Source organism: Marvinbryantia sp., assembly GCF_047017445.1.
In the GTDB taxonomy this organism is placed as follows: Bacteria; Bacillota; Clostridia; order Lachnospirales; family Lachnospiraceae; genus Marvinbryantia.
Window position 1 is genome coordinate 57,672 of the sequence record NZ_JBKXTT010000003.1, and the last position, 57,671, is coordinate 115,342.

The following is a 57,671-nucleotide window of genomic DNA, read 5'->3' on the forward strand; positions in this document are numbered from 1 at the left end:
CAGGCATGGGGCGAAATGGGCGCGAAGGATAATTACCGCTTTATCATCGACTGTCTGCTGAACCTTCCGCTGTTGTACTGGGCATCTGAGGAGACGGGAGAAGAAAAATACAGGAATATAGCGGAAAAGCATATCCACACGGCGCTTGCCAATGTAATAAGAGAGGACGATTCCACCTGGCATACGTTTTTCATGGACCCGGAAACGGGAAAGCCGGACCACGGGGCAACCTGCCAGGGCTATAAGGACGGCTCCGCCTGGGCGCGCGGACAGGCGTGGGGCGTGTACGGTACGGCGGTCGGCTACCGCTATACAAAGCGGGAAGAATATATCGGATATTTTAAGCGTGTCACCCGCTATTTCCTGGAGCATCTGCCTGAGGATCTTTGCCCGTACTGGGATCTGGGCTTCGGCGACGGAGATGACGAGGCGCGCGATTCCTCCTCGGCGGTCATCGCGGTGTGCGGCATGCTGGAGATGAGCAAATATCTGGGTGAGGAGGACGCCCGCTATTACACCTCCGCTGCGCGGAAGCTGCTGCGGCAGATGATTGTGAAATACAGCGTGAAGGATCCCGAAAAGAGCAACGGTCTGCTGCTGATGGGCACCTACTCGAAGAAGAGCCCGTATAACACCTGCACGGAGGCGGGCGTAAACGAGTGCGTAATCTGGGGCGACTACTTCTATATGGAAGCACTTCACAGACTGCTTACGCCGGACTGGAAAATTTACTGGTAAGGAGAGCGCGATGAGATATACGCCGAAAGACCAGGATTATGCTGCGGTGGTTACTGTGAATAAAGAGGAAGGTGCCTTATTCGAAGTATAAATATAAAAAATTTATAAAATGCATTTGACAAATCTTAAAAAAAGATTATAATAAACTTCGTAAGAACGAAGGCGTTCCTGTGAAAAACGGGGGCGCCTTTTATGATACAGGATATCATGTATCATAGAACCCTTCGTTCGTGCAGCGGGATTTTTTCATTTCCGTCTGCATAAAATATAGAAATGCTCGGTTATCAAGGGAGATAATTGCCGAAGAGGAGCGGCGTTATCTCTCTTTTTAAGTTGGGCGAAAGAGGAGGAAAAATTATGATGGATGAAATTATGAGTGCGGTAAGCGGTGAAGTCTTTGCCGTCTGGTTCCTCATTGGCGCAGCTCTGGTGTTCTGGATGCAGGCAGGGTTCGCTATGGTGGAGGCTGGCTTTACCAGAGCAAAAAACACAGGCAACATTCTGATGAAGAACCTGATGGACTTCTGTATCGGTACGGTGGTATTTATTGTGATTGGCTTCGGACTGCTCCTGGGAGAGGATGTCGCAGGGCTGATTGGAAAACCGGGACTGGACATTTTTACGGATTTTGCAAATTTTGACTGGTCAAACTTTGTATTCAACCTGGTATTCTGTGCGACGACCGCAACGATCGTATCCGGTGCGATGGCAGAGAGAACAAAATTCCTTTCCTACTGCGTATACTCCGCAGTTATCTCCGCAGTCATCTACCCGATAGAAGCGCACTGGACCTGGGGCGGCGGCTGGCTCGCGCAGATGGGCTTCCACGATTTTGCAGGTTCCAACTGTATCCATATGGTAGGCGGTATCAGCGCACTGATCGGTGCAGCGCTTCTTGGTCCGCGTATCGGAAAATTCACGAGAGATAAAGCAGGAAAGATTACAAAGGTAAACGCTTTTCCGGGGCATAACCTTCCGATTGGCTGCCTGGGCGTGTTTATTCTGTGGCTCGGCTGGTATGGTTTCAACGGTGCGGCGGCTACCACGGTAGATGAGCTGGCATCCATTTTTGTAACGACCACGATTGCTCCCGCTATTGCAACGGTCGTATGTATGATATTCACCTGGATTAAATATGGCAAGCCGGATGTTTCCATGTGTCTGAACGCATCCCTGGCAGGTCTGGTAGCAATCACCGCTGGCTGTGATGTATGCGATGCAACCGGTTCTATCATTATCGGCGCGGTTTCCGGTGTACTGGTAGTATTCGGCGTATGGCTTCTGGATAATGTGCTTCGTATAGACGACCCGGTAGGTGCAGTTGCGGTACACTGCCTGAACGGTATCTGGGGAACCCTGGCGGTTGGTCTGTTTGCAACCGATACAGCTCCGGCATTTGCAAGAGGATTCGGCGACGGCGTTGCCTTTGGTGCAAACCAGATTGCCGGAAAAGGACTTTTCTATGGCGGCGGCTTCCAGCAGCTTGGTATCCAGTTTGTCGGAATGCTCTCTACAGCGGCATGGACGGCAGTTACGATTACTATTACGTTCCTGGCAATTAAGGCAATCTTTGGTCTTCGTGTAACAGAGGAAGAGGAAATCGTCGGACTGGATTCCTGCGAGCATGGTCTTCCGTCTGCATATGCAGGCTTCTCCATCATGGATATTTCAAACACCATGACGATGGAAGTAAACGAAAATACAAATCTTGGAACATCGGATTACGAGGCAGCTTCTCCGGTACAGAAAGCGGCGGCGGTACAGGTGGCGAAAGCACCGGATGTGGAGCCGACCGGCATTTACAAGGTGGTTATTATCTCGAAGCTGTCACGCTACGAGAAGGTAAAGAAAGCAATGAACGACCTCGGCGTAACCGGTATGACTGTTACACAGGTTATGGGCTGCGGTATTCAGAAGGGCGCAGGCGAGATGTATCGTGGAGTTGAGGTCGATGCGACTCTGCTTCCGAAGGTAAAACTGGAGGTTGTAGTCAGCCAGATTTCTGTGGAATCTGTGATTGAATCTGCAAAGAAAGCACTTTACACCGGACATATCGGTGATGGTAAGATTTTCGTATACAATGTGGATAAGGTTGTCAAGATCCGCACAGGTGAGGAAGATTTTGCAGCGCTGCAGGATGTAGAATAAAGTGTGAAAATGCTTCTCATGCGGGGGAAATTATGTTATAATCCTGTCATTAACAGCAGACGACACTAAGAGCCGGGCGAAAGCCTGCATGTGGAGGAACCGGGAATGGCAGAAGATATGAAAAAAGAAATAGCGGAGGCGGCGCGTATACTTCTGATAGAGAAGGGCGTGAAAAAACTGACGGTAAAGGATATCGTGGAGGAATGCCACATCACGCGCCAGACCTTTTACTACTACTTTGAGAATATTCCGGAGCTTTTCCGCTGGATTCTGGAAAGGAAGACAGAGGAGCTGATGAAGGAGGAGCACGGAGGAAACGACGAGGAAGCGGATCTGCGCTATTTCTTTCTGATGGCGATTAATGCGCGGGGCGGTCTGAAAAAGGTGATGGCGTCCAATTACAAAGACGAGCTGGAGGCTCTTCTGAAGCGCCATATCTGTAAAATGTTTGAACAGATTATAGAAGATAAAAATCTGTACCAGGACTGCAGCAGGTTCCAGCTGAAGTGGATCGTGCGCTATCACTGCAGCGCACTTTTGGGAATCCTGGAGGACTGGACGGACGAGGATACGAAAAATCTGGACAGAATCGTTCACGAAATATATCTGTTAATGATGGGAAAGGTATCCCCCTGAACGGACGGATTTATCATTCAAAAAGCTTATGCCGGAGTGTTTGTTTTTACACTCCGGCATTTTTGTAAGTACACACGGAAAAGAATGCCAGTTGAAAGGAGCAGGCGGCGCGGATATAATAAGGGTATAAAACGGGAAGGAGGATATGAGCTGGATGGCATATGAAATACTTTCTATAAAGATGTATGAACTGGATAAGAAAATCAGCCGGCTGCAGAGCCGCATTCAGATGAGCGAATCGGCGGACCACGACAGAATCCGCGCAGAGAAGGCGGAGCTGCAGAGAGAATGCGCGGAGAGCGAGACGGAGCTGCGCAACCGGCTGCGGCATTCCAGAAATAGCAGTGTCGCTGTGCTTGCCGAATCTTACGGCGAGATTGAAAAGTCGATTAAAACGGCGGTCGCCAGAATGGAGAATGCCGACGGCAAAGAGCCGGAAGAGAGCTTTCCGGCAGATGAGAAAATAATGTTTGCAGAATACGCACTGGATTTTGCCATGCAGGCGGTAAATCACGCGCTGCTTGTCTCGATGGAGGCCCTGGACGCCTATATGTCCCAGCAGGAGGAACAATTATGAAAGAAGTAAAAAATCCCAAAAAACCTTTGATTTATTATTATGGAATTGTACTGCTCGTACTGTTTCTGTTTAATCTGCTTGTCACGCCGCTGCTGATGCAGCGTCAGATCACGGAGGTGGATTACGGAACCTTCATGAGCATGATTGAAGAAAAGAATATCGGAAATGTGGAAGTGGACAGTTCCCGGATTCTTTTCACAGACAAGGATAATACGGTGCTGTATGAAACCGGCGCCATGAACGACCCGACGCTGGTGCAGCGTCTGTATGAATCCGGCGCGAAGTTCAGCCAGGATATGGAACAGACCACCTCGCCGCTTATGAGCTTTCTGCTTACCTTTGTGTTGCCGCTGGTCATCTTTATCGGTCTGGGGCAGTATATGACAAAGAAGATCATGTCGCAGATGGGCGGCAAGAATGCCATGAGCTTCGGCATGGGCAAGAGCAACGCGAAGGTCTATGTGCAGTCTACGGAGGGCATCCATTTTTCGGATGTAGCCGGTGAGGATGAAGCAAAGGAGAGTCTGACGGAAATCGTGGATTACCTGCACAACCCGCAGAAATATACGGAGGTCGGCGCGTCCATGCCCAAGGGACTTCTGCTTGTCGGCCCTCCCGGAACCGGTAAGACCATGCTGGCAAAGGCGGTGGCAGGAGAAGCGAATGTGCCGTTCTTCTCAATCTCCGGTTCGGAATTTGTGGAAATGTTCGTCGGTATGGGCGCCTCCAAGGTGCGTGATTTGTTTAAGCAGGCGAAGGAAAAAGCGCCCTGTATCGTCTTTATCGATGAGATTGATGCCATCGGTAAAAAGCGTGACGGACAGTTGGGCGGCAACGATGAAAGAGAACAGACGCTGAACCAGCTCCTCACGGAGATGGACGGTTTTGAAGGAAACAACGGCGTTATTATTCTGGCGGCGACCAACCGGCCGGAATCCCTTGACCCGGCGCTGACAAGACCCGGACGTTTCGACCGGCGCGTTCCGGTGGAGCTCCCCGATCTGAAGGGAAGAGAGGAAATCCTCAAGGTTCACGCAAAGAAAATCAAGCTTGCCGACGACGTGGATTTCCATACCATTGCAAGAATGGCTTCCGGCGCTTCCGGCGCGGAGCTGGCGAATATTGTAAACGAAGCGGCGCTGCGGGCAGTGCGCAGCGGGCGCAAGGTGGTAAACCAGTCGGATCTGGAGGAGAGTATCGAGGTCGTTATCGCCGGATACCAGAAAAAGAATACGGTGCTCTCGGATCACGAGAAGAAAGTGGTATCGTACCATGAAATCGGTCACGCGCTTGTCGCGGCGATGCAGAGCCATTCCGCTCCGGTGCAGAAAATTACGATTATTCCGCGTACCTCCGGTGCGCTCGGATATACCATGCAGGTGGAGGAAGGCGATAAGTACCTGATGACAAAGCAGGAAATCGAAAATAAGATTGCCACCTTTACCGGCGGGCGTGCGGCGGAGGAGGTCGTGTTCGGCGAGATTACCACCGGCGCTTCCAATGACATCGAGCAGGCGACAAAGCTGGCGCGCGCCATGATTACCAGATACGGCATGAGCGAGGAGTTTGACATGGTCGCGATGGAAACGGTGACGAACCAGTACCTGGGCGGCGACACCTCTCTGTCCTGCTCCGCGGATACCCAGAAGGAGATAGATAAAAAGGTTGTGGAGCTTGTAAAGAAGCAGCATGAAAAAGCCATCAATATTCTTCTGGAAAACAGGCAGAAGCTGGATGAACTGGCGATGTTCCTTTATGAAAAAGAAACCATCACCGGCGAGGAATTTATGGAAATTCTGAATCGGACGGGAGGTGTGGAAAAGTGAGAAGAAGGATAGACTGGTTACAGCTGATTATCGGCATTCTGCTGGTGATATTTGGAGTTTATATGCTTATCAATCCGGGCAGGACACTGAGATGGGTTATCATTCTCTACGGCGTGCTTGCAGTAATTACCGGTATTTCGGATATCGTATACTATGTAAAAGCGGAGCGCTATACCGGCTTCGGTCCGGTGGTTTCCCTGATTTCCGGTATTTTCAGTATCATGGCGGGCGTCATGCTTCTGGTATACCCGGACGCGGGAAAGTGGGTGCTGATCATGCTGATTCCCATCTGGTTTATCGCGCACTGCGTATCCAGGGTGGCGCATCTTAATACGGTCCGCTATGTTATCAACCGCAGCTATTACCATTTTTCACTGGTAATGAATATCATCGGTATCGTTCTGGGATGCATGATGATCATATGGCCCTCAATCCTGCTGTTTTCGGCAGGCGTCCTGATTGGAATCTACATGATTATCCAGGGAATTGACAGCATCGTGACGGCATTAAACGAAAACGAATATTATTAAAGCGGAAATTCTGCGTTACTGTGAATGGTATGGGCAGTAATAGTTTTCCGGCGGCATCCCGGCAGAGAAAGCAGTCCTTTGCCGGGATTCTTTTATATATTACCGGCGTGGCAAAATATGCTTTCCGGAGGCGCCTGAGGGCTGCGGGGACGTGCGAAGCACTTTTTTTGTCCGGACAGATTGCACCGGATGTCCCAAAATGTAATATTTTATGTAATATGGGGAAAAATCTGACAGAAAGCAAAAATGTCCAGTGAAAAAGGAGCCCTCATCTGGTATGCTAAACAAAACATACTTTTGAAGGAGGAATTATATTGACAGCACACGCAAAAACACGGGAAATTGTGGTACAGGAACTAAATTCCGACCAGCTACACGGACTAAGCCAGGAGCAGGCTGCGGAAAAGTACGCTTTGTATGGAGAAAATAAGCTGCGCGAAAAAAAGAAAAAGACCAATCTGCAGCGGTTTTTTGCGCAGTTTAAGGACGTCATGATACTGATTCTGCTGGCGGCAGCAGCGGTTTCCTTCGTCGTCGCCTGTCTGGAGGGTGATGCCGAAGGCTTTTTTGAACCGGTCCTGATTCTGCTGATTGTGGTTTTAAATGCCATTATGGGCGTCGTCCAGGAGAGCCGGGCGGAAAAAGCACTGGAAGCGCTGAAGGGTATGTCGGCGCCGCACGCGCGGGTAATCCGCGGCGGTGAGGAAGCGGTGATCAATGCGGCAGAGCTTGTGCCCGGCGATATTATCCGGCTGGAGGCGGGGGATTTTGTCCCGGCTGACGCCAGGCTGCTGCATAGCGTGAGCCTGAAAAGCGAGGAATCCGCCCTTACCGGAGAGTCGGTTCCTGCCGAAAAAGATGCGGAGGCTATCATAGAGGAAAAGGCGCCCCTGGGAGACCGCGTGAATATGGTGTTCTCCGGCTGCTCTATTACCTACGGTACGGCAACTGCTGTTGTCACAGCCACCGGAATGGATACGGAAATGGGAAAAATCGCAAATCTGCTGGACAGCGAGGAAGAGGGACAGACGCCGCTGCAGCAAAAGCTGGCGCAGCTTGGAAAATATCTTGGCGCTCTGGCGCTGGCAGCCTGCGCGATTATTTTTGTGGTAGGCCTGGCAAGCGGCATTCCGGCGCTGGAGATTTTCATGACTGCCGTATCCCTGGCGGTTTCGGCGATTCCGGAAGGGCTTCCCGCTATCGTGACGATTGTGCTGTCCATCGGGGTTCAGCGTCTGGTGAAAAAGAACGTCATTATCCGGCGGCTGCCAGCTGTGGAGACGCTTGGCAGTGCGTCCGTAATCTGCTCTGACAAAACAGGAACGCTGACGCAGAACCGGATGACGCTGGTAAAAGCCTGGGTGGACGGAATGGAGGAGCCGGAGCTGATTTCCGGCAAAAATTCAGAGAAAATCCGCACACTGCTGGAGCTGGGTACTCTCTGCAGCGACGGCTCGGTGATATTCCACGGGACAAAGGAGCAGCACATCGGGGATCCGACGGAGACCGCCATTGTTTTGGCGGCTTACAATAACGGGATGCCGAAGGAGCAGCTTAATATGGCATATCCGAGACTGGCGGAAATCCCGTTTGATTCCGACCGGAAGCTGATGACGACCGTCAACCGGATGAACGGGAAAAATATCGTGATCGTCAAGGGCGCCTTTGATGTGCTCTCTGACCGCTGCGTCGGCGGAAATCTGGAAAGAGCCGGACAGATTGTGGAGAGCATGAGTGAAAGCGCGCTGCGCGTGCTCGCGATTGCGTATAAGGAGATAGACCAGGTTCCGGAAAAACCGGAGAGTGAGGAGCTGGAAAGAGGACTGCAGTTTCTGGGGCTGGCTGGCATGATAGACCCGCCAAGACCGGAGGCGAAGGAGGCTGTGGCAGTCTGCCGGAAGGCGGGCATCCGCCCGGTAATGATTACCGGCGACCATATCGCCACCGCGTCGGCGATCGCAAAGGAGCTGGGGATCCAGAAAGAAGGAGAGCTGGCGATCACCGGTCCGGAGCTGGATGCGATGCCGGAGCGGGAGCTGGATGAAAAGGTGGAGAAGATTGCCGTTTACGCCCGCGTTTCGCCGGAAAACAAAATCCGTATTGTGAAGGCGTGGCAGCGGAAGGGGCAGATTGTTTCCATGACAGGCGACGGTGTAAACGACGCGCCGGCGCTTAAAGCGGCGGACATCGGCTGCGCGATGGGCATCACCGGAACGGACGTTGCCAAGGGTGCGGCGGATATGACGCTGACGGACGATAACTTTGCCACGATTGTGGAGGCTGTCCGGGAGGGGCGCGGCATCTATGCCAATATCCGCAAGGTAACAGGCTTTCTGCTTGGAACCAATATCGGCGAGGTGGTGCTGGTATTTGTCGCGATGCTGCTCTGGCACAAATCGCCGCTGATGAGTATGCAACTTTTATGGATTAACCTGGTGACGGACAGCCTGCCCGCTATCGCCCTCGGCATGGAGGCTGTGGAGCCGGATGTCATGAACCGTAAGCCCAGACCGAAAAACGAGAGCCTGTTTTCGCACGGGCTTGGAATCCGCGTAGTATTGCAGGGCATTATGTTCGGTACGCTTTCCTTAATTGCTTATTGGCTGGGAGAGACGCAGACCGCGTCCGTGGCAGGCGGACAGACAATGGCATTTATGGTGCTGGCGTTCTCGCAGGTAATCCATGCGTTTAATATGCGCTCGCATCATTCCCTGTTTAAGACCGGGGTGTTTACCAACCATAACCTTAACCGTGCGGTGCTGATTTCCGCTGCACTGGTCTGCCTGGTTCTGTTCACACCGCTGCGCACCGCCTTCGGACTGGTTCTGCTTCCGGGAAAACTGTATCTGCAGGCTGCCGGTCTGATTTTTGTACCGCTGCTGGTGATGGAGCTGTCCAAGGCGGTCGGACTGGTAAAAGAATAATTACTGAAGATAAGGAGGAAATGCCAGGATATGTTTTTTGATAACAGTGAGCAGCGCAAGCAGCTTTCGAAATGGGTTATCGGCACTGTGGCCGCCTGCATTCTTATTTTTCTCGGCGTCCGTTATATTTCAGAAATCGCTTACGCTGTTTCCTGGATGCTTGATTTACTGGAGCCGCTGCTGGCAGGCATGATCGCAGCGCTGGTTCTGAATGTCCCGCTGTGTTTCATCGAGCGGCACTTATTCAGAAAGAATCCGACGCCCCGGAAGGAGCGGGCGAGACGTCCGCTGGCGATCGTGCTTTCCCTGATTCTGGTACTGGGGATATTTATCAGCGTCGCGGTTTTGGTGATACCGGAGCTGGTCAATGCAGTGGCGGCAGTGTCCTCTGCGGTGGTCGAGCTGCTGGATGAGCTGGCGGCACTGGAGAACAGCGCCGACTTTTCGGAAATACCGTTTGGCGAATATCTTTCCCGCATCGATATTGACTGGATACGTCTGCGGGGAGATTTGGAGAACGTTTTAAAGCAGCTTGGCAATTCTATTCTCAATAAAGCCGGCGGAGCAATCAGCATTGCTGTTTCCTCTGTGGTCAACGGTATTGTCGGCTTTGTGTTTGCCATTTATATTCTGGCAAACAAAGAAAAGCTCAGCAGGCAGGTGCGCAGATTAATCCGTGTCTGGCTGCCGGAAAAAGTGGGAGCTGGAATTATACATGTGGCTTCTGTCTGCGGAGGCGTTTTTCATCTTTTTATTGCAGGACAGACAACGGAGGCAATCATTCTGGGCACACTCTGTACGATAGGGATGCTGATTCTCCGTATGCCTTACGCGCCGATGGTCGGGGCGCTTGTGAGCGTCACCGCTCTGATCCCGTACGTCGGAGGATTTATTGCCGCTTTTATCGGGGCGTTTCTGATTCTGACAGAAAGCCCGGTCAAGGCGGTGGTGTTTGTCATTTTCTTCATAGCACTGCAGCAGGTGGAAGGAAATCTGATATATCCGAGGGTAGTCGGGGCAAAAGTAAATTTGCCGAGCATGTGGGTGCTGGCGGCAATCACGATTGGCGGCAGCCTTGGCGGCCCGATTGGAATGCTTCTGGGGGTTCCTACGTTTGCGTCAGCCTATAAACTATTGAAGGAAGCGACCGATAAACGGGAGCGCAGAATGCAGCAGGCAGAGGAGGGTAAAATGAAGTATCTGCAGGAAATTCGGTGAAATAAAGCTGTGAAAAGCGGCAAAGCCGTCCTTGCATTTTCCGATGGGCGGTACTATAATATCTGTATCACACCAGTTCTGGGAGGAGTGCGGTTCGCCCGTATCGGAGGTGTCCGGTCTCACAATGATAATCCCGGTGACACGCTCCGGCTGGTGTGATTTTTTATGTTGCTGTTCATTTCGGTTATAACAGCTCTTTTGTAGTATTTTTTTTTGGTCAATTTCAATTAAATTCAGCGATAAAGAAAAGTTTTTCTTGACAGAATGCACAGGACAACCTATAATATAGCATATAGATTGCGAGACAGGCAATATATATAAGTAACTACATTAGGAGAGAAGCAGCAATGAGGTCCCCAATAAAGAAAATGTCCCTGCAATCAGAAATTACAAAATATATTCAGGACTATATAAAAGATGAAGGTTTGAAGTCCGGTGAAAAGCTGCCGTCGCAGGGCGAACTTGTGGAGATGATGGGCGTCAGCAGAACTTCTCTGCGGGAAGCGATACGCAGCATGGAAGGCCAGGGATTTTTGGAGGTCCGCAATGGAAAGGGCGTTTATGTGGGTGAGCGCTACCAGCAGGACAGGATCCAGATGACGATTTCTTTTCAGCAGGAAAAGGAAAAGCTTCTGGAGATTCTGGAGGTTCGTGCCGTACTGGAAAAAGAGATTTTGAAGATGGTGGTTCACCGTATCACAGATGAGGAAATTGGGAAGCTGGGCGAGCTGACGGAGATCCTCATGGATAAATTTTATGCCAAAGAGCCGAAAGCGGCGGAGGATAAGGCGTTTCATGGGTATATTTACAGCTGCTGCCATAATGATGTGATGTCGAGTGTGCTGAGTTCGATCAGCGGCTGGTTAGATGAGTTTTGGGCAGGACATCCGCTGGGAATCGAGGAACCGTTTGAAAAAGGATTGCCGTTTCACGAAAAACTGTATCTGGCGATCCGGGAGCGGGATTATAAAAAAGCCTGGCAGGCAAATGAGGCGATTCTCGATGATCTCCGCGAGGAGATAGAGTATGCAATGATAAAATAAGCGTTTGAAAAAACGCTTTATAGTACATCAACCTATATTATAGCATATAGATATATAGCTTATAGCAATGAAAAAGAGGCTATAGAGCACGGGAAAGGGACAGGGAGGCAGGAACGATGAGAGAGGGATATGATTTTTCCAGCGATCCCCGATTGATCGGGACACACTTTGCAGAACATAATGAGCATTACTACAATGCAGTTGTTCCGCCGGTTTTTATGAATTCGCTGAATACATTTCAGACGATGGATGCGTATTTTGACGCCGATACAGAGGATCCGAACACGTATGTGTACGGCCGTGTACAGAATCCCACGGTAAGGATCCTGGAGGACAAGATTGCGGCTTTGGAGCATGGAACCCGCGCTTATGCATTTGCTTCCGGGATGGCAGCGGCAGCGACTGCAGTAATGACAGTATGCAGGGCCGGGGACCATATTGTCTGCATCCGCAATGTCTATGGTCCATTGAAGAAATTCACCAACGAATACTGCCGGGAATATTTTCAGATGGATGTTACGTTTGTGATGGGCGACGACATACAGGAAATCGAGGAGGCGGTCACAGACCGGACCGCACTGGTGATTTTAGAAAGTCCGGCATCTATCATGATGCGCCTGCAGGATATCCGCGCTGTTGTGGGGATCGCCAAAAAGCATGGAGCGATGGTCTATATTGATAATACATACTGTACACCGATTTTTCAGAATCCTCTGGATCTGGGCGTGGATATTGTTATGCATACGCTGTCCAAATATATTGGAGGACACAGTGATATTATCGGCGGCGTGCTGGTGGCGAAAGACAAAAAACTGCTGCAGAAGATCTCACATCACCGCGAGCTGTACGGCGGGATTTTGGGACCGATGGAGGCATGGCTTGCCCTGCGCGGCCTGCGCACGCTGGAGGTAAGGCTGCGTCAGCATGAAAAGACAGCGATGGCAGTGGCGGAGTTTCTGGAAGGACATGAGAAAATTGCCTGTGTACATTATCCGGGGCTGGCGTCTTTTCCGCAATATGAGCTGATGAAGCGGCAGCAGCGCGGCAACAGCGGATTGATGAGCTTTGAGATAGACGGAAACGTGGAGCAGGCAAAGAAACTGTGCGAATTGCTGCAGGTATTTCAGATAGGAGTTTCCTGGGGAGGCTTTGAAAGCCTGGCAGAGGTACCGTATGCACGGATGACAGAGGAAGAGACTGCGTGGCTGGGCGCGCAGGCGAATGTGATCCGTATCCATTGTGGTTTGGAAGGTGAAGATATCCTGATCGCAGATCTGGAACAGGCACTTTCTCAAATATAAAAAAGGAGGAAAAGAAATGAAGAGAACAAGAAGAACGGTTAGTTTACTGATGTCTGTTGCTATGTGTGCAACGCTGCTTCCGGGTAATGCAGTCAGCGTGGCGGCTGCAGACGGGGAGGATATTACCATTACCATGGTGGAATCCCTGACAAGCGCGGAAAGAACGGCGATCATCCGTGAGATTGCCGACAAGTATGAGGAGGAGCATCCGAATATTACCATCGAGATCATTTCTCCTCCTCTTGAGAATGCGGACAACAAAATTACGCAGATGCTGATGAGCGGTTCCGGCTGCGATATCGTGGAAGCGCGTGATCTTACGATTACTCAGTACGTGAACAATCAGTGGATCCAGCCGATGGATTCGTATCTGGATGCATGGGAGGAGAAGGACACGCTGACGGAGGCTGCACAGCAGGCGATCTATAATACCGGGGATGCAGCTTACATGATGCCGTATGGTTTCCTCTGGCGCGGACTGTATGTGCACACAGACTGGTTAGAGGAAGCCGGAATTGAGACGCCTTCTACCTGGCAGGAAATCTATGACGCGGGCGTGGCGCTGACGGATACCGATGCGAACCGTTACGGCTTTGCCTTCCGCGGAGCGACGCTTGGCTATATGTATGCCGATACCGTGATCTGGAGCTGGCTTGGTACCGATCAGCTGGCAAGCACAGATGCCGGATATTTCTTAAAGGATGGCAATGGCGCGACGATCTTCACTTTGCCGGAAACCAAAGAGGCACTGGAGTTTTACAAGAGCCTGTTTACCGATTGCTCACCGGCAGACTCTATCGCATGGGGATTTGCGGAAATGGTACAGGGCTTTATCGGCGGTACGGCGGCAATGCTGATCCAGGATCCGGAGGTAATCTCTTCCTGTGAAGCAGACCTTGAAGAGGGCACATGGGATCTGGTTCCGTTCCCGACAGGTCCGTCCGGACAGGCTGTATTCCCGAATGGTTTCAGCGGATGGAGCATGACCTCTTTCACGGAGCATCCTGATGAGGTGGCGGATTTTATTCTCTATCTGTCGAACGCGGAGAATAATACATATTTCTGCAAAAACTATGCGACGATCCCGATCCATACGACAGCGGCGGAGATGGACAGCTATTTCGAAGAAAGCCATTTTTCGATCTACATGGATATGGCAAATGACGGCGATACCTATCGTACCTGCTCCGCACCGATGAAGTATAATGCGTTTGCCGCTTACAAGAGCGAGGTAGATACCATGTACCAGAAGTGGCTGACAGATGAGATTACGACAGATGAGCTGCTTACCTGGCTGGACGATTACTGGACGCAGGCGTATGCAGATGAGGGAGAGAAATTCTAAAGAGAAATCCGGGATTATAAAAAAGTTTCATTAAGGAAAAAGCTTTAAGAGATATGGGGAAGGGGCATGGTTCCTCTTCCCCGTTTTGCAGTGGTAGAAGAAGGTCGCAGCCATTTTTGCCGGCATTTCGCTTATGCCGCTGCCTGTGGGAATAAAGGAGGAGAATATGAAGCGTAATGCATTGACCAGAAAAAGAAAAAGATTTTGTTTCCTGATGGTACTTCCTGCGATTATTCTGCCGCTGTTGTTTACTTATTACCCGATGCTGAAGGGCAGCATGATGGCTTTTCAGAGCTACAATCTGATGGATGTGAGCAATATAAAATGGATTGGGCTGGATAATTTTAAGAAGCTGTTTACCCAGGGAATCGGCAATAACTTTTATCAGATTTTAGAAAATACGGCCAAATGGGTGCTGATATCCCTCTTTTTTCAGCTGACGATTGGCTTTGGCATGGCGCTGCTGCTGAAGAAGAAGTTCCGGGGTTCCAGTATTTATCAGGGATTGATCTTCTTCCCCTGGGCAGTATCAGGCTTTGTGATCGGTATTATGTGGCGGTGGATGTTTAACGGGACGTCCGGCGTTATCAATGACATTCTTATGCGCCTGGGACTTATAGAATCTTCCGTAGGATGGCTTGCGAGCAAGGATACGGCGCTGCTGTCTTGTATTGTGGCAAATATCTGGTATGGAATACCGTATTTTACGATCATGATCACGGCGGCTCTGCGCGGGATCGATGCGGAATTGTATGAGGCGGCGGAGGTGGACGGAGCGAATGCCTTTGATAAATTCTTTCATGTGACGGTTCCCTCGATTAAATCCGTACTGCTTCTTACCGTTCTGATGCGGTGCATCTGGATCTTTAACTTCCCGGATCTGATTTATTCTATGACACAGGGCGGTCCGGCAGGTTCCTCGCATATTGTGACATCCTATATGATGCAGCTCGTCCAGAGCCTGGATTATGGTCTGGCATCTGCCGTGGGAGTATTGTCGATTTTGTTTTTGGCATTATTTGCCACTATTTATCTGCTGGTTTCCAATCGTTTGACAAGGGAGGACTGATCATATGGATATGAAACAGAAAAGATTGATCGGCAAGGTCGTCAAATTTATGATACTGGGGCTGTTTTTGATCGTTGTGATGTTTCCGTTTTACTGGATGCTTGTCACATCCCTGAAGGGTTCGCAGGCGGAGATTTATGCTTTTCCGGTTAAGTATCTTCCGGAGAAAATCAGCTGGGTGAATTACGTGGAAATACTCTGGAAAGGAAATTTTATCGTCTACATGAGAAATTCTCTGGTGGTTTCCACGATCGCGGCATTTTTCGCGAGTATTATAGGGATCTGCGCGGGATATGTGCTTTCCAGGTTTAAGTTCCGCATGAAAAATCTTCTGCTGCTGTTTTTCCTGATCACACAGATGGTTCCGACTTTTATTATGCTGCCTGCGCTGTATCAAATGCTGTCCAGTCTCCATATGACTAATAACATCTGGACAATGGCGCTGCTTTATACGAATATGATGATCCCGTTCTCGGTTGTGACGCTCCGCAGCTTTTTTGACGGAATACCGAACGTATTGGAGGAAGCGGCATGGATCGACGGCTGCGGATACGGACAGGGCCTGGTAAAGATTATCGTGCCGCTGATGAAGCCGGGAATAGCAGCGACGTTTATTTTTGCATTTATTAATTCCTGGAATGAGCTTTTCATGGCGATCATGTTTATTGACAAGGATTCCCTGAAGACGATTCCGGTTGGATTAAACGGTTTGATCCTGAAATATGATATTAAGTGGGGGGAGATGGCGGCGGGAACCATCCTTGCCCTGATCCCCACGATCATTCTGTTTTCTTTTGCACAAAAGTATATGATAGAAGGTTTGACGGCAGGTTCCGTGAAGGGATGATGCGTTATAAAAAATAAAAAAGACGGGAGAGGAATGCATGCTGGAAAAAAAGATGAAGATGGCAAATCTTGATGCCGTAACGGTAAAGGATGGATTTTGGAAAAATTATATGGAATTGGTGCGCTGCAGGATGATTCCTTACGAGTGGGAGGCGCTCAATGACAGAGTGGAAGGGGCCGAGCCCAGCTATGGAATGGCAAATTTCCGCGCGGCAGCCGCGGGCGGCGGAACTTTTCGCGGCAGGGTTTTTCAGGACAGCGACGTCTATAAATGGCTGGAAGCAGTGGCATATTCTTTGATGTGGCATCCGGATGCCCAAATGGAAGCCACTGCGGATGAAGCGATCGAGATCATTGCTGCAGCACAGCAGCCGGACGGGTATCTGGACACCTATTATATCCTGACGGGAATTGAGAAGCGATTTACCAATGTGATGGATAACCATGAGCTTTATATTCTTGGGCATATGACGGAGGCGGCGGTGGCTTATTACCGTGCCACCGGCAAGCGGAAGCTTCTGGATACGGCAATTCGCTATGTGGATTGCGCAGACCGTAATTTTGGACGCGAGGAAGGCAAGCTTCGCGGATATCCGGGACATGAGGTGGCGGAGATGGCGCTGGTGGAGCTGTATGGGGTTACGGGAGAAGAACGCCACCTGAAGCTTGCGCAGTATTTTATTGACGAGCGGGGGCAGAAACCGTTGTTTTTTGCCGAAGAGCGGGAACGCTTCCATAACGAATATAAATGGAAGGAAAGCTATTTTCAGGATCAGTATTATCAGGCCGGCAAACCGGTGCGGGATCAGGAAAGAGCGGAAGGACATGCGGTGCGTGCCGTATATCTTTATTCCGGTATGGCGGAAGTGGCAGCAATGACGGAGGATCAGGAGCTGTTTGCGGCTTGCGAGAGGCTTTGGAAAAGCATTGTTGAGAAGCAGATGTACCTTACCGGAGCGATCGGCTCTTCGGAGTATGGCGAGGCGTTTACTTTTGACTATGATCTGCCAAATGATACGCTGTATGCGGAAACCTGCGCGTCGATCGGGCTGGTGTTTTTTGCCAGAAGGATGTTTGAGATTACCAGGGACGGTCAATATACGGATATCATGGAGCGCTGCCTTTATAACAGCATCATCAGCGGTATGTCGCTGGACGGACAAAAGTTCTTTTATGTCAATCCGCTGGAAGTACAGCCGGAGGCGTCCAGGAAGGATTTCTACAAACGCCATGTGGATGTGCAGCGCCAGAAGTGGTTTGCCTGCGCGTGCTGCCCGCCGAATATCGCAAGACTTTTGGCGTCGCTGGGCGGATATATGTTTGAACAGAGCGAAGATACGGTGTTTGTAAATCTCTTTGCAGCCGCAGAGCTGCGCACCGGGGTTGGCGGACATCTAAGCACGCTTCATCTGGAAACGGAGTATCCGTGGGATGAAGACATCCGCATTCGCATTGAAAATGAGCAGCCGACAGAATTTACCGTGGCAGTGCGCATACCGGCGTGGTGTGAGAACTGGACAGCTTCGGTAAACGGGAGCCGCTGTCAGGAAACGCCGGAGAAAGGCTATCTGTATTTGCAGCGGACATGGCGGACAGGTGATACCATCGGGATTCATCTGGAAATGCCGGTGAGATGTATGGCAGCTAATCCGAGGGTGCGTGACGACGTCGGGAAGATGGCGGTGATGCGGGGGCCTTTGGTGTACTGTCTGGAGGAAGCGGATAACGGCGATCAACTGCAGGAGCTTTACCTGTCGGAGGATGCCGCGTTTACGTTAAAGCGGGAGCCGGAATTTCTGGGCGGTACAGTGACGATCGCGACAGAAGGATGGCGATTGTCGGAAAATGAGTGGGATGAGCACACGTTATACCGCACATACCGCAAGCCGGTCTATAAAAAACAGACGCTGAAGTTTATTCCCTACTATGCGTGGGCGAACCGCTCAGAGGGAGAAATGTCGGTCTGGGTAAGGGTGAAGCAGTAATTGGCGCGCAGCCACTTGACGGAAGAAAAAATCGCTACAATGCCTGAAAATATGGGCAATGTAGCGATTTTTGTCGTTGTTATGAAATATAGTAATTTATTCCTTCCCTTTACTTTTTTTCTGAATAGTTTTCATATGCCTTTTAGTAATAAATTTAAAGTAGGTATCAAAACCACAGATTCCATGCAAAGCATCAGTCAACTTGTCGCGTGTGTAAAGTGAGACAACAACTTTCTTTCAAGGTGACGGTATATGACTAAGAAAACAGATAAGGATAGGGCGTATAGAGATATGCCATCGGTTAATATAGTCACACAGGAGACGCTTAACTTATAACATCTTCTTTTTGATATGTTTCAAATAATTTTTCTTAAAATCTCTCACGTTGTCGAAAAAATCCAATTCTGATGCTGAGAAAGAGCCTGATTCTGCTTTTTCGGAGAGCAGTTCCAGAGTGCATATTAAATCGGCTACCTGGAATAATTTGTAGTCCACCGGTTTTACCTTACGGAATTCAACATGTGCGTATAAGGTGCTGAAAACAGATGTCAGTATTTTAGTGAGTTCTATCTGCCCATTGTCGTAATATACAATTACGCTATCGAAGCTATTCCAGAAATTTTCATTAGTACGCAGGATTTTGGCGATTTCTTTGGAAAGCTTTGCTGTCATAGTGATTACGTCGGGGCATTCGCTTTTCCGGATCTTTGCGCATGCGTAGTGGATGTCCAGTTTTCTGCAGAAATGAAACAGAGCATTGAAAAGACGTTTTCTGTCTTCAACGAGGTCATTTGCATAGACAGATTCCCTGCGAATCAGCGGGCCGGTGTGTACCGCATGCTGGATATATCCAAGGTTACGCAGATGCTCTTCAAAGCTGCTTATGTTGTTGGAAATATCTATATTTTGGTTATGTAGAACCATAGCGACCAGATAATATGGGGAATGCGCCTCATATGGTCCGAAATCGCCGGATTCATCAATGAATACGCTCAGTATTTTTTCTGACATTTTTTTCCTTGGTGGCTTACAAGTTTTTGCACTATAAAATTGGCTGAAAGGTGACAATAAAAATGGCGGGGAAATTCCCCGCCGCTCGGTGGACCAGGGTCTTTCGACCAGCCCAATCAGTGGTGTCCACTGATTTATTCTATTTTTATTCTAGCCGAAATATGTGTGCTTGTCAAACAAAACTTTTTGAACGCGCGCAGCCACTTGACGGAAGTCAGATTTGGCCTTATAATGAGTTATCAGTAATTGATAATGAACAATAGGAGGTCACGATCATGGCAAACGTTACGAAAGAAATGCTGATTGGAGAAATTCTCCAGTTGGATCCGAATATGGCGGCAGTATTGATGGGAAGCGGAATGCACTGCGTAGGATGCCCGTCCTCACAGATGGAATCCCTCGAAGAGGCTGCGATGGTTCACGGAATCCCGACAGATCTGCTGGTGGCAAGACTGAACGCATACCTGCAGAGCGTTGGAAAATAAAATAATGGAAATGTGGAGCGGCGGGGCAGAGGTCCCGCCGTTTTTGCATGTCTGAAGATGCAACTACTCAGCCTTCAAGTTACAGGCTTATGATTTGGCTCGGTCCGTGCCAACCGTGTGACACTGGCATACGGCACCCTGCTGTGCAGGCAAGAATTTTCTTTACGAAAAGGAACGTTTGGGGTATGATAGAAAAAAAGCGGTTACGACAAAAGAAGGGGGATATGAACATGAAAGAAACAAGTATAAGACCAAATAAGAAGCTTGGCTTTGGGCTGATGCGCCTGCCGGTATTGGAGGACGGAAAGATTGATATTCCGGCAGTCTGTCAGATGGTGGATGCATTTCTGGAAAAGGGCTTTACCTATTTTGATACGGCATATGTGTACCACGAGGGCACCTCGGAGATGGCAGTGAAGGAGGTGCTGGTGAACCGGCATCCGCGTGGGAGCTTTACCCTGGCGACGAAGCTTCCGGCATGGGAGATGAAATGCCGGGAGGATGTGCAGCGCATTTTTGACGAGCAGCTCGCACGCACGGGCGCAGGCTATTTCGACTACTATCTGCTTCATGCCGTGCAGAAATCCAGTATTTCGATTTTTGACCAGTATGACTGCTGGAGCTGGGCGCAGAAGATGAAGGAGCAGGGGCTGATCCGTCACTTTGGATTTTCCTTCCATGATACCGCAGAGATGCTGGATGAGCTGCTCACAAAGCATCCGGAAGTGGAGTTCGTGCAGCTTCAGATTAATTATATGGACTGGGAGGACGAAAAGGTTCAGTCGCGCAAATGCTATGAGGTGGCTGTGAAGCATGGGGTTCCGGTAGTGGTGATGGAGCCGGTAAAGGGCGGAACACTGGCATCTCTTCCGGAAAAGCCGGAGGCGATTCTGAAAGAGTGCAGGCCGCAGGCGTCGCTTGCTTCCTGGGGTATCCGTTTCTGCGCATCGCTTGACAATGTGATGGCGGTCCTCAGCGGCATGTCTGATCAGAGCCAGATGGAGGACAATTTGCAGACCATGTCTGATTTCCAGCCGCTCTCCGGGCAAGAAATGGAGGCTGTACAGGAGACTGTAAAGGCAATCCGTTCTGTTCCGACCATCAGCTGCACTGCCTGCCGCTACTGCGTGGAGGGCTGTCCGCAGCAGATTAAGATCCCGGATATCTTTAAGTGTGTAAATCAGGTGCGCCTCTATGGAAAGAGTGAAAAGGCGACTGCAAACTATAAAAATACCGTGAAGGAAAGCGGCGCGGCGTCTGCCTGTGTGAAGTGCGGACAATGTGAGGGCGTCTGCCCGCAGCATCTTCCGGTGACGGAATATCTGGAGGAAGCGGCTGCCGTATTTGAAAGCTGAGTAGTTTAAAACCATCATCCGAATATGGCAGCAGTATTGATGGGATGTGGTATGCACTGTGTAGGATGCCTGTCTTCACAGATGGAGACCTTTGAGGAAGCTGTGATGGTTCATGGTAATCAAGAAATAGCATAAATGCAAAACGGCGGGGTGGAAGCTTCGCCGTTTTTTGTGTCCGTCGGGCGCACATTTGAAGGGGAAATTACCACTGTCTAGTTAAAAAATGTTTCAGAAACAAACTTCGGAACCATGACAGATTATATAAAAATAACCAAAATATAAAAAATAAAGAGAAATATATTGACAAATTTTTCGTATAATTCTATAATTACAACAAGAGAAATGAAGGAAATAAAAAAGTGTTTCAGAAACAAATGAAACAAAGGGAGTGAAGAACCGAAATGACAGTAAGAGAAGTTGCCAAGAGGGCAGGGGTGTCTCCTGCTACGGTTTCGCGATATTTTACAGGTGCGGAAAATGTGAGTGAGCCAATTGCGGCGAAAATCAGAGAAGTACTTGGTGAGGAGGAGCAGGCGGAGCGGGGAAAGAACGGTCCGATCGTGCTGGTGGTGCCGCAGAAGAGGATGGCTTTTTATACAGAGCTGATGCAGCGGTTTATGGAGCATATGCCGCTCTATGATTTTCAGATTATTTTGCTTCCGGTCAGCCGTATGGAGGCGGGGCAGTTGAAACAAATGCTGACGAGAGTGCGGGCGCAGGGGCTGATCCTTTTTGAGGAGGACGGAGATTTTCCTATCCATGAGCTTGCGCATAAAATGGGGATTCCGGTGGTACTCTGCGGGGAGGCTTCTGTGAGCATGCAAAGCGGCGCTTATATCCATGTCAATGATGTGGCTGCTGCCTATGAGGGGACAAAATACCTTCTGAGTCTGGGGCATAAAAAGATTGTATTTTTTACTAACTATGGTGTGGGCATCAACGCCAGCTATCAGCGGATGATAGGTTGTGCGCGGGCAATGGAGGAGGCCGGGCTTTCGTTTGCAGAACCCTATGTGCGTTATGGGACGCTGATTTATGAAAACGGATACCGGTATGCGCAGGAGCTTGTGCGGGAAAAACTGGATTTTACGGCGATTTTCGCCTTTAGTGATGAAATGGCATGCGGCGCTGTGCGCGGATTGCAGGATCTGGGGGTACGGGTGCCGGAGGAGGTGTCTGTGCTGGGCTTTGATGATCTGCCTGTAGCGGAGCAGCTGCGTCCGCAGCTGACGACCATGCATCAGCCGCTCGATGATTTTGTGCGCTGCACTGTAGAGTTTTTCCGGAAGGGAAATATGGTAGAGGTCAGCAGGGAAATCATGCTGCCGCATTCGATGATCGTGCGGGGGAGCTGTCTGGCGAGAGAGGAGAAGGAAAATGAGAAAGGAAGCTGCGAAGAAAACCTTTTTTAAATTACTGCAGATATTGTTTCTGATATATACGGTGATTCTCTGCGTGGGACCATTTTTGTGGGTAATTTTTTCTTCCTTTAAAAGCAATAAGGAGATTTTAGATTCGGCGTTTGCACTTCCCTCCGGCTTTGCCTTTGATGGGTACCGGCGCGCGCTGGATATGGCGCCGATCTTTAAATTTTTCGGGAACAGCCTTTTCGTTTCTGTGGTCAATACCGTGATCAGCGTATTGCTGGTATCCATGGCGGCCTATGCGCTTGCAAGATATGAGTTTCGGGGAAAGAAGCTTTTTACAACCATGTTGTCCTCTTCGCTGCTGATTCCTGTTTCGGCACTGCTTATGCCGATTTACCTGATTATGAGCCGGGTGAACCTGCTCGACCGCAGGGCGGGGCTGATTTTGGTGTATGCGGCACTGGGGCTTCCGACTTCTTTGTTTATTCTCAGAGGAACTTTTTTGAACATACCGCGGGAGATCGATGAGGCGGCAGCGATTGATGGCGCAAGCCCGCTGCGAATTTTCTTTTATGTAATTATGCCGATGTCCAAGGCGGGACTTGCTACGGCGGCTACGCTGCATTTTCTCACAAGCTGGAATGAGTTTATGTTTGCGCTGGTGTTAACAAAGCGCGAGGCGATACGCACGCTGCCGCTGGCGCTGAATTATTTTTCTTCGCAGTTTTCTTTTGACTATACCGCGATGTTTGCAGCGATTACGATGTCGATGCTGCCGAGCATTCTGGTGTTCATATTGTTGCAGGAGCAGATTACCAGCAGCATGGTGGCGGGGTCCGTAAAGGGATAGGGGTGCGTCAAAAGAACGGCAGCTCTGCAGAATGAGGATTTTTAATGCCGGTAAGATTAAGAGGTAATAAGTGCAGACGTGCATTTATAAAAACAGTCGGACTGTAAAATACAAAGAAGAAAAGGAGAGATTATCATGAAAAAAACCAAAAAAGTTACTTCCGTTATGCTTATGCTGGCGATGGCAGCGGGACTTGGTACCGGCGCAGCTGCAGAAGGAGAAGTTGTGGAAATCAGCTTTCCGACCTTTATGTGCGGTACTGCGTCCCAGACAGAATGGGTGAAGAATCGCGTGGAAGCATTTAACGAGCAATATGCCGGACAGTATCAGGTTGTAGTTGAGGAGATCCCGGGCGACCAGAATTATATTGATAAAATGAAGGTGCTCTACAGTGCTGATGATCTGCCGGATGTGATAGTGACCGGCGGTTACAATTTGATCGATTCCATGAAAGACAAGCTTGTGGATTTAACTCCGTACGTGGAGGAGGATGCGGAATGGTACGATTTTATGAGCGAGGTCGGAAAAAATGTAAATTCACGTGATGGCAGACTTTATGCAGTGCCGTATATCCGCCAGACCATTGGTTATTTCTATAACACGGAGCTGTTTGCACAGGCGGGAATTGAGTCGGCGCCGACGACCTGGGATGAATTTTTTGAGGACTGTGAGAAACTGAAGGAAGCGGGAATTACGCCGGTGTCGATGGATACGTCGGATTCAGGATGGTGCACCAGCCTGTTCATGGGGGCAATGGCGGCAGACTCCGACGAAGGGGAAGCATTTATGAACACGAACCAGCCTGAGAGCTATGTGAACGATGACCTTATCCGGGCAGCGGGGCAGATTCAGAATATGTTCCAGAATTATACGACTGCAGACGCGCTGGGCGGTGATTATGCGGCGGCTGCCAATAATTTCTTTAATGAAAAGACAGCGATCATTGCCAATGGTCCATGGATGGTTTCTAAGTTTTATGATACCAGCGTGGTGGCGGAAGATTTTGCTGATAAGATTGAGGTGGCGGCATTTCCGGGCAACGTGATGTATAACAGCGGTCAGGTGGGATGGAGCATTGCCAGCAAGACGCCGGAAAAAATTGAGGCGTCGTTGGCATTCGTGAAATTTATGACCAGTGAGGAAAGCCAGAGACTGGATCTGGAAATGTGCAGCGTTACTCCGGACTGTGCGATCGAGGCTGCGGATGTCTATCCGCAGGTGGAAAAGACTGTCAGTCTGGCGGATGCGGCAGACCGCTCGATCAATGATTATCAGAGCTTATGGCATGCGACGGTAGTAGATGAAGTGAGCGTACAGTATCCGTTGCTGGCGGACGGCTCGATTACGCCGGAAGAATTTGTACAGGCGCTTGACGATGCAGCCGCACGATGACTGTTTGTAATTTTGGAATACCGGTCAGTTTACCTTAGCTGACCGGTTAAAAGGAGAAGACTATGAAACCCAAAAAAAGTACGCTGGCGATTTTTATATTTCCCTGCCTGCTATTGTTTCTGTTTATCTACCTCGTTCCGTTGATCATGGTGGTTTTGACCTCCTTTTTTAACTGGAGGATCGGGCAGCCGTTGAGTTTTGCCGGGGCAGAAAATTATCTGAAGGCAGTGACCGATAAAAATGTTACCGCAGCATTCTGGCATACGGCGCTGTGGGTTGTTTTACAGTCAACGGTTCATGTCTTCCTGGGGACGCTCCTGGCGTTTATTTTGGCGAAAAGATTTCGTGGATGGAAGGTATTCCGTACGATCTGTATGCTGCCTAATGTAATTTCTACAGCGGCGCTGGCGATGGTTCTTCTGAATGTATTTAAGACGGACAGCGGATTGCTGAACAGCTTTCTGAGCCTGGTGAGCGGACATAAGGTGGAGATTAACTGGTATTTTAACTCCCGGACAGCGCTGCCTGCGGTCACTATGGGCTGGCTGCTCTATCCGGGGATGGTCACGATCCTGATGCTGGCAGGGATCAGCTCGGTACCGGACGATCTTCTTGAAGCGGCGCGCCTGGACGGCGCGTCAGCATGGCAGACCAATACCAAAGTGATTCTGCCCATGACGAGAAATACGCTGGGGACGTGCGTGATCGTAGCAGCGACAAGTATGCTGAAGGAATTTGAACTGATTTATCTGACGACAAATGGCGGACCGGGAAACCGCACGCTGAATCTGCCGCTATATATTTATAAAACGGCATTTACTGAAAATAATTATGGTTATAGCAATTCACTGAGCGTGCTGCTGATTACGGCGGGGGTATTGATTGTTATGCTGATTAACCGGTTATTCCGTATGGATCAGTCGGATTATTGAAAATTGACAGAAAAAGGGGAAAAACAATATGAAAATGACGGTAATTGGCGGCGGAGGCGTCCGCTCTATGATGCTTGCAAAAAGTCTTGCCCAGAATGCAGAGGAGCTTTCGATTGATGAAGTAGTATTTATGGACAATAATGAGCAGAAGCTGAATATTTACGGAGAACTGGCGCGGCAGGTGGCGCTGCGTATCTATCCGGGCTGGAAGTTTTCCCTGACGACGGATGCAGTGGAGGCAGTGAGGGACGCCGACTATATTATCACCACAATCCGTGTGGGGGAGGATGATAAGCGCATTGATGATGAAAAAATTGCCCTTGCAAAAGGTGTGCTGGGACAGGAGACAACTGGTGCGGCGGGGTTTTCCTTTGCCATGCGCAGTGTGCCGGCGCTGGCGGAATATTGTGAACTGATCCGCAAATATGCCAGGCCGCAGGCAAAGGTATTCAATTTTACCAATCCGGCAGGGGTGGTATCGCAGACTCTTCGGGATATGGGGTATGATTTTACTTATGGTATCTGTGATGCTCCTACTGGAATGCTAAGAGGCTTTGCGAAGCTGTACGGGGTGGAGCCGGAGAAGGTGACGGCGACCTGTTACGGTCTGAATCATCTTTCTTTTTTTGAGAGCGTGAAAATGGAAGGCAAAGAAATGCTGCCGGTTCTGCTGGATGATGACCGCGTTTATACAGAGACGGATATGCGTTTTTTTTCAAAAGAACTTGCCCATAAATTTGGATGCGCTTTAAACGAATACTTGTATTACTTTTTTTATCCGGAGAAAGCGGTGCAAAATATTCTGGAAGCAGGGGTTACGCGCGGTGAGGTTATCCGGGATGTGAACCGTCATATGACGGAAGAACTCTCGAGGCTGGATCCAGGGAAGGATTTTGACGCCTGCATTGAGACATATGTAAAATGGCACGGAAAGCGTTCGGCGATGTATATGAAAAATGAGACAAAAGTGTGCCGCCCGGAACCGTTTACATTTGACCTTTTTTCCCGCGATGACGGGGGGTATGCAGGTGTGGCGCTCCAGTTTATCAGGGCACAGCAGACAGGAAAGCCGACAGAAATGATTTTCTGCGTGCCGAATAATGGCGCGATTCCGGGACTGTTGGATACGGATGTTGTTGAGATTTCCTGTACGGTACAGCCGGATGGCAGTTATACGCCGCATCGGATCAGAGAACCGAAAGAACTTCCGATGGAGATAATTCGCCGTGTGAAGCTTTATGAGCGGTATGCCTCAAAAGCGATCCGTACATGCAGCCGTGATGATGCGGTTACCTGCCTGATGGTACATCCGCTGGTAAATTCCTATTCGCTGGCAGAGGAGCTGGTAGATGAATATCTGGCTTCAAACAGGGAGTATATCGGGAGGTGGAATAGATGAAGTATGTTGCTGGCGCGGGAATTACGAATTGTGATTTACTATACAGCGGTATACAACACTTGCCGGAAGAGGGAACGGAAGTATATTCCAAGGCATTTGAAATGCAGCTGGGCGGCGGCGCCCCGGCGGTAATGGTGAATCTGACCAGACTGGGCGTTCCGGCTGCGCTGTCTACATTTTTAAGCAACGACTTTTTTTCTGAATATGCGAAAAAGGAAATTGAGCGTGCGGGGGTGCCCTATCAGAATTTGTTTGCCGGGGATGGCATGGCGGTGAATGTATCCAGCACGATGATTACGCCGGGGGAGCGGACCTTTGTTTCCTACAGGGATTCGTTTGCAGTTACGGAGGAGATGAAGGAGAAGATTTTTTGCCAGCTCGTGGGGGCTGATATTGTGCGGATGTCGCCGGAAATGTATGACATCTATGCGCGTTTAAAAGCGGAGAAGCCGGAGATAACGCTGGTTATGGATACTGGCTGGAATGAGCATATGTCGCTGGAAAGCTATGCGAAGTACTTAAAGCTGGCAGATTATTTTACACCTAACAGCAAGGAAGCGATGAAGATTACCGGAACGGCTTCGCCGCAAAGGGCGGCTGAGGTTCTCTCGGACTATTTTGAAAAGACAATTATTAAGCTGGGAGGGGAAGGCTGTCTTTTGCTTGAAAACGGCAGAACAGAGATTATTCCGCCGCTTGTGGGAATCCGGGCTGTAGACGTTACCGGAGCGGGAGACGCATTTATGGCGGGGTTTTTGTATGGGCTGTATTATGAGTATCCTATCCGGGAATGTATCCTGTTTGGTAATGTGATGGGAGGAAAATGTACGGAGAAACTGGGCTGTCTCACCGCAAGTCTTACAGAAAAACAGATGCTGGAATATGTGTCGCTTCTGAGAGCATCTTAAGGCAGTAAGAATCGTGTGCTGCCAGCCAAATGGACATGCAAGCATGACCGCTTGGCTCGTTGCTCGCGAGAATAAAATGGCGACGGGAATGGAGAAGGATATGAAAGCGATATGCCTGAATAAACCGTGGAAAGCGGAATGTACAGAACTGGCAAAACCGGTTCCGGCGGAAGGAGAAGCGCTGATTCGCGTGATGGCGGCGGGGATCTGCGGAAGCGATATAGGGGCGTTTCGGGGTGTGAATAAATTGGTGACTTACCCAAGAATCATCGGACATGAGCTTGCGGGCATTGTGGAGGCGGTAGAGGGAGAAAATTCGAAAGGGTTAAGACCCGGCGACCGGGTGATCGTGGATCCATATCTTTACTGTGGGCGCTGTTATCCGTGCAGGATTGGCAGAACGAATTGCTGCAGGGATCTGAAAGTTCTGGGGGTACAGACGGATGGAGGCATGGCGGAGTATCTCTGTCATCCCGCGCATATGCTGATACGTATGCCGGAGAAAATGGACTGGGTGGAAGCAGTAATGGCGGAGCCGCTGACAATTTCTCTGCATGGAATTCACAGAGGAGGATTGAAAGAGGGAGAATATTGCGTCATTATCGGCGCGGGAACTATCGGGATTCTGGCGGCAATGGCAGCAAGGAGCTATGGAGCGCATGTGATCCTGCTTGACCTTGTGCAGGAGCGCCTGGACTTTGCCGGAAAACTTGGGGTGGAACATGTGATTAATTCTGGCAGGGAGGATGCCTGTGCGAAAATTCGGGAGATTACGGGAGGCGAGATGGCGCAGCAGGTGATGGAGTGCAGCGGAGCGAACGCCGCCATTCGGGAAACGCTTGATTATGTCTGTCATGCCGGACGCATTACGTTGACCGGGTGGCCGGGAAAGGAGACGTCGCTTCCCACAGACGTGATTACCCGAAAAGAGATTGATATCAGAGGGGCGCGCACCAGCGCCGGGGAATTCGAAGAGGCAATACAACTGCTCTGTACCCGGAGTGTGGAGGCAAAAAAGATATTGACTAAGGCGATCTCTTTGGAGGAGGTGCCGGATACGCTTAAGGATATGGAGAAGAATCCGGGAAAGTACCATAAGGTTGCTGTGGATCTGGGTGCGGGGTTTGCTGACGCCCGGGGAATTTAAAGCGTGAAGTGAACTGACCGGAGAAAATACGAAAAGGCGACAAAATACGGCTTGTCGTCTTTTTTTATTTACCGGCTGCTGAAAACGGACTAATGAACAAAGACATTTTTTTGCACTTTACGAAACGGAATGTTTACGATATTATAAATATAATTTGTATAACAGATTGGAGAAACAGGCAGGAAGAAGGGAGCGTGTCGAATGCAATTTTACATGCCCGTGAAGGTTTATGAGGAAGAAAATTGTGTGGAAAATCACGCAAAAGAGTTGGCAGAGTGTGGAAAAACGGCGCTGATCATGACGGGAAAGCAGTCTGCGAAGAAAAACGGCGCACTGGAGGATGTCCGAAAGACATTGGAGGCAGAGGGAATTTCCTGGATATTGTTTGATGAGGTCGAGGAAAATCCCTCAGTGGATACGGTAATGAAAGCGCGGGAAGCAGGACTGTGCGGGCAGGCGGACTTTGTTATCGGGATTGGCGGCGGCTCGGCAATGGATGCCGCCAAAGCGGCAGCTTTGATGATGCGTCACCGGGAAGAGGGCGCCGATTATTTGTATGAAAAAGGTGTGGATTCAGCGGCGCTCCCGGTTGCGGCAGTCCCGACGACCTGCGGCACCGGTTCGGAGGTGACGGCGGTTTCGGTGCTGACGCGCCGCGACAAGGGCACAAAAGGATCCATACCGCACAAAATCTTTCCGACGCTGGCACTGCTGGACGCGAAATATCTGGCATCAGCGCCCCGGTCGGTGCTTTGCAATACCGCGGTAGATGCGTTTGCGCACCTCGCGGAAAGCTATATCAACACAAATGCGACGGACTACAGCCGCATGTGTGCGGCGGCAGGTCTGCAGATGTGGAAAAAAAGCAGAGAAGTGCTGACCGGGAAGCGTAAGCCGGAAAGAGAAGATTATCGGAATCTTTTAAATGCGTCCACAATGGCGGGAATGGCAATCTGTCATACAGGCACATCGCTTCCGCATGGGCTTAGCTATCCGCTGACCTGCGAATTAAACCTGCCGCACGGCGTTGCTGTCGGTTACTTCCTCGGCGGATATCTGCGCGAGGCAGAAGAAGCGGATCGCAGATATGTACTGGAGACGGCAGGCTTTTGCAGTGTGGAGGAATTTGAGGCATTTTTCAGGAAGGTCTGCCGCTGCGGGGAAATCCCGGAAAGCCTTTTGGTGCGGACAGCAGGGGACTTGCTGAAAAATGAAGCGAAACTGAAAAATTGTCCGTATCGGGTGGATGAAAAGGTTTTGAAAAGGATCGCGGGGCTTAAGGCTTAAAAACATTTTACGCGGATTGGAATGGTCTTTACACCTTCGCCCCTTTTTGGTACAATAAAAAAAGAATGCATTAACTGCTAATTAAGGATATAGGAGAACACAGACATGGATTTAGTAACAGTAAGAGAGATATACAGAAACAGAGAGGCATATCTGGACAGGGAGATTACCGTGGGCGGATGGGTGCGCAGCGTGCGCGATTCCAAAACCTTCGGGTTCCTTGTGCTTCATGACGGCACCTTTTTCGAGACGCTGCAGATCGTATTCCACGATAAGATGGACAACTTTCAGGAGGTCTGCAGGCTGAATGTCGGCGCGGCAGTGATTGTAAAGGGTACGCTGGTCGCAACGCCGCAGGCGAAGCAGCCGTTTGAGATCCAGGCGGATGAGGTGACGGTGGAGGGAGGCTCTGCGCCGGACTATCCGCTTCAGAAAAAACGCCACAGCGTTGAGTTTCTGCGCACGATCTCGCATCTGCGTCCGCGCACCAATATGTTCCAGGCGACCTTTCGTGTGCGTTCGCTGACAGCGTACGCTATCCATAAATTCTTTCAGGAACGCGATTTTGTCTATGTACACACGCCGCTCATTACCGGAAGCGACTGCGAGGGCGCTGGGGAGATGTTCCAGGTGACAACGCTGGATCTTGAGAATCCGCCGAGAACGGCAGACGGGAAGATTGACTATACAAAAGACTTTTTCGGAAAACAGACGAATCTGACGGTGAGCGGACAGCTCAACGGAGAGATGTATGCGCAGGCGTTCCGCAATATCTACACCTTCGGACCGACCTTCCGCGCAGAAAACTCCAACACCACCCGTCATGCGGCGGAGTTCTGGATGATCGAGCCGGAGATCGCTTTTGCAGATCTGAAGGATGACATGATCCTTGCAGAGGATATGCTGAAATACGTCATCCGCTACGTCATGGAAAATGCGCCGGAGGAGATTCATTTCTTCAATTCCTTTGTGGACAAGGGGCTGATCGAGCGCCTGAACGGTGTGGTAAACTCCGAGTTCGGTCATGTGACCTACACAGAGGCGATCGGGATCCTGGAAAAGAATAACGACAAGTTTGAATACAAGGTGAGCTGGGGCTGCGACCTGCAGACAGAGCACGAGCGCTATCTCACAGAGCAGGTGTTTAAGCGCCCGGTATTTGTGACGGATTATCCTAAGGAAATCAAAGCATTTTATATGAAGCTGAACGACGACGGAAAGACGGTCGCTGCGATGGACTGTCTCGTTCCGGGTATCGGTGAGATTATCGGCGGAAGCCAGAGAGAGGACAGCTACGACAGGCTGCTGCAGCGTATGCACGAGCTTGGCTTGAAGGAGGAGGACTATCGCGCATATCTCGACCTGCGCAAATACGGCTCCACCCGTCATGCGGGCTTCGGGCTTGGCTTTGAGCGCTGTGTGATGTACCTCACAGGTATGGGCAATATCCGCGACGTCATTCCGTTCCCGCGCACCGTCGGAAACTGCGAGGGCTGATCGCCGCGGTGAGAGCTGCGTCCGGAGAGCATTTATCCGTTTGTACAGACAGGGGGCGGATCCGGTCTTTTTGACGCAGGCACATTATATACAGAAGGAGGGGCAGCTATGCCCGGCAAAATACTGATCGTTGATGATGAACGCGAAATCGCGGACGTTATCGGACTTTATCTGAAAAACGAAAATTTTGAGGCTGTTAAATGCTATAACGGAAAAGATGCCCTGGCGGCGGTGGAAGACGAAAAACCGGATCTGGCGATACTGGACGTCATGCTGCCGGACATCGACGGCTTTACGATCCTGCAGAAGATCCGTGAAACGCACACGTTTCCGGTCATCATGCTGACGGCAAAGACCGAGTATATGGACAAGATCAACGGGCTGACGCTGGGGGCGGACGACTACATTGAAAAGCCGTTCAACCCGCTGGAGCTGATCGCGCGCGTGAAGGCGCAGCTTCGCCGCTACACGAAGTACAATGACGGCGGAAAGCCGCAGGAGGATATCATAGATTTCGGCGGTCTGCTGATGAACCGCAGCACGCATGAGTGTACGTTCAATGAGCGCGAACTGACGCTCACGCCGATTGAATTTGATATTCTCTGGATCCTCTGCGAAAACCGCGGACAGGTGATCAGCTCGGAGCAGCTCTTTGAGCAGGTGTGGCATGAAAAATACTACAAACAAAGCAACAATACAGTGATGGTGCATATCCGTCATCTGCGCGAGAAGATGGGCGGACCGATGGGAAAAACCGAGTTTATCAAGACGGTCTGGGGAGTAGGATACAAAGTTGAAAAATAGCTATAAAAAACTAAAGAGGACAATTCTCATCCGCACCAGCCTGGTGGCAGCACTGACGCTGGTGGTGGGCTATGGGATTGTCCGCTTTTTGATTGACGGAATCTTCCAGGATTTCTTTACGGATCTGATGATGTGGTTTTTCTCAAAGCTTCATCTGGACTGGAACACAGCGGATCAGCTTTACGGAAAGATTTTCATGGACAATAAATTTCTTTTCCTTGCGATCGGCTTTATCCTGCTGTTCCTGATTTTTTACAATCTGGCGATCAAGGGGATCCTTGGCTATCTGAGCCGCGTGGAGAAGGCGATCGACGACGTCCGCGAGGACAACGAGGAGCCGGTGAAGCTGCCGCCGGAGCTGCAGCCGATCTCTGACAAGCTGACAGGACTGAAAATGACGCTGAAACGAAAGGAGCGGGCGCGGATCGAGAGCGAGCAGAAAAAGAATGATCTGGTGGTTTACCTTGCGCACGATCTGAAAACGCCGCTCACCTCCATCATTGCTTATCTGACGATGCTGGACGGGCAGAAAAACATGCCGGAGGAGGATCGGCAGAAATATATCCATATTTCGCTGGAGAAAGCGAACCGGCTGGGCGAGCTGATCAATGAATTTTTTGAGATCACGCGGTTTAATCTGCAGGACATTGTGCTGGAAAAGGTGCAGCTCGATCTTTCGGTGATGCTGGAGCAGCTTGCCGACGAGAGCTATGGCATATTGGCGGAAAAATATATGACCTGCCGGGTGGATGCGGACGAAAAGCTGATCGTGGACGGCGATCCGGATAAACTTGCGCGTGTGTTTGAAAATCTTTTGCGCAATGCGATCGCGTATAGCTACAGCGATACGGAGATCGCGATCGAGGCGCGCAGGAGAGAAAATGATATCGTCATTACCTTTACAAATAAAGGGCATCAGATCCCGGAACAGAAGCTGAAGGCAATTTTTGAAAAATTTTACCGCGTGGATAATGCGCGCAGCAGCCAGACGGGAGGTTCCGGCCTGGGACTCTCGATCGCAAAGCAGATCGTAGAGCTGCATGGCGGAAAAATCGAGGCGGCAAGTGACCGCTATTATACGACATTCACGGTGAGTCTGCCGGCGTATGTGCCGGAAAGCCAGCTGAAAAGAGGACGCGCGGCAAGACACCGGGATGCGGTTGTGGTTCAGACAGAAAGGCAGGTGTAGGCTGTTATGGGAAGAGACAGAAGGAGAGAACAACGCCGCAAAAAGGGCGGCATCGGAAATTTTATCAGCACGCTGGTGATCATTGTGGCTCTGGGGGTGTTCTGTTATGCGGGATACCAGCTTGTGACGATTTATTTTGCGTACAAGGCGGGCACGGATGAGTACAGCGCGCTGGAGGAATATGCGAAAACGGATAAGGAAACGGAAGGCTTTGACGAGGCGAACATGGTGGAAAACGAGACGATGGGGGCTGACGGGCAGGCGGACGAGATCCTGGCGGAGGATGCTGCGGCGGGGAGAAAGAAGCTGCAGGAGATGGAAAATCCGATAGATTTTGACAGCCTGCTTGCCATCAATGAGGATATTATCGGCTGGCTGGAAATGGAAGCGCTGGATATCACCTATCCGATCGTGCAGGGGGAGGATAACGAATATTATCTGCACCGAACCTTCCGCGGACAGGAAAATTTTGCCGGTTCCATTTTCCTGGACTATGCGAATAATTCGAATTTTTATAACAGAAACAGTATTGTTTACGGCCACAACATGAAAAATGGGTCGATGTTTGGAACGCTGAAGCAGTACGGGGAGCAGGAAACCTACGATAAGAGCCCGTATTTCTGGATTTATACGCCAGATAAGATCTATAAATATGAGATCTTTGCATGCGGCGTGGTCGGCGCGTACAGTGACTGCTACAAAACTGTGTTTGCGGGAGAAGAGGATTTTATGGATTTTATAAATCTCGCGAAATCACAGTCGTATGTGGACACTGGCGTGGATGTAAAATACGGCGATACTGTCGTGACGCTTTCCACCTGTACCGGCGACAGTGAGACGCGGTTCATTGTGCAGGGCAAGCGCGTGCGCACCTATCAGTCTGTGCCGAAGGCGGGCGGATACGAAGAAACAGAGGGATAGGCGGAAAAACGCCGCTGAAGGCAGAAAAGATGAAAAGATGCTGCTGCGGACAGGGTGGAAGACAGCGGAAAAAAGAAAAAGGTCAGACGGGAATGAAGAGGGGGATTTATCATGCAGGATAAGAGAGAAATTTTACAGGAATGGATCGCAAACAGCAATAATGTAGTGTTTTTCGGCGGCGCCGGGGTATCGACGGAGAGCGGGATACCGGATTTTCGCAGTGTGGACGGTTTATATAACCAGGAGTATGACTACCCGCCGGAGACGATCATCAGCCACACTTTTTTTGTGAACCGGACAGAAGAATTTTACCGCTTTTATAAAAAGAAAATGCTGGTGCTGGATGCAAAGCCGAATATGGCGCACATCCGTCTGGCGGAGTGGGAGAAGAGCGGGCATGTGCGCGCCGTCATCACCCAGAATATCGACGGGCTTCATCAGATGGCGGGAAGCAAAGAGGTATTGGAGCTGCACGGCAGTGTGCACCGCAATTATTGTCAGCGCTGCCGGAAGTTTTACGACGCAAAATATATGAAAGAGGCGGATGGCGTGCCGCGCTGCTCATGCGGCGGGATCATTAAGCCTGATGTGGTACTCTACGAGGAGGGGCTGGACAGCGATACGATGACAAAATCCATCCGTTATATTGCGCAGGCGGACGTGCTGATCATTGGCGGAACGTCGCTTGTGGTCTATCCGGCGGCCGGTCTGATTGACTATTTCCGCGGCAGCAAGCTGGTCGTGATTAACAGGAGCACGACCTCCCGCGATAAAAATGCCGACCTGGTGATCGACGACAGCATCGGAAAGGTATTTGAAAGCATTCATATTGACTAGAGCGGTGCGGTCAGATTGCAGACCGGACAGAATGCGGATAAGCCGGTCTGGAGAAGCTCTTCGGGCAGAGCGGGACGGGGCATGAAAAAGTGAGGACATGGAAAGGAGCCACAGGCATGGAACGGCTGAATTATGAGGTGGGCGATATTGTGAGGCTGAAAAAACCGCATCCCTGCGGCAGCAGCGAGTGGGAGATCCTGCGCGTGGGCGCGGACTTCCGGCTGAAGTGCGAAGGCTGCGGACATCAGATCATGGTTCCCCGCAGGCTTGTTGAAAAAAACACGCGGGAATTGCGGAAAAAAGCTTGAAAAATCGCGAACGGTATGCTAAAATATGGTTTCGTGATATATTTAATTCCTTGCTCCTGCATAAGACAGGGGCCAGAGTCCATAAGGAGGTGCAAAACGCATGAACAAGTATGAATTAGCTGTTGTTGTCAACGCAAAGATTGAGGACGACGCAAGAATTGCTACCGTTGAGAAGGTAAAAGAATATATTACCCGTTACAACGGAACCATCACGAATGTGGATGAGTGGGGCAAGAAAAAACTTGCATACGAAATTCAGAAGATGAGCGAAGGGTACTACTACTTCATTCAGTTTGAAGCAGATGCAGACTGCCCGGCAGAGCTCGAAAGACATGTTCGTATCATGGAAAATGTTCTCAGATATTTGTGTGTTAGACAGGACGCATAGATAATAAGAGGAGATCAGAATGAATAAAGTTATTTTGATGGGCCGCCTGACAAGAGATCCGGAGGTACGTTACTCCGCAGGCGAGAATGCAACCGCAGTTGCCAGATATACACTGGCAGTAGACCGCAGATTCCGCAGAGAGGGAAGCGATCAGACAGCAGACTTTATCGGATGCGTTGCATTTGGAAGAAGCGCCGAGTTCGCAGAGAAGTATTTCCGTCAGGGCCTGAAGGTGGTAGTGACCGGACGTATCCAGACCGGCAGCTACACGAATAAAGATGGTGTAAAAGTATATACGACAGATGTTGTTGTGGAAGATCAGGAGTTTGCAGAGAGCAAGAACGCTTCCCAGGGAGCGTCCGACGGCGGATACCAGAGCTATCAGCGTACCGCTCCCGCACCGAGCAGACCGGCTCCGAGCGCAGCATCCGGCGACGGCTTCATGAACATACCGGATGGTATCGACGAGGAGCTTCCGTTTAACTAGAGCACCCTTAATTATTATTTAAGGAGGGAAAAAGATCATGGCTTATACAAAAGGCGATAGAGCAGATTCTCCGATGAAGAGAAGAGGCGGACGCAGAAGAAAGAAAGTCTGCGTATTCTGCGGCAAAGAGAACAACGAAATTGATTACAAGGACGTTGCAAAATTAAAGAAATATGTTTCTGAGAGAGGAAAGATCCTCCCGAGAAGAATCACTGGCACATGTGCAAAACACCAGAGAGCACTCACTGTAGCGATTAAGCGTGCAAGACATCTGGCGATCATGCCGTATGTGCAGGATTAGTATGTATTTGAATCAGGAATGATATATAAAGGCCTTTAAATGTTGATAGACTCAGTATTTAAAGGCTTTTTGCATAGAGATGAAGGAGCAGGAAGGGCATGCTGAAGAGATGGAAGTACTTCTGGGACAGTTTCAGAGGGAAAATAATGATGATATTCCTGACATTTTCGCTGGTGATTGCTGTTGGACTGGGTGTGTTCTGCTATTCCAGTGTCTTCAGACAGATGCTTTCCAGCACGACTTCCTATTCGGGCATGGTGGCAAAACAGATCAGCAGGAATGCAGGGATGATCATGGAGCAGACCGGAAAGATCCTGGAGATTGGAAACAGCTCTGACATTTCTGATTTCCTTTATGATACAGGCAGCCGCCATGAGACGACGATGAACCTGATCAATATGGTAAAACTTTATCGCAATTCTTATATATTAAGTGATGATATTAAAAATTTTTATGTCATAGGGAATGACGGGGTATGCTTTAATGAAAAAATAGGAATTTACCCGATTGAAAAGAGTGAGAAAAGCAGATATATCTATGATATGATTCTGGAAAATGAAAATGAACTGCTGGTTCTGAGTGGTTTTGAGATGGGATGGGAGGATCGGGATTGTTTTCTGATAGGGCAGAAAATACGCCAGACCTTTACAAATAAGACTATGGGGATCATTGCTATTGAGATGGATGCAAATGCGATAAAATCTGTCTATGAGCAGGAGATCCTGGGAGAAAGCGGATATTTTACGTTATATGATAAGAAGGGAAATGAGCTGTTTCATGATGACGGGGCGGCAGAGCGTCCGGCAATCCCGCTCAGGAAGTAAGTATTTTCCGGTTTAAATGGCAGCTATCAGGAAGAAACGGAAAATGGTATAAGGCTTGTGGTATATGATAGCATTGAAAACACAGGCTGGGTGATCGTGGGGCAGGTTCCCCTGCAGGAGCTGATGGCGCCTGTTTATCAGTTGGGGGAGGTATTTTTTGCGGCAATCCTGCTCACGCTGCTGTTCCTGGGAGTTCTGTACTATTATCTGTCGAGAAGGCTTACCAAGCCAATTACCGAGCTTAAGGACAAGATGCTTCTGGCAGAGCAGGGCGACCTCGATGCGACGGTTGCAGTTATTACAAATGATGAAATTTCCATTCTGCAGCGTCAGTATAACCAGATGCTCATGCGTATCAAGGCTTTAATGGAGGAAAACAAAGAAGAACAGCGAAATATGCAGAAAGCAGAGCTTAAGGCACTGCAGGCTCAGATAAATCCTCATTTTCTCTACAATACACTGGAACTGGTGATATGGCTGGCTGCTTCCGAAGAAAACGATCAGGTAATAGATGTGGTAGATAAGCTGGCAGTCTTTTTCAAGACAGGCTTAAGCAAAGGGCTGGAGTGGATACCGGTAAAAAAGGAAATAGAACATGTGGAAAGTTATCTTTCGATTCAGCAAAAGAGGTACAGTGATCTGCTGACCTTTGAAATTCGTGTGGAACCAGAGGTTTACCAGTACTCTATGCTCAAAATGGTTTTGCAGCCGATTGTGGAGAATGCACTCTATCACGGAATCAAAAACCGTGAGGAGGGTGGTAAAATCACGGTTACCGGGCAGAAGCAGGGAGAATTTCTGATTTTTGTTATTGAGGATACGGGTTGCGGCATGGAGCCGGAGATTCTTGAGGATCTGTGCCGGAAAATCAGAGAAAATACCCAGCCATATTCGGATCATGAGAATGGCTTTGGAATTTATAATGTAAACCGGCGTATTCTGTTGTATTATGGGAAGGAATGCGGGCTGGATGTGTGGAGTGAGAGATATAACGGAACACGCGTGACCATTCGTCTGAAATGTCAGACAGAGGGACAGGAATATGTATAAAGTTGTGTTAGTGGAAGATGAAAGCACCGTACGGGAAAGTATCCGCAAGAGTATAGATTGGGGAGCTTATGGATTTATTTTTGCAGGTGAGGCTGCAAATGGGGAACAGGCACTGGAGGTTGTGCGGAAAGTACATCCTGAGATTGTGATCACAGATATCCGTATGCCTTTTATGGATGGCATCGAATTAAGCCGGATGCTGCGCAATATACATCCAAAGATTAAAATTATCATTCTCAGCGGATACATGGAATTTAAATATGCGCAGGATGCCATTCGCTTTGGGGTGTGCGAGTATTTGCTGAAACCGGTGACTCCGGTGAAGCTGGTCAGCATTTTGCTGGGGCTGAAGGAAAAACTGGACCAGGAGAGTAAGGAAGCGTCTGCTGTGGAAAACCTGGTATATAAGCTGAGGAGTTACGAGGTAAAGAATCTGGAGGATACCCCCACAGAGCTGAATGTAAAAAATCTGGAAGAGGGGCGGCGCTATGAAATCGAATTGCTGAATTTCCTGAAGCAGGGCACTCTGGAGGAAACAGATGCTTTTGTAAAGAGATATCTGGACCAGGGGCAGAGGGCTAATACGGGCTCTCTGGTATATTCATCCTGGCAGGCTATGCAGATCCTGACTGCATGTACGCAGGTCGTGCGGGAGCTTGGGGGCGATCCTGAGACTATTCTGGCGGATTTTCAGAATGTGGATCATTTTATCCGCAGCTTTTGCAGAGTCAGGTCCATGGAAGAGATAACAGGGAAACTCCTGAAAACTGTCATCACATACCGGATGGATCTTGTGGATTCGGGAGGACAGGCGATAACCATGGCGAAAGAATATATCCGTACACATATGGATGATGCCAACCTTACGCTGAATAGTATGGCGGAGCATGTGGGATTGAGCTCGAATTACTTTGGCTATGTGTTTAAACAGAGAACAGGCGTGAATTTCATAAAATACCTGACGAATGTGCGGATGGAACATGCAAAGGAGCTTCTGCGCACGACAGACCTGACCAGCGCCCAGATCGCAGAGCGCGTCGGTTTTTTGGATCCAAATTATTTTAGCGTGGTATTTAAAAAAACATGCGGTATGACGCCGCGGGAATATAGAAATAAATAGAAACATGGAAATTTTAAGAAAGAACATGAAAATTTCCATGTTTTTTTGTTTTTTAAAATTTGGGCGTGGAAATTTTAAGATATTTCCACGTTATTTCTATGGCTAATTTATGGAGAAAAAACTAAAATAAACTTATCAATCAGGTAGGTAATTGCGAAACTCGCAATGCTCGTTCACAATCTTGAATCCAAACAAGGAAGAATTCGTATAGAGTACGAATCCTAAGATGAGAAGTGGATAACTACCGTTTTTAGGCGCACTTTAATAAGCTACAGGCTTTATAAAGTTAATAAGACCTAAGCGATGAGTGGTTTCAGACTTCGTATGTATTCATGATGTTTGATTTTGTCTGCAAGAACAACTGTAATGAGTTGGGTGATTCCAGCAAGAATTAAGTCTGCATGCAATGTTTTCTCATTCTGAGTACGACGTCCTGCAAGACAGAGATTCTCTTTTATGTGATTGATATCTCTTTCTACTGCGGTTCTGATTTTGTAAGTGTTATCCCATTCTTCGGTTCCACGAATGGTTCCGGGATAGGCACGAAGATCTTTTTCAGGATAAACATAGATCATACGTCCACACTCAGAAGTAGTACAGGGATTATCGCAGATACAATGTCTATGATATTTTCCGGTTGATGCATCCTTAACATACTTTATCTTAGGACAGATAAACTTATATCTTTTTAAACCATTTTTTCTTGTAGATGTGCCTTCGTGTTTCATTGGAAGTGAATCATCATTAGGGCAGCAAGGGATGCCGTTTTCATTCACTTTACAATCAGGATTTTTTAATCCGGATCTGGAATTCAGAGGAATGTATGCTTTTTTAAAGTGTTTATTTTCGCCAAAGGTATTGCCTGTCAGCAGTTCTCCATAAAGCTGGCAGGAGTCAAATGCTGCATCACCAAGAAATGTTTTGGGATTCATAAGCGGATGCTTCGCAAAGAAATCTTTTAGTGTAGGAATGAGTAATTTAGCATCATGAACACACTTATCTTCATCAGGAGAATCAGATTTCTTTTCCACAACGATTTCAGGATGTGAGGTCATAAAGTCTTTGTTGTAAAAAGATATATGCCGGATAATGCCAAGACCATTGGTAATAATGCCAAACTTGAAGACATAGCAAAAATGACCATTAATGTATAACTGTTTAATTTCTGGATTTGCGGATGCGTGTGTTGGCATAGAACCATAAGCTGCTTTATAAGGATCATAACTCTTGTCGAAGCTGTTAGCTTTGGCATAAGCTTTGAGTTGCCTGATAATACGATTTGCGTATTTCGGATTATTTTCAGTAACGAAAGCCTCAATGCCAGAAGAATCAAAGATGGTCATATCAGCTTTTGAAGAATCAATAGCATGACAGATTGGTTCGGTTAATTCAACAAGGTTATCAAAAACAAGCTGAAGGTCATCCATAAAGTCCTGTTTGAAGCGGGTGATTTTAGAAGCATCTGGAACTTTAGTGAAACCACAAAATTCACGCAGTGGTTTTGAATAAGCAAGAAAAGTTAAAAGAAGCTGGTCTGTGGGAATAGAAAAAATACGCTGAATAATCAACGCCCATAGCAAAGCGCTTAAAGGGTATTTACGGGTTCTGCCCGTTGATGCATAGAAATGATTTCGAAAAGAAATCGGAACGATCTCATCAATATCGATGTGGTTTTCTAATAGAGACAGAAACCCAGGTTTGTCATTTTCAAATTTATCTTGGCAATCCGAAAAAAAATCTGCCAAAGAAAGCTGTTTATATGGTATCATAGATGTCAGAATAACTCCTTTCTTGGATGCATGGTTTATAGTTTTTCGTCAACTCTATTATACCATATCCGGTGAGGGGTTATTTGTTTTTTGTGGTTAAAAAATGCCGTATTTATGCGGCATTAGGCGTTTCGCAAACGCCTAATCAATCAGGAAAAGGGAGGTAATTTAAAATGAAGAAATTGTTAGTCAGTGCATTGCTGGGATGCAGTATGGTATTGGGTCTGGCAAGCTTTGCCGGAGCAGAAGACGCGGCAACGTCAGATGAGAAACTGACCTTTGCTGTTGTTATCCCGAATATTCATCCGTTTTTTGATCCGGTAGGAGAGGGCGCAAAAGACAGACTGGCGGAAATGGGAGTCGATGCGGAAGTGATCTGTGAAGGCGCAATGAATGGAGACGTTTCGCAGCAGATTCAGATTATGGAAGACCTGATTACGAAGAAAGTTGATGGGATCGCCATTGGTGCCTGTGACTCTGATGCTTTGACTCCATATATCGATAAAGCGGTGGATGCAGGGATTCCGGTAGTAAGCTTTGATACGGATGCGCCGGATTCCAAGCGTGCAGGTTACATTGGAACCGACAATTATAATGCAGGACAGGCCATGGGTGAAGTGCTCGGAGAAGCTTTGGGCGGCAAAGGAAAGGTTATCTGTGAGACGGGCGTTGTTTCTCAGGCGGGTTTGATCCAGCGTATGGAAGGCGTGGAAAATGTTCTGGAAGAAAAATATCCGGATATTGAAATCGTTCAGACAACAGCAAGCGGCGGTGATGTTTCCAAGGGATTGTCCGATATTGAGAATATGATTACGGCTGTTCCGGATTTCGATGCGTTGATCATTATTGATGCGGCAGGCGAAAATGGTGTGACGGCATTCAAATCCCACGGATGGACAACAGAAGATAAGATTTTGATCACTTTTGATGACCTGGAGCCGGTTATTAATGGTGTAAAGGATGGACAGATTTATGCAACGATCACACAGGGTCAGTATAACTGGGGGGTAAATATTGCAGAGAAACTGTATGATCTGAATCAGGGAAAAGAAATTCCGGAAAATACGGATACCGGTTATGTTATTGTAAATGCGGATAATGTAAACGACAACTATTAGACGGAAAAAACGAACAACAAGTGGGGCGGTAGGGGCCATGACGCCTGCCGCCCTGATTCTGTATAAGGAGCAAAAAAGATGGAAACAAAGAAAAAAAATATATTTTCTGATTTGCTGAGCAATCACCGGGAGAGCGGCCTGCTGCTTATCCTCCTTTTAATGGGTCTGGTTCTCTCCATAGTTGCAGAGGGGTTTCTGACGGTTGATAATATTTTTAACATTTTAAAACAGACGACACTGGTCACAATTATTGCGGCAGGACAGACATTTATTATTACTTCGGGAGGCATCGACTTGTCAGTTGGATATTCCATGACCCTGTCCAGTATGATTCTTGCGTATATGCTGACCTTCGGACTTCCGGTTCCAGCGGCGATCGTGCTTGGCATCCTTGCCAGTGTGCTGGTTGGGCTTGCCAATGGGCTTTTGATTACTACCCTGCGGCTGCCACCGTTTATCATCACGCTTGGAATGTCGAATATTGTAAAGGGAATTATTCTGGTTATGTCGAAGGGCTATATTGTTTCTCTGACGGAACCTTCTATTATCTGGCTTGGACAGGGGACAATAGGAAAGATGCCGATCATGGTGCTGTTTATTCCGGCTGTCGCGGGAGTGATGGCGTTTGTTTTGAACAAAACAGTTTTCGGAAATCATGTGAAGGCAGTGGGTGGCAATGAGGAAGCGGCGATTCTCTCCGGCATTCATGCCTCAAAAGTGCGGATCATGATTTATGTGCTGGCAGGTCTCCTGTGCGGCATTGCGGGAATTATTGTGACTGGGCGGTTAAACGGAGGCAATCCCAATGCGGCGGGCACCTACGATATGGACTCTATTGCAGCGGTTATTGTAGGCGGGACCAGTCTGGCGGGAGGTTCCGGTACGGTTATGGGAACGGTGCTGGGAGCGCTTTTGATGATTTTGATCCGCAATGGCCTCGTGCTGCTTCAGGTAAATATGTATTGGCAGACGGTTGCTATCGGTGTCGTTATTATCCTGGTATGTGCACTGGACGGCTTTAGCCGCATGAGGAAGGATTGACGGAGGGAGGAGTCGGAATGGAAAAGCAGGCATTGCTGAGAATGAGCCATATCTCGAAAAAGTTTTCCGGAAATTACGTGCTCTTTGATGTCAGCTTTACGCTGGAGGCAGGAACGATCCACTCTCTGATCGGGGAAAACGGAGCCGGAAAAAGTACCCTGATGAAGGTTCTTGGCGGCGTCTACCTTCAGGAGGAGGGCGAAATTTATATCGATGGTGTAAAGCAGCAGTTCTCCAATGCAAAAGATGCGTTAAAGGCAGGAATCGGAATCATTTATCAGGAATTTAATTTAGTTTCTACATTGAGTATTGCGGAAAATATTTATCTGGGCAAGGAACTGTGTACCGGAAAAGGGGTATTGGACCGTAAGCAAATGATAAAGACGGCCAATGAATTTATGGAGCAGCTTGGTTTTGATATGGTGGACTGCGGGATGAGTGTTTCGTCTTTGAGTGTTGCGCAGCAGCAGATGGTAGAAATTGCAAAGGCATTGTTTAACCATTCAAAAATTCTGGTCCTTGATGAGCCGACAGCGGTGCTGACAGATAAAGAAAGCCGGAAGCTGTTTGATATGATGCGCAGGCTGAAGGATCAGGGCGTAGGAATTATTTATATTTCGCATCGCCTGGAGGAAGTGTTGGAGCTGTCGGATGAAATCACGGTTTTTCGTGATGGGAAGTATATTGATACGCTGGATAATCGCCAGAAAAATGTAGAAAAAGAGGAATTGGTACGTCTGATGGTGGGAAGAAGCCTGGAGCAGTATTATCCGGATAAGACGTATCACTGCGGCAAACGGGAAGTGCTGAAAGTGAGCGGGCTTACAAGGAAAGGGATGTACAGTGACATTTCTTTTGCACTGCATGAGCGGGAGATCCTGGGGATTACAGGCCTTGTCGGCGCAGGGCGTACGGAAGTGGTGAAAACAATTTTTGGAAAAATTATACCGGATGCAGGTACTATATGGCTGGATGGCGAAGAAGTTTCTCTGAAATCTCCGGTGGATGCGATTGGCAAGGGGATTGCTTTTATTCCTGAGAACCGCAAGGAGGAAGGGCTTTTGCTGGACAGCAGTATAGCTGATAATATGATTCTGGCAAATGAAAAACGTGTAAGCGACAGGGGAATTTTTAAGAAAAAGAAGAAAAAAGCGTTTATCAGTAAATATTTCAGCCAGTTGGATATTCGGCCTGCCCGTCCGGAAAAGCTTGCGCGCAATTTCAGCGGCGGCAATCAGCAGAAAGCAATTGTTGCAAAATGGATAGCGACAAATCCAAAGGTATTAATTGTGGATGAACCAACTCGCGGAATCGACATCGGCGCCAAGGCGGAGATTTATCGTCTGATGGATAGCCTGGTGCAGCAGGGCATCAGTATTATTATGGTGTCATCGGAGATGCCGGAAATTATCGGAATGTGCGATCGTGTTCTTGTCATGTGTGAGGGATCACTGCAGGCAGAATTTATGAGAGACGAGCTGACACAGGAAAAAATTATGAGAGCAAGCTCCGGACTTGTATAGGAGATCAGATGGGAGGAAATATGATGCAGGAAAGCAGGTTTAAGATGATTACACAGCCGCCTCGCGGCGGACTTCGCGAAGGACTGAAGTTTGGCTATGTAGATGTCCCGGCTGTCATGACGGAAAAGGACAGACCGTTTCTGGATGAGCTGACCGAAGTTTCTCTGCAGCTTCAAAAAGAAATCCGCAAGGATACCATAGAGGGACTGAAAATCATCAATACACATTTTACAAGCGGCGGAAAGGAGGTTGCCGCCAGAGTATGCATCCCGGAGGGCGAAGAAACATATCCGATGCTGATGTATTATCATGGGGGCGGTTTTGCAATACGCAACATAGAGTGCTTCGATTATATCCACCGGTATTTGGCCAGGAATGCAAAGACGGTCGTGGTCAGTGTGGAATACGATCTTTCACCGGAGGCGAAATTTCCGGTTGCCGTACAGCAGTGCTTTGATGGGCTGCTCTGGGCGAGAGAACATGCAAAGGACTGGAATGCAGATGCTTCCCGGGATGCGGTAGCAGGTGACAGTGCCGGAGGAAATCTTTCTGCGGTTATGTGCCTGATGTGTCGGGATCAGGAAATTGCGGTGCCGGCAAAACAGATTTTGATTTATCCGGCAGTAGACCAGTCACTTCAGTCGGACAGAGAATCGGAGAGGCTATACGGGACAGGATATAATCTGGATTTTAATCATATGGTGTCTTACGGAAAGGCTTATGTAAAAAGTGATGAGGATTTGCTGAATCCCTATGTTTCACCGCTGTTTGCAGAAAATCTGGAGGGAATGCCAAAGGCATACTTTCTGCAGGCGGAGTGTGATATTCTGATAGACCAGGGACTGGAATATGCACAGAGACTGAAGGAAGCGGGAACGGAAGTGGAATACAGGATTTTTACCGGTGTGCCGCATGACTTCCTTTTCTTTGCTTTTCCGGAATCTTATGAGGCTTATGATCTGGTTTGCAGATGGCTGCGGGAGTAGAGCAGCGGGGGTGCGTATGGAAAAGGCAAAGATGAGCCCACGGGTTCAGAAGATATACGAACATTTTTATGACCGGTATGACCGTGAGATGATCAGTGAGCGAAATCGTGTATACGCGCAAATAAAGGAAAAGTATTGCGGGGAGAGTGCTGCTATGCAGCATGCCATAGCATTTTCGGCGTTTCTGGAACAGAAAAAGATTAAAGTGGAGGATTATGATCTTCTGGCGGGGCATATTCAGCATGTGGATTTTTCTTCATCGATCCCGGTCATCATGGAGCATGATTTTGATCCCGCCGGACGCCCGGCAAATCGTTTCGATATTAAGCAAGAAGTGAACTGTTTTTTTGCGGATCATCCGCAGGAGAATGTGCCGTCTGTGCGGGAAATTCTGGATTATTTTTATATGGGAACAGAGTGCGGGCTTAGCAAGCGCTGGGCCAGCGGTCACGTCATTGCAGGTTATGACCGCATGATCAGGGAAGGCCTTTTCTATGTTGAACGGCGCATTGAACATGAAATACATGTCTGTGTGGGAGAAAAGAAGGATTATCTCTGTGCGCTTCTTCGCGTGGTGCATGCGGCGGAAAATTATATTCTTCGCTATGCTTTTGAAGCCTATCGTGCATCGAAAGAGGCAGAAGAACCAGAAGTGAAGAGGCGCCTGCATGAGATAGGCGATGCCTGCTTTCGTATCAGCGGATACCCGGCAGAAAGTTTTCTGGAAGCAATACAGATGGTAGTGCTTTTACATGAGATGCTGACTCTGGAAACACACTCCGGTTCCATGTCGCTTGGCAGAATAGATCAGCTTTTGTATCCCTATTATAAACGGGATCTGGAAACCGGGGTCCTGAAAAAGGAAGAAGCGGCCGAGTATATAGATGCTCTTTGGCTGAAAATAGCCGGGCTTGTGTATGGATTTCAGAATGTGACCATCGGTGGCTGCGATGCGAAGGGCCGGCCGGCTTATAATGATATTACGCTGCTTTGCCTTCAGGCAAGCCGTAAAATTGGAAAGGATCAGCCCCTTTTGTCACTGCGCTGCCGGCCAGATATGCCGGGGAACGTATGGGAGGAAGCGTTGCTGCTGGTAAAAAAAGGAGGCGGTTTTCCGGCGTTTTTCAATGATGATGTGATCATTTCCGCTAAACATGAGCTTGGCGTATCTTGGCAGGATGCTAGGAACTACGGTCTGGTAGGATGTGTGGAACCCAGCATCGGCGGCAGGGAATTTTCCAATACGGAGGAGCTGCGTGTCAATTGGGCAAAGGTGCTTGAATTAATGCTGCATCAGGGCAGATGCGCTGTATCCGGCCATAGATTTTCCATGGCAGAAGAAAAAGAGCTGGATGACATTGAGAGCTTTGAAGAATTTTTTGCATGGTATTTAAAGGAGCTGGAGTTTACGGTGCAGCGTTGTATCCACGCTACGAATCTACTGGACAGAAATTATGCCGGAAACTGTCCGTGTCCGTTTCTTTCCGTAACAATGGAAGGCTGCATAGAGAATGCACAGGATGTGGCGGCAAATGGACCGGTATATCGCTTTTCCACGATCAACTGCTGCGGTATGGCAGATACGGTAGATTCTCTGACCGTTATACGGAAGGCCGTTTTCGAAGAAAAAATCCTGAAGCTGTCGGAGCTGGCGGCTATGCTGGATGCGGACTTCGCGGGATATGAGGTCTGGCAGAGACGATTCGAGATGCAGTATCCGAAGTATGGAAATAATATCGCGGAAGTGGATATTTATATGAAAAAACTGGTGGAAGCCTTTGAAGCAATGGTGCACGGCCAGAAAAATGAGAAGGGCTTTTTTTTCCAGATAGGGCTTTATACGGTGGAAGATCAGGGGTATCTGGGGAAGCTTACCGGGGCACTTCCTTCGGGGCGACGCAAGGGGACATCTCTCGCCAATGCGGTATCACCGTGTCAGGGTATGGATGCAGAAGGACCTACAGCGGTCATGAATTCTGCAACAGAGTTTTCGCATCAGTGTGCAGCGAACGGGCTGGTGCTGGATTTAAAATTTACTCCGGCATTTTTGGAAAAAGAGAAGCATACGGAAATGCTGAAAGAGCTGATCAGCATCTATTTTGAAAAGGGCGGCATGGAAGTACAGTTTAATGTGGTGGACCGGCAGACGCTCCTTGCTGCGAAAGCAGATCCGAAGCAGTACCGGAATCTGGTGGTCCGTGTGTCAGGTTTCAGCGCTTATTTTGTACTGCTTGACCCGGTACTGCAGGATGAGATTATCAAAAGGACAGAGTATGGGAGATTCTAAAAAAGCATTGATCAGCAATGTGCAGAAGTTTTCACTGGATGACGGGCCGGGTATCCGCACGACAATTTTCTTTAAAGGATGTACGCTGAAATGCCGCTGGTGTCATAATCCGGAAAACATTATGGCGGGAAAGCAGGTCTGGCATCATCAGACACGTTGTATCGGCTGCCGCACCTGCATGAATGTCTGCGGGAAAGGGGCTCTGGAATTTGACGGTAAAAAGGCAGTCTGGAACCCGCAGCTTTGCGATAATTGCGGTAAATGCGCGGAGGCTTGCCCGACACAGGCACTGGAGATGGTAGGGGGATTTTGTGAGCCACAGGAAGTTTGGAACCGGGTAAAAGCGGATATTCCGTATTTTGAGCGGACGAATGGAGGAATCACGGTTTCCGGCGGGGAACCTCTCTTATATGCAGAATGGGTAAAAGCCTTTGCAGTCGGTGCAAAGAATGAGTGGAACAAATTTCATCTTGCGGTGGATACGGCGGGGAATGTTCCGTGGACGCAGTTTGAGACGGTTCTGGAAGTGGCAGATTTATTTCTGTATGATTTGAAAATCATGGATGAAAAACTGCACCGCGAGATGACAGGATGCGGCAATCAGATGATTCTGGACAATTTTAGGAAGCTTTGCCAGACGGGCAGGCGCATCTGGGTGCGTGTGCCGCTGATTCCTGCAATAAACGATACGGAGCAGGAAAAAAAGGCGCGCGCAGAATTTCTGAAAGATTGTAAAAATGTCGAAAAGGTAGAGTTTTTGCCCTATCATACCTATGGAATTGGAAAGTATGAGGCACTGGGATGGAAATATCGGTTGTGAGCGCTTATATCCATAAAAACCGGGAGGCAGATGCTGCTTCCCGGTTTTATGCGGTTTATTTTTTGATTCCCTGCAGAATGCGGTTTATCTGCCGGATGCTTTCCTCATCGGCGCCGCTCTGCTTTAAAAGGCTGACCAGTGTCATCCGTCCCATCATCCGCTGAAGGGCGGGATTATCCTTTACGGCGTCGGCGACGTCGCCGCGCTCGGAGGCGCCGCGTGCCATCATCTGGTCGATGATCGCTCCGGCTTTGGAATTTTCACGAATTTCCGCCAGCGTATCATTAATGGAGAAGCATGTCTCATCAGGCTCGCCGTCGTCGAACCAGTTTGTGACGGGTGCCCGCCTGATAAAAATGTAATCCGGGTTCGGCTCGTCCACCTTGCGTATGCGGATGGTATCTTCGCATCCGTCCGCCTGCGCGGTGACGGTATGTGCGCCCGAAATGGGAACCTCAAATGTAAAAACAGTTTTGCCGGTCTGCGTGCCGGCTTTTTTTTCGTCCACGTACAGCGTTACCTGCGGCTGGTTGGAGTACACCTTTATCTCTGTGACGTCCTCCGTGCGGTCCGCATAGCGCCTGCCGCAGATGTGAACAAATTTTTCTGTCTTATTCCATGCGGCTTTGTAGAGGTAGAAAGCGTCTTTCTTTGTCTTGCGGTCGAAGGTGACAAGTCCCTTCTGGTTTTCACCGTGCTTGCCGCCCTCGTCCCTGCCGTCCGCGGCGAAATCGAAGAGGTTCCACACATGCGTTGCCCAGAGATAGGGGCGCGCTTCGATCAGTTTCAGCATATGTTCGTGGTAAAGCGCCTGGTAGCCCTCCGTGTAATCTCCTTTTTCCGGAGCTGCGGACTGATACTGCGGGTTTGCGTCTGCCCCATACTCGGAAAATCCGATGACGCGGTCGGGGTATTTTGCGTGATATTCGTCGAAAAATTCATTTGTCTGTTCCAATTCGCCCAGGTACCAGCCAAAGTAGAGGTTGTAGCTGTTGATATCGGGAATCTCCAGAATCGGGGAATCCGTTTCCAGCATAAAAACGTTCGCCATGGTGGTAGGGCGCGTTTTATCAAGTCTGTGGCAGAGGTCATTTAACAGCCGGTGATTTTCCAGCAGGTCCTCGTTGACCGCGCTGGCGGCGGTGATCTCGTTTGAAAGCCCCCAGACGACGATCGAGGGATGATTGTAATTCTGGACGATCAGCTCTTCCATCTGTGAGAGCGTGTTGGCGCGCGCTCCGCTCATATGCATAGTGATATAGGGAATCTCCGCCCAGACCACCAGACCGTTCTCGTCGCAGAGGTCGTAGAACTCCTGCGCGTGCTGGTAGTGCGCCAGCCGAAGCGTTGTAGCACCGATCTCTTTGATGATTTCCATATCAAGCCGGTGTTGTTCTGGTGAGAGGGCATTTCCGACACCCTTAAAATCCTGATGGCGGGAGACGCCGCGCAGCGGATATGGTCTGCCGTTCAGAAGAAAGCCCTTCTGCGGATCACAGGCAAACTGGCGGCAGCCGAAGCGTGTGCTTACGCAATCGCCGCCCTGCAGGGAAGCGCCTGCCGTATAAAGATACGGATCGTTTACGCCGTCCCAGAGACGGACATTTTCAAGAAGTATTTCCGCCTGCGCGTGGCAGTTTTCCGTGGGAACGGTGACAGTCTGCCCTGCGGCGGTAAAGGTTACCTGTGTCTCGGCGTTTGTCCAGGCTTCCAGCGTGACTGCGGCGCTTCTGTTTTTCAGATTGACGACTGGCGTCACCTTGATGCCCGGCGTTCCGCAGTAGTCCAGCGCAAAGTGAACGGCAGGAACGATGAGCAGGTTTACCGCGCGGTACAGACCGCCGTAGAAGGTAAAGTCCGCCTTCTGCGGATAGCAGATCGTGTTATCCTCATTATTTAATGCGACAGTAAGGATATTTTCTTCTTTTAAATATTCGGTAATATTTACGCGGAAAGCAGAATAGCCGCCCTCGTGATGAGCAAGCTTTTCGCCGTTCATATAAACGTCGGCTATCATTGCGGCGCCGGTAAATTCCAGGTAAGCCTGCGAGCCTGCGTCCATGGAAGGCTTTTTCAGTGTGGTGACATAGTAACAGGTTCCGCGGTAATAGTCGTTTCCGCCGTCCTGCCCGTCCACCGCGTTCCAGGTGTGCGGCAGCGTGACTGTTTCGCCGGGCATAGAAGCCGCACAGAGAGCATCCGGCGCTTCTTTTAGAAAGGTCCAGTTTTCTGTAAGTGATGTGATGGTTCTCATAGTATCCTCCTGTGTGAAGTTTTGTTTATTATAATAGAAAGTAGAATTCTAGGGGGTTTACAATTTCGTGAAAATGTTCGTAAAATCGTTTTAATAATTTTGAACGAGAAACAGTGACGAAAAAAGAAACATTTTCATGAAATAAGAAACACACAGCACACAAAAATCCGCTATACTTGACGTATCAAAAGAAACGATATTGGAGGGAAATATAATGGAAAAAAACAAGAAACTCAGTCAGAGTGAAATTGACGGCGTGCAGTACCGGCGCGCAAAGCTGTGGCAGATCATCCTGGCCGCCTGCAATGCGCTTGTGGGAATGAGCGTCTACAACCTGATCGGTATGGCGAGCTACAGCGCCAGTGTCGGCTACGGAATCACTACGGCGATGGTGGGAGTCATCCTTACCTGCACACGTATTTTTGATGGGATCACCGATCCGCTGGTGGCATTTCTCTATGATAAGGTAAACACCAGATTTGGAAAGCTGCGCGTACTGCTGATTTCCGGTTTTGCGATCGAAGCGGCTGCGCTTCTCCTGATGTTCGATCTGATGTCCTCGAAGGGATTTGGATGGGGCGTGTTCACATTTCTGTATGTGATCTATGTGATCGGCTACACGATTACAAATATGACGGCGCAGACGTTTCCGGCGATCATGTCGAACGATCCGAAGCAGCGTCCGACCATCGGCGTCTGGCACACGGCATTAAACTATCTTGTGCCGATGGTGTTGACGATCGTGCTGAACATGGTGCTGCTGCCGCGTTACGGCGGAGAGTATAACCAGACATTCCTCTCTGCTGCCGTGAGATTTGTTATAGTAGTGGGAACGATCGGTGTGATCCTTGTGAGCATCGGTATCTCGCAGTTTGACAAGCCGGAATATTTCAGCGGTATCGGAAAGCAGGAGCCGCTGAAGATAAAGGATATCATCAGCACACTGAAGGGAAATAAGCCGCTGCAGTGCTATATCGCGGCGAACGCCTCCGATAAGATCGCGCAGCAGACTGCTTCGCAGGCGGTTATCAATACCATGCTGCTCGGTATTATCATTGGAAATATGGGACTTGGCACGATGCTGAGCGTGATCGGAATGGCGCCCTCTCTCGTGTTTGCAGCTTTTGGAGCAAAGTATGCCGGAAAATTCGGCAGCAAAAAAGCAATCGTGACCTGGACGAAGATCTGCATGGTGATCGCAGCTGTGATGTTTGTATTCTTTGTTGTGATCAATCCCGCTTCGATCGCACAGATGGGACCGACGATGATTCTATATGTAATCCTTCAGCTTGCGCTGAACGGCGCAAAAATGTGTGTGACAACCGGTTCCAACGCGTTTATGGCGGATACGATCGACTACGAGCTGGATCGCAGCGGAAAATACATACCGGCGGTGGTAACGGGCACCTACAGTCTGATCGACAAGCTGGTTTCTTCATTCAGCGCGCTGATCGCTGCCGGAGCGGTGGCGCTGATCGGTTATACAACAACAATGCCGCAGCCGGGTGAGACCTGTACTCCGGCGATCTTCTGGATGACGATGGCGGTGTATTTCGGTCTGCCGATGCTTGGCTGGATCGTTACCCTGATCGCTATGCGAAGCTGCCCGCTCACGAAAGAAGAGATGGTGCAGGTACAGAAACGCATCGCTGACAAAAAGGCACAGATAAAGAAATAAGCTAAAGCTTTCCGTTCCTTTTGCGGTATTCGCTGGGGGACATGCCGGTAAATTTCTGAAAACAGGTATAAAAATGACTGCGGCCGCTGAAATGAAGACGGTCGCTGATCGCCTGGATACTCTCGCCGGTATCCGATAAAAGCAGCTTTGCCTGCTCGACTTTTTCATTGAGGATAAAATCGTTCACGGACATGCCGGTCTCCTTTTTAAACTTATGCGAGAAATAGTATTCGGTGTAGCCCACCCGCTTTGCAAGCTCTTCCATGGAGAGCGGCGACGCAATATGCGTTTTGATATAGTAGCAGGAGTTCAGAATGGGAGAGGAAATGTGGCTTTGCTTCTTTGTTTCCCGTACGCGTGCCACGTAATCCTCCAGCATCTCCGAGCAGAGCGCGCTGATGGCGGACATGGAATCGCTATCCTCGATCCTTCCGGCGTAGAAGTCGTTGAGATCGTAGGAGATGGAAGGAGACAGACCGCCCGCGATGCAGGCGCGCGAGCAGAGAGTCAGCAGCACGAGCGCGTTATTTTTGTGGGAGCGCAGGGCGTTGCCAACTTCCGCCTTTATTCCATAGCTCAAAGCGTGAGACTGCGTGAGCGCTTCCCTGTACATGGGATTGCCCTCGGAAATCATTTTCAGCAGTCGCTGTTCCTGATACCAGATGCCGGCGTGGCTGCGTCCATCGGACTGCCAGGTATTGTTCTCCGGTTTTGCCGTGTTGCTGTGATAAATAATTTTATCAGCGGATAACTTTTCGCCGGTGAGGCAGTAGTGCAGCATAACCGCGTACTGATTGATGATATTGGAAGGAATCGACGGGATGCTGTCAAAGTTTTTCAGGATAGCGGCTCTGGTCTTCACGGAGAGGTCGTAGGAATCCATGCGCCTGCGGATGATCAGCAGGGAATCGCGTCCGCTGAAGATCGGACCGATCAGATGCGTATGAAGTTCGTCGTTTTTCTGTTCGAAGCCGCAGATCCACAGAAGATTGCCCTCGATCTCCAGAATGACCGGCAGGCGGCTGCCCGTCTCCAGATGTCTGCGGATAACCTTCTCTAGCCCTGTATATACGAGAAAACCGCTGGAAAACAGGAGATTGGTCCAGTCTGTAAAAAGCATCTGGAAATTCTGGTCGTATTCCCAGCGGAAAAGCGCATAATTACAGTTAATAAGCTCATAAAAGAACGATAATTTTTCTTCAGTGGTCATGGCTTTTCTTCCTTTGTGAAACTTTCCTGTACAGCTTCGGTCAGCCGGATGATCCGATCTGCGATTTCCTCCGGCGTTTCCTTTAAGCCGCTGTGCAGCCAGTAGGTGAGAAGTCCACTGACGGATCCGCAGAGACAGCCGAAAAGCATACCGCCGTTTGAAGAAAAAGCAGGATTGTATATCTGTATTTTGTGAAAGCAGGCGAGGGCAAGACGGCGGGTAAAGTCTTCCTGTGTCTGTAAAAAAGCCAGATCCTGGAAATCCCTGTTGCTGCAGATGGCGCGCAGGATGGTTACCAGCACCGGGCGCAGACCTTTCTGCGGATACTCGTCAATCATCTGTGTGATGCCAAGAATGGCTTCCTCCTCCAGCTTTTCCAGGAGGTCATAGGGATCGGCGTAATACTTATAGAATGTGGAGCGATTGATCTGTGCAAACTCACAGATTTCTTTCACCGTGATCTTTGAAATGCTTTTTTGCCGGATCAGCCTGAAAAAGCATTGCTTGATAACCATTTTTGTGTAGCGCACCCTGGCGTCAGTTTTCATAAAAATGTCCTTTCCGCAACAGTTTTCGGGATGGTGTTGCCTATCTTACAAAACGTCGATGGATTGATGATTGTTATTTTTGATAAATTGATTATAATCGAAAATAAGAAAATAAGCAACAGATGTTGAGTAAAAAAGGGGAAAGGTGATACTATGGATGAGAGACAACGGTCGAGAAGTCAGGAGTTGTTCCAGGATAAGCCTGTATGGAATGCGATTTTTGCAATGGCGGTGCCGTCCTGCATTTCGATTCTGGTGATGGTCTGCTATAACATGGCGGATATGTTTTTTGTCGGACAGCTTGGGGACACGGCGCAGGTGGCGGCAGTGTCGGTGGCGGGACCGGTATTTTCGCTGATTACGGCGGTATCGACCATGATAGGAATGGGCGGCTGCTCCGTGATCGCTCAGACTGCGGGGCAGGGAAAGCTGCGGGAGGCAAAGATTTATTCCAGCATGTGTTTTTATACAGCGGTTTTTCTCGGACTTCTCTGCACGGTGGTTGTTCTGACAGGCGCCGACAGTATTTTAAAAGCGCTGGGAGCAAATGAGGAGATCCTGCCTTTTGCAGGGAGCTACATGCGGATCCTGGCGGCAGGGGCGGTGGCAATGCTTCTTTCGGTTGTGCTTTCCTCGCTTATCCGCGCGGATGGCGCCGTTCGGGAGGGGCTGATCGGAAATCTGGCAGGGACTGCGGTCAACATTGTGCTGGATCCGATTTTTATACTGGTGCTGGATATGGGCATTGCAGGAGCCGCGATCGCAACGCTGATCGGAAATGTGGTCAGCAGCTCCTTTTATCTCTGGTATATTTTGAAAAAGGCTGAGTATTTAAGCATCAGACCGTTTTTTGGAAATTACAGATTAAAGGAATTCTTTCACATTCTGGCGGTCGGAATGCCGAATGGGATCAGCAGTCTTTTGGCAGGAGCAGCCTCCGCGTTTTCGAATCAGCTTCTGTCGGCCTACGGCACGGATGCGATCGCGGCGATGGCGGCGGCAGGAAAAACGACCATGGTCATTTCCATGCTGCAGATGGGGATCTGCATGGGCGTACAGCCGATGATGGCTTATAACTACGGGGCCGGAAATAAAGAAAGACTGCAGGAAATACTGAAAAAACTTGCAATACTGACCTTGCTGATAGGAAGCGCGGCAATGCTCGGATGCTTCTTTGGCAGAGGAGCGATCATCGGAATGTTTTTGAAAAATGCGCAGGCAGCGGCAATGGGAGAAAGGCTGGTAATCTTTTTGCTGATTGCAAGTCCGGTGATCGGCTGGTATTACATTGGAACTAATTTTTTGCAGGCGTCCGGAAACGCGGCGGCAGCGACCGTCGTTTTGCTGACACGGCAGGGAATCATTTTGATCCCGTGTCTCTATCTGATGAATACGCTGATGGGATTTACGGGAATCGCTGCGGCGCATACGGCGGCGGACATATTATCCGTGATCATTTCTCTGGCAGTCTGCAGGATGAAAAATATAGCCGGAAATCCGCATGTAAAGGAGATTCCGAGAGGCTATTAAATAGAAGAGGGAGGAATCCAGATGACAGTAAAAGCAGTACAGCAGATTATGATCGGCAGCCTGTGTAAAAATGAAAAGCAGACGCTGCAGACCTTAAAGGAAATTAAAGAGGCAGGCTATGACGGCATAGAATTGAACGGTTTTATGATCCGTCCGACGTCGATGCTGGTGCGCCTGATGACGAAGGCGGCGGGAATGCCGGTGGGAAAAGGCGGAAATTATGACTGGAAGGGAATGGTTACGGAAGCAGGGCTTTCCGTGGTCAGCGTGCATGAGGATCTTGGCAGCATCAAACGGAATGCGGATGCCGTTATCCGGGAGGCGAAGGATTTCGGCACCGATAAGGTGGTGATTACCGGTATGTACCGCTTCGATTATTCCGATAAAAATGCCGTGGCAAATCTGGTGCAGGATCTGAATACCTGCGGGGAGACACTTGCAAAATCCGGCGTCAGCCTGCTGTACCACAATCACAACTGCGAATTTCGCAAAGTGGAAAAAAACAGGACGGCGTATGATCTGCTGATCAGGGAAACAGATCCCGCGTTTGTGAATTTTGAGCTGGATTCCTACTGGCCGACGGAGGCAGGCGCCTCGGCGATCGCGCTGATGAAGCGGCTCGGGGAGCGCATGAAGCTTTACCACATCAACGACCGCGGAACAAGGGTGGGCGGACCGTCCATGACGCCGATCTTAAAATCGGACAGCATGGAGCTTGGTACGGGAAACATGAACCTGGACGAGCTGATGCAGCAGGCTCTGGCGGTTTCTGTGGATGCGGTGATCCTGGAAAGCCATAAAAACTGGATAGAAAAGTCGCCGATCCGATCCATGCAGGTGAGCGCGGAATTTTTAAAGAAGT

51 protein-coding genes (2 of these 51 cut by a window edge) are annotated in these 57,671 nt (G+C 49.2%); 46 read left to right on the plus strand and 5 right to left on the minus strand.

Features of this window, described 5'->3' with window-relative positions; all coding sequences use genetic code 11:
* The 14 genes from ACLU9Q_RS04065 to ACLU9Q_RS04130 all read left to right on the plus strand — a co-directional run.
* Positions 1–738, plus strand: partial view of a glycoside hydrolase family 88 protein gene (locus ACLU9Q_RS04065; protein ID WP_006860722.1) — the 3' portion only. 462 nt of this gene lie to the left of the window's left edge; the window shows 738 of its 1,200 coding nt (coding positions 463–1,200); its start codon lies beyond the left edge, outside the window; it ends in the stop codon at positions 736–738.
* Positions 739–1,095: 357 nt separating this feature from the next.
* Positions 1,096–2,886, plus strand: a complete 1,791-nt coding sequence (locus ACLU9Q_RS04070) for an ammonium transporter (protein WP_296831201.1) — start codon at positions 1,096–1,098, stop codon at positions 2,884–2,886.
* A 105-nt stretch (positions 2,887–2,991) separates the two neighbouring features.
* A complete protein-coding gene (locus tag ACLU9Q_RS04075; protein WP_296831199.1) occupies positions 2,992–3,522 on the plus strand; it encodes a TetR/AcrR family transcriptional regulator in 531 nt (176 codons plus the stop codon).
* Between the two features lie 154 nt (positions 3,523–3,676).
* Positions 3,677–4,099, plus strand: coding sequence for a hypothetical protein (locus tag ACLU9Q_RS04080; RefSeq protein ID WP_074679938.1), 423 nt, complete (start codon positions 3,677–3,679; stop codon positions 4,097–4,099).
* Entirely contained in the window at positions 4,096–5,925 is a 1,830-nt protein-coding gene (gene ftsH / locus ACLU9Q_RS04085; RefSeq protein ID WP_296831195.1) for an ATP-dependent zinc metalloprotease FtsH, read from the plus strand. The genes ACLU9Q_RS04080 and ftsH overlap by 4 nt, the downstream gene beginning before the upstream one ends.
* The gene (locus ACLU9Q_RS04090) at positions 5,922–6,455 is read left to right on the plus strand and encodes an HdeD family acid-resistance protein (RefSeq protein WP_006860729.1); all 534 of its coding nucleotides are present in this window, start codon (positions 5,922–5,924) and stop codon (positions 6,453–6,455) included. The genes ftsH and ACLU9Q_RS04090 overlap by 4 nt, the downstream gene beginning before the upstream one ends.
* Before the next feature lie 314 nt (positions 6,456–6,769).
* The gene (locus ACLU9Q_RS04095) at positions 6,770–9,379 is read left to right on the plus strand and encodes a calcium-translocating P-type ATPase, PMCA-type (protein WP_298512986.1); all 2,610 of its coding nucleotides are present in this window, start codon (positions 6,770–6,772) and stop codon (positions 9,377–9,379) included.
* Positions 9,380–9,409: 30 nt separating this feature from the next.
* Positions 9,410–10,597 carry an AI-2E family transporter gene (locus ACLU9Q_RS04100; protein WP_296831188.1) on the plus strand — a complete coding sequence of 396 codons (1,188 nt, stop codon included), beginning with the start codon at positions 9,410–9,412 and terminating at the stop codon, positions 10,595–10,597.
* Between the two features lie 347 nt (positions 10,598–10,944).
* Positions 10,945–11,640 carry a FadR/GntR family transcriptional regulator gene (locus ACLU9Q_RS04105; protein ID WP_412624680.1) on the plus strand — a complete coding sequence of 232 codons (696 nt, stop codon included), beginning with the start codon at positions 10,945–10,947 and terminating at the stop codon, positions 11,638–11,640.
* Positions 11,641–11,756: 116 nt separating this feature from the next.
* A complete protein-coding gene (locus tag ACLU9Q_RS04110; protein ID WP_296831183.1) occupies positions 11,757–12,941 on the plus strand; it encodes a trans-sulfuration enzyme family protein in 1,185 nt (394 codons plus the stop codon).
* A 61-nt stretch (positions 12,942–13,002) separates the two neighbouring features.
* Complete coding sequence (locus tag ACLU9Q_RS04115) at positions 13,003–14,286, plus strand: sugar ABC transporter substrate-binding protein (protein WP_308593824.1); 1,284 nt, start codon at positions 13,003–13,005, stop codon at positions 14,284–14,286.
* Positions 14,287–14,452: 166 nt separating this feature from the next.
* A complete protein-coding gene (locus tag ACLU9Q_RS04120; protein WP_296831179.1) occupies positions 14,453–15,355 on the plus strand; it encodes a carbohydrate ABC transporter permease in 903 nt (300 codons plus the stop codon).
* A 4-nt stretch (positions 15,356–15,359) separates the two neighbouring features.
* Positions 15,360–16,202: a carbohydrate ABC transporter permease gene (locus ACLU9Q_RS04125; RefSeq protein ID WP_296831177.1), complete on the plus strand. Its 843-nt coding sequence runs from the start codon at positions 15,360–15,362 to the stop codon at positions 16,200–16,202.
* A 37-nt stretch (positions 16,203–16,239) separates the two neighbouring features.
* Positions 16,240–18,186: a glycoside hydrolase family 127 protein gene (locus ACLU9Q_RS04130; RefSeq protein WP_296831175.1), complete on the plus strand. Its 1,947-nt coding sequence runs from the start codon at positions 16,240–16,242 to the stop codon at positions 18,184–18,186.
* Between the two features lie 330 nt (positions 18,187–18,516).
* On the opposite strand, the gene ACLU9Q_RS04135 is transcribed toward ACLU9Q_RS04130, so the two are convergent.
* Entirely contained in the window at positions 18,517–19,197 is a 681-nt protein-coding gene (locus ACLU9Q_RS04135; RefSeq protein ID WP_296831173.1) for a DUF3800 domain-containing protein, read from the minus strand.
* Between the two features lie 275 nt (positions 19,198–19,472).
* Between ACLU9Q_RS04135 and ACLU9Q_RS04140 the strand changes: the two genes are divergently transcribed.
* From ACLU9Q_RS04140 to ACLU9Q_RS04250, 23 genes are all read left to right on the plus strand, one after another.
* Positions 19,473–19,682, plus strand: a complete 210-nt coding sequence (locus tag ACLU9Q_RS04140; RefSeq protein WP_296831172.1) for a DUF1858 domain-containing protein — start codon at positions 19,473–19,475, stop codon at positions 19,680–19,682.
* Between the two features lie 224 nt (positions 19,683–19,906).
* Positions 19,907–21,037 (plus strand): aldo/keto reductase, encoded by a 1,131-nt coding sequence (locus tag ACLU9Q_RS04145; protein WP_296907420.1) that lies wholly within the window; start codon positions 19,907–19,909, stop codon positions 21,035–21,037.
* A 24-nt stretch (positions 21,038–21,061) separates the two neighbouring features.
* A complete protein-coding gene (locus tag ACLU9Q_RS04150; RefSeq protein WP_296831168.1) occupies positions 21,062–21,172 on the plus strand; it encodes a DUF1858 domain-containing protein in 111 nt (36 codons plus the stop codon).
* Positions 21,173–21,438: 266 nt separating this feature from the next.
* Positions 21,439–22,449, plus strand: coding sequence for a LacI family DNA-binding transcriptional regulator (locus ACLU9Q_RS04155; protein ID WP_296831166.1), 1,011 nt, complete (start codon positions 21,439–21,441; stop codon positions 22,447–22,449).
* The gene (locus tag ACLU9Q_RS04160) at positions 22,415–23,254 is read left to right on the plus strand and encodes a carbohydrate ABC transporter permease (RefSeq protein ID WP_296831164.1); all 840 of its coding nucleotides are present in this window, start codon (positions 22,415–22,417) and stop codon (positions 23,252–23,254) included. Before ACLU9Q_RS04155 ends, ACLU9Q_RS04160 begins: the two co-directional genes overlap by 35 nt.
* Before the next feature lie 135 nt (positions 23,255–23,389).
* Positions 23,390–24,646, plus strand: coding sequence for an ABC transporter substrate-binding protein (locus ACLU9Q_RS04165; RefSeq protein WP_296831161.1), 1,257 nt, complete (start codon positions 23,390–23,392; stop codon positions 24,644–24,646).
* Between the two features lie 62 nt (positions 24,647–24,708).
* Positions 24,709–25,578: a carbohydrate ABC transporter permease gene (locus tag ACLU9Q_RS04170; protein ID WP_296831159.1), complete on the plus strand. Its 870-nt coding sequence runs from the start codon at positions 24,709–24,711 to the stop codon at positions 25,576–25,578.
* A 28-nt stretch (positions 25,579–25,606) separates the two neighbouring features.
* Positions 25,607–26,977 carry a 6-phospho-beta-glucosidase gene (locus ACLU9Q_RS04175; protein WP_296831158.1) on the plus strand — a complete coding sequence of 457 codons (1,371 nt, stop codon included), beginning with the start codon at positions 25,607–25,609 and terminating at the stop codon, positions 26,975–26,977.
* On the plus strand, positions 26,974–27,885 hold the full coding sequence (locus ACLU9Q_RS04180; RefSeq protein WP_296831156.1) for a carbohydrate kinase family protein: 912 nt from the start codon (positions 26,974–26,976) through the stop codon (positions 27,883–27,885). Before ACLU9Q_RS04175 ends, ACLU9Q_RS04180 begins: the two co-directional genes overlap by 4 nt.
* A 100-nt stretch (positions 27,886–27,985) precedes the next feature.
* Positions 27,986–29,032 carry a zinc-binding alcohol dehydrogenase family protein gene (locus ACLU9Q_RS04185; RefSeq protein WP_296831154.1) on the plus strand — a complete coding sequence of 349 codons (1,047 nt, stop codon included), beginning with the start codon at positions 27,986–27,988 and terminating at the stop codon, positions 29,030–29,032.
* A 201-nt stretch (positions 29,033–29,233) separates the two neighbouring features.
* On the plus strand, positions 29,234–30,319 hold the full coding sequence (locus ACLU9Q_RS04190; RefSeq protein ID WP_296831152.1) for an iron-containing alcohol dehydrogenase family protein: 1,086 nt from the start codon (positions 29,234–29,236) through the stop codon (positions 30,317–30,319).
* A 105-nt stretch (positions 30,320–30,424) separates the two neighbouring features.
* Complete coding sequence (asnS, locus tag ACLU9Q_RS04195; protein ID WP_296831150.1) at positions 30,425–31,816, plus strand: asparagine--tRNA ligase; 1,392 nt, start codon at positions 30,425–30,427, stop codon at positions 31,814–31,816.
* Positions 31,817–31,924: 108 nt separating this feature from the next.
* On the plus strand, positions 31,925–32,620 hold the full coding sequence (gene vanR, locus ACLU9Q_RS04200) for a VanR-ABDEGLN family response regulator transcription factor (RefSeq protein WP_296831148.1): 696 nt from the start codon (positions 31,925–31,927) through the stop codon (positions 32,618–32,620).
* Complete coding sequence (locus ACLU9Q_RS04205) at positions 32,610–33,809, plus strand: sensor histidine kinase (RefSeq protein ID WP_296831146.1); 1,200 nt, start codon at positions 32,610–32,612, stop codon at positions 33,807–33,809. The genes vanR and ACLU9Q_RS04205 overlap by 11 nt, the downstream gene beginning before the upstream one ends.
* A gap of 6 nt (positions 33,810–33,815) precedes the next feature.
* A complete protein-coding gene (gene srtB / locus ACLU9Q_RS04210; protein WP_412624681.1) occupies positions 33,816–34,730 on the plus strand; it encodes a class B sortase in 915 nt (304 codons plus the stop codon).
* Between the two features lie 111 nt (positions 34,731–34,841).
* The gene (locus tag ACLU9Q_RS04215) at positions 34,842–35,567 is read left to right on the plus strand and encodes an NAD-dependent protein deacylase (protein ID WP_412624682.1); all 726 of its coding nucleotides are present in this window, start codon (positions 34,842–34,844) and stop codon (positions 35,565–35,567) included.
* Between the two features lie 116 nt (positions 35,568–35,683).
* Positions 35,684–35,875, plus strand: a complete 192-nt coding sequence (locus ACLU9Q_RS04220; RefSeq protein ID WP_412624683.1) for a DUF951 domain-containing protein — start codon at positions 35,684–35,686, stop codon at positions 35,873–35,875.
* A 100-nt stretch (positions 35,876–35,975) separates the two neighbouring features.
* Positions 35,976–36,263 carry a 30S ribosomal protein S6 gene (rpsF, locus tag ACLU9Q_RS04225; protein ID WP_296831137.1) on the plus strand — a complete coding sequence of 96 codons (288 nt, stop codon included), beginning with the start codon at positions 35,976–35,978 and terminating at the stop codon, positions 36,261–36,263.
* A gap of 19 nt (positions 36,264–36,282) precedes the next feature.
* Complete coding sequence (locus ACLU9Q_RS04230) at positions 36,283–36,750, plus strand: single-stranded DNA-binding protein (protein WP_296831135.1); 468 nt, start codon at positions 36,283–36,285, stop codon at positions 36,748–36,750.
* A gap of 37 nt (positions 36,751–36,787) precedes the next feature.
* On the plus strand, positions 36,788–37,051 hold the full coding sequence (gene rpsR, locus ACLU9Q_RS04235) for a 30S ribosomal protein S18 (protein WP_296831133.1): 264 nt from the start codon (positions 36,788–36,790) through the stop codon (positions 37,049–37,051).
* Positions 37,052–37,149: 98 nt separating this feature from the next.
* The gene (locus ACLU9Q_RS04240; RefSeq protein WP_412624684.1) at positions 37,150–37,875 is read left to right on the plus strand and encodes a cache domain-containing protein; all 726 of its coding nucleotides are present in this window, start codon (positions 37,150–37,152) and stop codon (positions 37,873–37,875) included.
* A gap of 57 nt (positions 37,876–37,932) precedes the next feature.
* Complete coding sequence (locus tag ACLU9Q_RS04245) at positions 37,933–38,925, plus strand: sensor histidine kinase (protein WP_412624685.1); 993 nt, start codon at positions 37,933–37,935, stop codon at positions 38,923–38,925.
* The gene (locus ACLU9Q_RS04250; RefSeq protein WP_296907453.1) at positions 38,918–40,045 is read left to right on the plus strand and encodes a response regulator transcription factor; all 1,128 of its coding nucleotides are present in this window, start codon (positions 38,918–38,920) and stop codon (positions 40,043–40,045) included. Before ACLU9Q_RS04245 ends, ACLU9Q_RS04250 begins: the two co-directional genes overlap by 8 nt.
* A 296-nt stretch (positions 40,046–40,341) precedes the next feature.
* Here ACLU9Q_RS04250 and ACLU9Q_RS04255 read toward each other — a convergent pair whose 3' ends face one another.
* Entirely contained in the window at positions 40,342–41,814 is a 1,473-nt protein-coding gene (locus ACLU9Q_RS04255) for a transposase (protein ID WP_412624679.1), read from the minus strand.
* Positions 41,815–41,987: 173 nt separating this feature from the next.
* On the opposite strand from ACLU9Q_RS04255, the gene ACLU9Q_RS04260 reads away from it, so the two are divergent.
* The 6 genes from ACLU9Q_RS04260 (at position 41,988) to ACLU9Q_RS04285 (ending at position 49,589) form a co-directional block, all read left to right on the plus strand.
* Positions 41,988–42,932, plus strand: a complete 945-nt coding sequence (locus tag ACLU9Q_RS04260; RefSeq protein WP_296831126.1) for a sugar ABC transporter substrate-binding protein — start codon at positions 41,988–41,990, stop codon at positions 42,930–42,932.
* 78 nt (positions 42,933–43,010) lie between these two features.
* The gene (locus ACLU9Q_RS04265) at positions 43,011–43,973 is read left to right on the plus strand and encodes an ABC transporter permease (RefSeq protein WP_296831124.1); all 963 of its coding nucleotides are present in this window, start codon (positions 43,011–43,013) and stop codon (positions 43,971–43,973) included.
* A 17-nt stretch (positions 43,974–43,990) separates the two neighbouring features.
* Positions 43,991–45,496: a sugar ABC transporter ATP-binding protein gene (locus ACLU9Q_RS04270; protein ID WP_296831122.1), complete on the plus strand. Its 1,506-nt coding sequence runs from the start codon at positions 43,991–43,993 to the stop codon at positions 45,494–45,496.
* An 8-nt stretch (positions 45,497–45,504) separates the two neighbouring features.
* Positions 45,505–46,482 carry an alpha/beta hydrolase gene (locus ACLU9Q_RS04275; protein ID WP_296831120.1) on the plus strand — a complete coding sequence of 326 codons (978 nt, stop codon included), beginning with the start codon at positions 45,505–45,507 and terminating at the stop codon, positions 46,480–46,482.
* Between the two features lie 31 nt (positions 46,483–46,513).
* Entirely contained in the window at positions 46,514–48,769 is a 2,256-nt protein-coding gene (locus tag ACLU9Q_RS04280; protein ID WP_296907456.1) for a pyruvate formate lyase family protein, read from the plus strand.
* On the plus strand, positions 48,756–49,589 hold the full coding sequence (locus ACLU9Q_RS04285; protein ID WP_296831116.1) for a glycyl-radical enzyme activating protein: 834 nt from the start codon (positions 48,756–48,758) through the stop codon (positions 49,587–49,589). Before ACLU9Q_RS04280 ends, ACLU9Q_RS04285 begins: the two co-directional genes overlap by 14 nt.
* A 55-nt stretch (positions 49,590–49,644) precedes the next feature.
* Here the strand turns inward: ACLU9Q_RS04285 and ACLU9Q_RS04290 are convergent, their stop codons facing one another.
* On the minus strand, positions 49,645–51,843 hold the full coding sequence (locus tag ACLU9Q_RS04290) for a glycoside hydrolase family 2 protein (protein WP_296831115.1): 2,199 nt from the start codon (positions 51,841–51,843) through the stop codon (positions 49,645–49,647).
* Between the two features lie 214 nt (positions 51,844–52,057).
* Here ACLU9Q_RS04290 and ACLU9Q_RS04295 point away from each other — a divergent pair, with 214 nt between their 5' ends.
* Positions 52,058–53,521 carry an MFS transporter gene (locus ACLU9Q_RS04295; RefSeq protein ID WP_296831113.1) on the plus strand — a complete coding sequence of 488 codons (1,464 nt, stop codon included), beginning with the start codon at positions 52,058–52,060 and terminating at the stop codon, positions 53,519–53,521.
* Position 53,522: 1 nt separating this feature from the next.
* Here ACLU9Q_RS04295 and ACLU9Q_RS04300 read toward each other — a convergent pair whose 3' ends face one another.
* On the minus strand, positions 53,523–54,731 hold the full coding sequence (locus ACLU9Q_RS04300) for a helix-turn-helix domain-containing protein (RefSeq protein WP_296831111.1): 1,209 nt from the start codon (positions 54,729–54,731) through the stop codon (positions 53,523–53,525).
* Entirely contained in the window at positions 54,728–55,279 is a 552-nt protein-coding gene (locus ACLU9Q_RS04305; RefSeq protein WP_296831109.1) for a TetR/AcrR family transcriptional regulator, read from the minus strand. The genes ACLU9Q_RS04300 and ACLU9Q_RS04305 overlap by 4 nt, the downstream gene beginning before the upstream one ends.
* 153 nt (positions 55,280–55,432) lie before the next feature.
* Here ACLU9Q_RS04305 and ACLU9Q_RS04310 point away from each other — a divergent pair, with 153 nt between their 5' ends.
* Together ACLU9Q_RS04310 and ACLU9Q_RS04315 are read left to right on the plus strand one after the other, a co-directional pair.
* Positions 55,433–56,809 carry an MATE family efflux transporter gene (locus ACLU9Q_RS04310; protein WP_296831107.1) on the plus strand — a complete coding sequence of 459 codons (1,377 nt, stop codon included), beginning with the start codon at positions 55,433–55,435 and terminating at the stop codon, positions 56,807–56,809.
* Positions 56,810–56,830: 21 nt separating this feature from the next.
* Positions 56,831–57,671, plus strand: partial view of a sugar phosphate isomerase/epimerase family protein gene (locus ACLU9Q_RS04315; RefSeq protein WP_296831105.1) — the 5' portion only. 8 nt of this gene lie beyond the right edge of the window; the window shows 841 of its 849 coding nt (coding positions 1–841); it begins with the start codon at positions 56,831–56,833; its stop codon lies off the right edge, out of view.

Bases quoted from the DNA above. Each gene is read 5' to 3' on its own strand.
- ACLU9Q_RS04070 (WP_296831201.1), top strand. From the start codon at position 1,096: ATGATGGATGAAATTATGAGTGCGGTAAGCGGTGAAGTCTTTGCCGTC.
- ACLU9Q_RS04075 (WP_296831199.1), top strand. From the start codon at position 2,992: ATGGCAGAAGATATGAAAAAAGAAATAGCGGAGGCGGCGCGTATACTT.
- ACLU9Q_RS04080 (WP_074679938.1), top strand. From the start codon at position 3,677: ATGGCATATGAAATACTTTCTATAAAGATGTATGAACTGGATAAGAAA.
- ftsH (WP_296831195.1), top strand. From the start codon at position 4,096: ATGAAAGAAGTAAAAAATCCCAAAAAACCTTTGATTTATTATTATGGA.
- ACLU9Q_RS04100 (WP_296831188.1), top strand. From the start codon at position 9,410: ATGTTTTTTGATAACAGTGAGCAGCGCAAGCAGCTTTCGAAATGGGTT.
- ACLU9Q_RS04105 (WP_412624680.1), top strand. From the start codon at position 10,945: ATGAGGTCCCCAATAAAGAAAATGTCCCTGCAATCAGAAATTACAAAA.
- ACLU9Q_RS04110 (WP_296831183.1), top strand. From the start codon at position 11,757: ATGAGAGAGGGATATGATTTTTCCAGCGATCCCCGATTGATCGGGACA.
- ACLU9Q_RS04115 (WP_308593824.1), top strand. From the start codon at position 13,003: ATGTGTGCAACGCTGCTTCCGGGTAATGCAGTCAGCGTGGCGGCTGCA.
- ACLU9Q_RS04120 (WP_296831179.1), top strand. From the start codon at position 14,453: ATGAAGCGTAATGCATTGACCAGAAAAAGAAAAAGATTTTGTTTCCTG.
- ACLU9Q_RS04125 (WP_296831177.1), top strand. From the start codon at position 15,360: ATGGATATGAAACAGAAAAGATTGATCGGCAAGGTCGTCAAATTTATG.
- ACLU9Q_RS04130 (WP_296831175.1), top strand. From the start codon at position 16,240: ATGCTGGAAAAAAAGATGAAGATGGCAAATCTTGATGCCGTAACGGTA.
- ACLU9Q_RS04135 (WP_296831173.1), bottom strand. From the start codon at position 19,197: ATGTCAGAAAAAATACTGAGCGTATTCATTGATGAATCCGGCGATTTC.
- ACLU9Q_RS04140 (WP_296831172.1), top strand. From the start codon at position 19,473: ATGGCAAACGTTACGAAAGAAATGCTGATTGGAGAAATTCTCCAGTTG.
- ACLU9Q_RS04145 (WP_296907420.1), top strand. From the start codon at position 19,907: ATGAACATGAAAGAAACAAGTATAAGACCAAATAAGAAGCTTGGCTTT.
- ACLU9Q_RS04150 (WP_296831168.1), top strand. From the start codon at position 21,062: ATGGCAGCAGTATTGATGGGATGTGGTATGCACTGTGTAGGATGCCTG.
- ACLU9Q_RS04155 (WP_296831166.1), top strand. From the start codon at position 21,439: ATGACAGTAAGAGAAGTTGCCAAGAGGGCAGGGGTGTCTCCTGCTACG.
- ACLU9Q_RS04160 (WP_296831164.1), top strand. From the start codon at position 22,415: ATGAGAAAGGAAGCTGCGAAGAAAACCTTTTTTAAATTACTGCAGATA.
- ACLU9Q_RS04165 (WP_296831161.1), top strand. From the start codon at position 23,390: ATGAAAAAAACCAAAAAAGTTACTTCCGTTATGCTTATGCTGGCGATG.
- ACLU9Q_RS04170 (WP_296831159.1), top strand. From the start codon at position 24,709: ATGAAACCCAAAAAAAGTACGCTGGCGATTTTTATATTTCCCTGCCTG.
- ACLU9Q_RS04175 (WP_296831158.1), top strand. From the start codon at position 25,607: ATGAAAATGACGGTAATTGGCGGCGGAGGCGTCCGCTCTATGATGCTT.
- ACLU9Q_RS04180 (WP_296831156.1), top strand. From the start codon at position 26,974: ATGAAGTATGTTGCTGGCGCGGGAATTACGAATTGTGATTTACTATAC.
- ACLU9Q_RS04185 (WP_296831154.1), top strand. From the start codon at position 27,986: ATGAAAGCGATATGCCTGAATAAACCGTGGAAAGCGGAATGTACAGAA.
- ACLU9Q_RS04190 (WP_296831152.1), top strand. From the start codon at position 29,234: ATGCAATTTTACATGCCCGTGAAGGTTTATGAGGAAGAAAATTGTGTG.
- asnS (WP_296831150.1), top strand. From the start codon at position 30,425: ATGGATTTAGTAACAGTAAGAGAGATATACAGAAACAGAGAGGCATAT.
- vanR (WP_296831148.1), top strand. From the start codon at position 31,925: ATGCCCGGCAAAATACTGATCGTTGATGATGAACGCGAAATCGCGGAC.
- srtB (WP_412624681.1), top strand. From the start codon at position 33,816: ATGGGAAGAGACAGAAGGAGAGAACAACGCCGCAAAAAGGGCGGCATC.
- ACLU9Q_RS04215 (WP_412624682.1), top strand. From the start codon at position 34,842: ATGCAGGATAAGAGAGAAATTTTACAGGAATGGATCGCAAACAGCAAT.
- ACLU9Q_RS04220 (WP_412624683.1), top strand. From the start codon at position 35,684: ATGGAACGGCTGAATTATGAGGTGGGCGATATTGTGAGGCTGAAAAAA.
- rpsF (WP_296831137.1), top strand. From the start codon at position 35,976: ATGAACAAGTATGAATTAGCTGTTGTTGTCAACGCAAAGATTGAGGAC.
- ACLU9Q_RS04230 (WP_296831135.1), top strand. From the start codon at position 36,283: ATGAATAAAGTTATTTTGATGGGCCGCCTGACAAGAGATCCGGAGGTA.
- rpsR (WP_296831133.1), top strand. From the start codon at position 36,788: ATGGCTTATACAAAAGGCGATAGAGCAGATTCTCCGATGAAGAGAAGA.
- ACLU9Q_RS04240 (WP_412624684.1), top strand. From the start codon at position 37,150: ATGCTGAAGAGATGGAAGTACTTCTGGGACAGTTTCAGAGGGAAAATA.
- ACLU9Q_RS04250 (WP_296907453.1), top strand. From the start codon at position 38,918: ATGTATAAAGTTGTGTTAGTGGAAGATGAAAGCACCGTACGGGAAAGT.
- ACLU9Q_RS04255 (WP_412624679.1), bottom strand. From the start codon at position 41,814: ATGATACCATATAAACAGCTTTCTTTGGCAGATTTTTTTTCGGATTGC.
- ACLU9Q_RS04260 (WP_296831126.1), top strand. From the start codon at position 41,988: ATGAAGAAATTGTTAGTCAGTGCATTGCTGGGATGCAGTATGGTATTG.
- ACLU9Q_RS04265 (WP_296831124.1), top strand. From the start codon at position 43,011: ATGGAAACAAAGAAAAAAAATATATTTTCTGATTTGCTGAGCAATCAC.
- ACLU9Q_RS04270 (WP_296831122.1), top strand. From the start codon at position 43,991: ATGGAAAAGCAGGCATTGCTGAGAATGAGCCATATCTCGAAAAAGTTT.
- ACLU9Q_RS04275 (WP_296831120.1), top strand. From the start codon at position 45,505: ATGGGAGGAAATATGATGCAGGAAAGCAGGTTTAAGATGATTACACAG.
- ACLU9Q_RS04280 (WP_296907456.1), top strand. From the start codon at position 46,514: ATGAGCCCACGGGTTCAGAAGATATACGAACATTTTTATGACCGGTAT.
- ACLU9Q_RS04285 (WP_296831116.1), top strand. From the start codon at position 48,756: ATGGGAGATTCTAAAAAAGCATTGATCAGCAATGTGCAGAAGTTTTCA.
- ACLU9Q_RS04290 (WP_296831115.1), bottom strand. From the start codon at position 51,843: ATGAGAACCATCACATCACTTACAGAAAACTGGACCTTTCTAAAAGAA.
- ACLU9Q_RS04295 (WP_296831113.1), top strand. From the start codon at position 52,058: ATGGAAAAAAACAAGAAACTCAGTCAGAGTGAAATTGACGGCGTGCAG.
- ACLU9Q_RS04300 (WP_296831111.1), bottom strand. From the start codon at position 54,731: ATGACCACTGAAGAAAAATTATCGTTCTTTTATGAGCTTATTAACTGT.
- ACLU9Q_RS04305 (WP_296831109.1), bottom strand. From the start codon at position 55,279: ATGAAAACTGACGCCAGGGTGCGCTACACAAAAATGGTTATCAAGCAA.
- ACLU9Q_RS04310 (WP_296831107.1), top strand. From the start codon at position 55,433: ATGGATGAGAGACAACGGTCGAGAAGTCAGGAGTTGTTCCAGGATAAG.